Here is a 53370-nt window from a genome sequence, read left to right as displayed (position 1 = left end):
GTTTCTACAACAGTGTGCGGCGGCACTCCGCTATCGGGATGCTCAGCCCCGACAACTTCGAGCAGGCACTCCGAACGGCTGCCTGAACCCCTCGTAAGCCCCTGTCCACCATTCGGGGTGAACCTCACTCGTCCGCGGCGTTCTTCGACTGATAAGCCAGCTCTCCACGCACTGAAGCCTCGGGATCCTTCCCGTTGTCCACCAACGTCGGCGTGAAGACCAGCCGCGTCCGCGGACCTTCCCGCAAGACCACCTGAGTGACCTGAGCAGTGCTACCACTCGTGCTGGTGATCCGCACCAGCCCTGGCTTGACCACACCCACCTCCACCGACTCGTGACGGTAAGTCGTCAAAACGACGTCAGTCGTTTCAGAAGGCAACCAGCCCCAGGCCCTCGCCATAGCCGAACGCCGATGGACTGAGGGCCACCGGGGTGTCCCTCAGCAAGCCGCGCCACCACTCCAGCCCTCTCCGCGACACCAGCTAACACAGACAAACAACTGGGCTGCCGGGGCAGAATGAACGAGAACGCACCCGACGCCCGACCGCAGCAGTCGCGTCCGGTTGACCTTGATGCTCCGCTCCCCGGCAAGCAACGCGACGGCTCGCCCGACGAGGCCCAGACCCACCTGCGCCATGCGGCCATCAACGGGGCCGACGGGTGGCGATGATGCCAGGATGGGCCCTCGGCCTGATCGATAGGCGTTGCAGGCGCGCAGGCAGGGTTGCAGCGGCCGAGACCTGCTCGTGGTCGACACGATCGTGACGGCCGTCCACCGATCGGCTCGTTGGACTCGCGGCGCTGTTAGCAGCTGCGCTCACGCTTCGACAACGAGTGCAGCCGACGTGAGAGGCCCATGACAAGGGGCTCTCGTAGCCTTTTGCACATGCGGTTGAGTGCGCGTCGGCAAGCGGCGCAAGACGATGAAGATGGTTGGGCTCGCGAAATGGCGAGGTCGTCACTGCCAGAGTGGCTACACCGTCGCGTAGGTCGTGTGCTGCAGGTTCTCAACAGGCTCATCTTCCGCAAACCGGTGATCTATCCGGAGCTGAATGTGCTCCGGCACTATCGCGTAAGTGCCGAGCAACTCGATGCTATGCACGATCTGACAGCTAGGCGAGTTGCAGCACCGTTGGCACTCGCGGTTGCAACGCCAGTCCTCACAATTCTGCTTGCTGGGCTGGTCAGCGTTTCACCGGACTGGTTGGCAGTGCATCTGGTCAGAGCGACGTCGCTCGTCGGGTTCGCGTTCGAACTATCAGCATTGTTCTGGCTCAGGTTCTCCAGCACTCTCGTCATCCTCGATGTGAAGACCGCGTTGGGGTTGCTGGCCGAAGTCCGCCGTCACCATGGCTTAGAAGCCAGGGTATCCGACGCTGGCGCACAGTCGATTCGATCGGAGAGGGCGAGAGTCAAGAGCGTATTGCGGGCGCGAGCACGCAGCTTACGGAAAAACGTCGCCCGGGTTGCCGGACGCAAGGCAGGGGAACCGGGCTTTGCCGAGTGCGAGCACTTGGCCGTCTGGTTGTACTGGGCATCCGATGACTTGGACGACGAGACGCGCGTACACCGAGCTATCCGCGCCTGCGGGCAAACTCTGGCGCACTTCACCGGCCCACGCCCCTGGTCGATACCAGATATCGCGCGACCGCCCGCAGCTGCCACCGTCGTACCACCCACCCGGTCGCAACGGCTGCGCGCAGCAGTCGCGCGGATCATTCAGGCAAGCTCCATCGCCGCCGCATTAGGGGTAACCGGTGCCATCATCCAACTGCTGGCGAAGATGCTGTAGCCGCGACCGCTCCTGGGCCAGGTTTGTCAACCAGCACGGAATAACTCACGAGAAGAAGGAATCCATCACTCTCTTCATCTCGACGTCGCCACACTGTTCTCTTGCACTGCAGGGCCTTCGCCGAGCACATCGCCCGCGCCAACGGCGCGAGCGATGTTGGCTCTCCAAACAGCCAATGAACCCGAGCAAGGCCGAACCCGCTCGCGATCAGCGCCTGGACGTGGGAGGGTCATCGCTGCCAAACACGACGCTTCCGCTCACATAGCGTCCGCGGCTGGCTTGTTCCGCCGCGATGAGTCAGCCGCTCAAAATGAGCACGACGATGGCCAGTGATCTTTGCAAGGCTTCAAGACTGGGCATAATTGCCCAGGCACGTCGGCAACTGAAACCGTGCCCGGTCGTGAGGGCTTCGACCAGAATTGCGTAGCCGGCACACTCCGGCCACGCTCCTTTATGGACGACCTCACCTTTTTGAGCAGGAGCAAGATACTCAAATCCGCAGAAATTTTCGAACACACGGTTGCGAACTGAGTAAATTTGTTATGCGGGTCGGTTCGATCGACCTCGCCAGAGACATCGCAATACAGGGACCGATTCCCCGTATTGCCCCGAGCTTGCCAGATCAGTCCGACCCAGCCTCCACGGCTGTAGGTTCAAATTTCATCGTGCGGGCAGTCAGGTCTGCTCGGACGATGCCGTTTCCACCGTGGTCGTCGAGATGCTTCCACATCCGGAACCCCTCAAGAACGGCATGCTCCCAGTCGGCTGCCGTGCGAGCACCGACCTCGAGCTGAGCTGTGGATGTCGCGATCGAGGCGAGGACGTCGCCGTCGACGCGTGCTGCGTCGCTGAGGTAGTCACGCGTGGCCGCGTAGGCGAAGATCGATGCCGCGAGCCCTTCTTCGATGGCGATCGCACGGCCACCATCTTCGTTTTCGTCGATCGCCGGATCGCTTCGGCGCTTGCGCCCGAGCAGCGCACGGGTGACCGGAGACCAGCCGAGCAGGCTCGCGTAGCTCAGGTGGAACACGTCGTGCAAGCGATAGCTGTCGGTGTTGCGCGAAGCGTCGGTGAGGGTCGCGCCGACTTGCAGGCTTCCGCAGGAGACCTCTGTCGCGAGGACGCCGTCCGGCTTGCGGTAGGTCCGGAACTCATATGCGATCGACGACGGCAGCCGTTCCCCTGCGGGAAAGCCTGCGTCGAAGACGTGCCATTCGGCCGATGGAATCCACCGGTCGGCGGTCTTGGTCAGATTCGCTACAGCGACGTCCTCCAGGTCCAAGCCGAGTCCGTCGGCGAACGCGGTCAGATGCCACAGGACATCGCCGAGTTCTTCGCGGACTCGGAGTTTGCCCCACCTCTGATGGTCGCCATCACGCTGGGTTCGCTGGTACTGCCTGGACAGGTCGCCGATCTGAGCGACCATGCTCAACAGGTGGCCAGCTGCAGCGTCCGCCCCTTCCGGTGAGTCCTGGCGGGTAGTCATCGCTTTTCGTTGGTAGTCGCGAAGGTGCACAGAGTCTCCTGCAAGCGCCGACAACGGGGAAGGTTGCCTGGAATCACGACAGCGCTGTCCTTGATTCCGACGACCCTTCTGTCGTACCATAGGACACGTTGGTCGGCAAACAGGACAGAGGTGGCCGTGGACGACCGAGTGGTGACCCGCGAAGAGGTCGAGGAGTACATCGTCGGCCTGCTCGCGGAGGAATTCGAACGAGACGCCGAGGAGCTGATGAGCGAGCTCGCTGCGCTGTCACCGGAGATGCCCTGCGACTCCGTGCTCCTTGTCGAGCTGATGACCCGGGTGTCCGCACGCTTCGGAGTGCGGTTCGAAGCGACCTTCGAGACAGCGCGCGACATGCGTTCGGTGCGAGGTTTCGCGGATCGCGTCTGCGAAGAGTTGGCCGCCACGGCCCTCACCACCCAATCGGAAGGAGTCCCCGCCGATGAATGAGTCCAACACGTCAGCTCCGCAGGACGAGGGGGCCGTGCTCGACCCGGAGCAGGTCCGCCTCGGTGCACGCCTGAAGCAGAGCCGAGAGTACCTGGGGCTGAGCCAGAAGTTTGTCGCCGACCGCACCGGGATACCGCGTTCGGCCATTTCCGATGTCGAACGCGGCGTACGCAAGGTCGACAGCCTGGAGCTGAAGAAGTTCGCTCTCGTCTACACCCGGCCGGTGGGCTACTTCCTCGATGAGGACGACGACGCAGACCCAGGCAACCACACGGTGCAAGTAGTCGCCCGCAGGCTTGGCGGCATGAGCAACGACGACCTGGCGAAGGTTGCCGACTATGTCGAGATGGTGGAGGTCCGGGCCCGGCTGCAGAACCAGACCAAGCCATGAGCAAGTGGTCGGCGGCGCACCGGATCGCCCAGATCGCCGCGCAGAACGCGCGCGGCGAGGCGGACCTTCGGCATGACCAACGCGTCGATGTCATCGCCATGATCGATGCGGCCGGGATCGAGGTGTTCGGACAACACAGCTCGAAACTTTTCGGTGCCACGATCCCTGCTTCGGGCGACCGGCCGCTGACCATCTGGCTCAACGCCAACTCCACCGTGAACGGGCAACGCCACACCGCCGCGCACGAGTGGGGCCACCGGATGCTTGATCACCCGGCGACCTGCGAACTCGAAATCGCCTCAGTCCCCGACGACGACACTGCGGCCGACCGAGGCACCACCGCGGATCCGCAGTGGCACGCCGCCCGAACCTTGCCCGAGGTGACCGCGGAAGCCTTCGCGGCCTGGCTCCTCATGCCGCGCAGCGCACTCAGATCGGCCCTGCGAGCCGTCGGCCGGAGCAACGGCGTCACACCCACCGCGTGTTACCTGGCATCACTGCTGCTGGGCACCTCGTACGCCGGAACGGCGCGCCATCTCGCGACCGCACACCTCATCGAGCGACCAGCTTCGAATCTGCTGACTCGGGTTCCGCCAGGGCGCGTGAAGAAGAGCCTCGACGTAGCCGGCGCTCCCCCGCGCGACCCGCGGGCCGATGTCTGGCCGCTCGCCGCGGTCGCTCCGTTCGGCGAGCTCGTGTTCGCCGAGGGAGACAGGATCGTCGTAGACACAGGAAGCTCTGCGGACCTGCTCGGCGATCGTCTGCTCGAACACGGGCTCGCGGAGACAGTCTGGGACTCTCCAGAACACAAGGTTCTCGTCGCGACCTCGACGGGAGGCGACGAACGCAGCGCCGTGGTGCTCGAACACGACGGCGGAGCGGTGCGAGTACGCGTGGACAGCGTTCTTCAAGGCCTCGCGGACCTGTCGAGCATTCCGGACCTGTCCGCTCTGTCCGACGACGAGATCAACGCCCAGTACCAGCTCCAGGAGCAGATTTTCCGAGACGTCCGGGGAGGAACCTGATGAGCGAAGCTGCCTTACACGCGATGAACCAGGTCATTCGCGAATCCACGACCGGTGCGGCGTGGCTCAAGATGGTCGACCTCGCGGAGACGAACTACCCTGATCGACTTCTGCATGCGCGGGTGACCATCACAGACCCCGGAGCGGAAGATCCCGAGGTCCGGGCGCTGGTGGACCGCATGCTCAAGGTGCTGAAGAAGGCTCCGGTGCAGACGGTTGTCAACACCCTGTTCCCCGCCGCGCTCGCGCGTGTCAGCAAGACCCCTCATGAGCTTTCGTCCCGCTATACCGCCATGTACAAGCGGATCCGCCGCGAAGCCGGGGCCAACGGCCGCGGCACCTACTTCGGCAGAATCGTCCATTACCCGGCGCGAGACGAGCCGGTCAACCAACTGACTCGGCTCATCGAACAGCTGCGCCGGGACCAGAACGCGAAGAAAACTCGTCCGGCCGCTATCTACGAAATTGCCACTGCGGGGTCGGGCTCTGTGCCTGGTCAGGACAGGCGGCCGCTGGATGAGGCCAGCGACGCGACCTGCACTGAAGAAACGCAGGTGTACGCCCCCACTCCGGACACGATCCCAATGGGATTCCCATGCCTGTCCCATCTCTCCTGGCAGCGCGTGGGCGGGCGGCTGCACATGCTCGCGCAATACCGGCACCAGTACCTCATCGAGCGAGCCTACGGAAACTACCTAGCGCTCGGGCTGCTCCAGCACTACGTGGCGACCGCTGCCGAACTGGATGTCGGGGAACTGTCCGTCGATACCGGACTGTGCACGCTCGAAATCAGTCCGGCTGCTCTTCGCAAACATCTGGCACAACTCAACCAGACATCCCTGTGGTGACCTTGGTGAACTGTCGCAACTGTCGACCGACCGCGTCAGTGATCCCCCACTTCGGCGGAAACCACGGAGGGGGAAGGGGTTCCGCTGATGGCCGGTACACCTGCTTGATGCGCGTACGACCTGAAATCCCCGCGACCTCCGGGTGCGCAACGCGCGAGTACTTGTCGACTTCGCAGAACAGGTTCTGACAGTCGATGAGGTGGAGTGGCCGCCCGCCCAAGGAGGCAAACTGGAGGCCTAGACGATCGAAATGTTCTTCCTGGGTGTCGACCATGTACGCGATGATCTCAGCCTCAATACCAGCCGCCGCGCGCCCGAAGCACTTGCGTATCCCATCTCGTGCTCCCGGTCCGGCGACGACGAACTGGTTTTCATCGAAGTCGATGACGCTCGCGTAGTTCAGGTCGATCGCGAACTGGAAACCGAGAAAATCGCCGATGCCCGGGTACTCGCCGAGCAGCCGGAACACCTGCGACAGGCTGTCGGCTTCCTGCATTCTCCTCGGCAGCCGGTCACGCATCATGGTTTCAAGCAGCAACAGGTGGTCATGATGCTTGCGCGGACCGCCGAGACGCGGCGGCGGTATCACGTAAGCCGGCGAATACAGCCGCCTGCCTGAAGCCCATGCTGCGTCCAGCACCGCACGAGCCATGCGAGGCTTCCAGCTGCGCCAGGTAATCGGCCCCAGCTCCGCGTTCAAGAGCTGCCACGTACCGATCTTGTTGAACAGCTTGAAAAGCAGCACCCGAAACACAACGTCCGTCGCGTCCTGGCTGCCTTCATACGCGACGTCGTGAATCGCGAACTGGCTAACCCGATCGGCCGCGCGGTAACAGTTCGTGAATCGATGCGTCCGAAGGATTTCGTCGTCGGGCACGAGATCGGCACGATTGGTCAACCGCGCGAAGTACAGCTCCTGCCGATCTGCGGCGAACCGCCAGTAGGTATCGAAGACCGTGCTCGGCGCGAGCCGACGACCTGCGACGTCCACTCGTAGCGGAGCGCAGTCCATCGGCGGCACTGAAGCTGACCGACGCAGCGTTTGCATGAGGTCAACTTACCCGTTCCGACGCAAGATCCGTCTCAACGGCACGTCGATCCGTACTGACCACTTCGGACGGATTCTGTCACGCTCAACAAACCTGGTGCCGGGAGGCGGTCGAGCGAGTCACGACCATGCAGTTCGACCGGCACGGCAACCGAGTCTGGCATGAGGCCAAGGCCTTGTGAACTCCGAGCACACCCGCCCACCAACGTCGCCGCGGACGGCCACGACTGGCCGGTCCGGTTCCACTGCGTCGGTTGCGGCCATTTCGGCACCGACGTGTCCCATCTTCCTGGCCGGGAGGCATAGCTGGCCGACCTACTGCGCAACCGGGAGCGGCTGCTGGTCTCGACCAGACCGTCGCTATCGGCTCCCGGATCTGCTGACGCTGATCCACGTCGCATAGGCGGACCCGCCGGCCGCGAGTTGAGGCGGCCCGATGGTCAGCCGCGCCTCGTTACAGGCTGATCTGGCCAATGCCCAGGCTCGGCTGCCCCAGCAAGCCGCGTACATCAAACAGTTGGAGCGCAAGCTGTCTGAGGTTTTCGGGGAAAAGGCATGGGGAGTCGGAGCTCGGCGCGCCGACCGACATTGGCGCACTCCAGTGCCGGATCACCGGCCTGGAGCAGCAGCTCATGGATCTGCAAGGTCAACCTGAGGAACGTGACCAGGAACTAGCCGCTGCGCGGGCGGCGAACCGCCGGGGACCTATTTCCGCAGCGAGGCACCGGTCCTGATTCGGATGGTCGCCCGGGGCACGGCACGGCGAAGTCACGATCCGGGTCGACTTCCTGCGGTTTGTAACAGTCAGTCCAGGCGGCGGCGATTTAGCGACCGTCACTGATTTGGAGGGCATCAGCATGAGCGATCGTGCTGCCGACGAGGCAGGCCAGCCGGTTTCCGGTGTAATCGTCCGAGCAAACCCGCGCGTTGCTGTCGAAGCCGCGCGCCAGGACCTCGAGGCGTTTGAGGTCCTCATGCTGGCCTCCATCGACAGGTTGGGGCTGCCCACCGAGGGCGTCATCGTCGATGTCAGGGAACGGGAGAAGCTGCTCCGCAACGCGGAGGACGCCCTCGACCGACTCGACGATGAGCAGCGCGCCCGAGCCTCCTACATCTCCAAAATGATGATGGCCGCCTCGGTCGGGCTGTTCGACGCCGCGCTGACCTACCTCTGGGACGAGACCATCAGCGAGCTGCGCAAGCGGGTGGCCGCCTTCGACGTCGAGTACTTCTTCGACCTCGCCGAGCCCGACCCCGCCAAGCGCAAGGGCCTGCGCACTCCAGAGGACCTGCCCAAGGTCGACGACTCCAAGCTGATGGAGGCCGCGAGCAAAATCCAGCTGATCAGCGATGTCGGCTACAAGCAGCTCGACCACATCCGCTACATGCGCAACCACGCCAGCTCAGCGCACCCGACCGAGGTCTCGCTGACCGGACTGACTCTGGTGGCCTGGTTGGAGGCCTGCATCCGCGAGGTCATCACCTTGCCGCACGCGAACGTCGTCGCCAAGATCGGTCGGCTGCTGGACAACATCAAAACGAAGCGCATGTCCCAGACCGAGGTCGACATCGCCGCGGCGTCCTTCGACAACCTCCCTCCAGATCAGGCCGACAACCTCGCCGCCGGCCTCTTCGGGATCTACAACCCACCGGACGCGACGCCGGACGCGCAGGACAATATTCGCAAGCTCTGGCTTGAGCTCTGGCCCTACGTCGGCGAGGACAAGCGAATCGACTTCGGCGTCAAGCTCGCGCGGTTCCGGGCCAACGGCGACACCGACCGGGCCACGCGCGCCCGAGAACTACTAGATCTCGTCGACGGCACTGCCTACCTTGCCGATTCCGAGCGCTTGGCGGAACTCTCCCAGGCACTCGACGACCTCATCACGGCCCACGAAGGCTGGAACAATTTCGCCAACGAGCCCGCGGTCGCCAGCAGACTGCAAGCTTTGGTAGGCAAGCACGGCCAGGTCCCGGACGGGTTCAACACCCCCTACGTCCGCCATCTCGTCTATGTGTTCCTCACCAACGGACACGGCACGTCCTGGGCTGCTGATCCCATCTACAAAGACCTGATCAGCAAGTTCGACACCGTCCAGGCTGGCATCGCGCTGCGCACCTTCGCCGCGAGCGCGATCTCCAGCCGCCTACAGCACCCTCTCGCGAGGGAGAAGTGGGCCGAGCTTCTCGACCTCATCGAGCCGAAACTCACGGGTCAGCTCGACCGCACGCTGCTGGACGCTGTCCGTGAGTTCAGTGGCACTCCGGATCAACTCGTCCTCGACAGCGAGATCAAGCGACAGTTGGGACTGCGGAAGCCACGCAGCAGGCCATCACGCAGGCCGGGCACCAAGCACTGAAATCCGGCGGATGTCGTTAGAGCTATTGTGAAGTCCTTGCGCCGTATCGCCGACCCCGACGCCTTCCCCGACCTCATAGAAGACGCCATCGAGTGGAACGAGCAGCGCCGCCCCTTCGAACACGACACCCTCGCCGCCAGCCGACTCCGCATCACCCTCCACGAGCCGCACAAGGCCTGCTCGAAGACCTCCTCCACGGGCGACTCCGCGGCTGCGAACTGCTGTTCGAAGACGAACCCGGGGATCTAGACGAAGCCGAGATCGAGAGCCGTGATACACGTATCCACGCAGAGTTCTGCGCAGACGTCAGAGCAAAAACTGCGGCCAACCAGGCGCGACTGTTTGCAACTTTGGCCAGCGGGAGGAAACCGGACAGGTCAGGCGATCGCGTCCTGTGTCAGGTTCATCTTTTCGCGCCAATCTGCGCGGACCACTCGCGTCAACACGCGGGACCGTTCTGCCCCGACCCCCAACGACTTGCGCAATATCTCGGCCGAGACAGGGCGCTGATGCCGCTCACGATGCTGCGCGTCGATCAGTTTCGCCCGCTCCACCAAACCGGGATCAAGCCCGACTACGTTTTTACTATCGAGCCGTGGCGGCCGCTCAGACATGTCAGCCGGCGGGACCTCCGGCCTGTGGCCGACCGTTCCTTGAACATCGGCGAGAGCTTGCACCAACCCCGGCCCCACGTCAGACCAGCCAATCAGCAACAGCGGTCCCACCGCATCGAACAACGCCCTGCCGACCTCACCAGCAGCCAGCGGCTCGGCCACATTCAAACGCCAACGTCACCACACTCGCACCCACCAAAAGCCGCCGCGCCGACCGCAGACCCGCCGAACGAACACCTGACGCCGACAGCCGACGCACCGCGACCAGCAACGCCACCACCGTCACATCCACCGCAGGCGCAACCAGCGGCGCCACCCACACCGGCACACCCAGCCGAAGAGCAAGCGCCAGCACGTTCCCGAACCCGAACGTGAACGTCAGCCCGACGACGATCCCCACCATGACGCTGACCGCAGACACGACCGGGTCACGCCGAGCACCCGGCCCTGTCACACCGACCACCTCACGACGCTGTGCCAGACCGGGAGCGGACCAGACGACACGACCCGGCATTTGCGAGCCCGAGGCGAGCCCGAGACCTCCACCACACGACAACAGCAGCCGACACACCACGACATCACCGAAGCCCCGCGACCACACGAGAAGGTCTGGTCCGACATCACTCGACACCACCCGACACGTCAGGCAGCGAACTCTTAACCAGCGGGTTCGGGGTTCGAGTCCCTGATGGCGCACCCTCACACCCCAGGTGGTCGGAAACGATGACCTGGGGTTTTGCGTTATGCGGACGTTGTTCTTCCGGTTCTCGACTGTCCATTGTGGTCTCCTGCGAGCCCGAGGGGAGCCCGAGAACGCTAGCCGGGCGCAACGCGGCCTGCCGGGGGATGGCCCCGGCCAGTCGGCGGGCGGCGTCGGCGGCGAGTTCCTGGGCGACGTTGGTGTAGAGGTCCATGGTGACCTTGATCGACGAGTGCCGGAGGATGTGCTGGATCACCTTCATCTCCACCCCCGCCGCGAGCATCAACGTCGCCGCGCCGTGGCGGAGTCCGTGGAGAGTGATCGGGGGCAGGCCGGCCAGTGCGATCAGGCGGGCGAACTCGTCCGCGACGTCCGCCGGATGCAACGGGCTCCCGTCGGGGCAGGTGAAGAGCAAGTCGTGCTCCCGCCAATCGCTGCCGAGTCGGGTCTTCGCCTCGTCCTGACGGGCCAGGTGCGCGGCAAGGACGAGCACGGTGTCCGGGTCGAGCGGCACGATCCCCTCCGACGACGGGGTCTTGGGCTTGGACTGGCCGGTCTCCCACCCGTACTGCACGATCTGGTTCGCCACCTCCAGACAGCCCGCGTCCAGGAACGTGTCCGAGCGGCGCTGCCCGCACGCCTCGCCCCGCCGCAACGCCGCATACGCGATCAGATGGAACAACGGGTAAAGTGGGTGGTCGACCGCGAAGTCGAGGAACCGCCCGGTCTGCTCCCCCGTCCACACCATCACCGGGAACGGCACCTCCCCGGTGCGCCGCCACTTCGCCACCCGCTCCGGCGTCCACAACCGCGGCTTCGGCCGCTCCGCCCGCGGCAACTCCACCAGCACCGCCACATTCACCAGCAACAACCCTTCCCGCACCCGCCGGTTGAGCAAGGCTCGCAGGGTTTCCCGGATCCGGTGCAACGACAACGGCCCCACCGGACGCTGCCACTTCACCGCCGCGACCTTCCGCGGATCACCACTGGCGCGGTACTGCTCGATCACATCGTTGTTCTCCGCGATCGCCTCGAACATCGCGTCCAAGTGCGCGACGCGGAGCCTGTCGCGCCGGACCTTCCCCAAGTGCGGGCGCAGATACAGCCGCACATGGGATTCGTAGGAACGGTAGGTGTTGCGGCTCACCGACCGCTTCTTCACCGCCAGAAACTCGTCGAACTCCTCATCCATCAAGGGATGCTCCAGGACCGTCGCGGCCGCGCGCACGAGGCGCCGCACGGCTTCGACGTCGGGCAGCGGGTCCTTCTTCGCGATCACCGACGCGACCAGGTCGCCGATCTTGCGCAACGTCTCCTCGTCCCCTTCCTGCGCGATCCCGAGCAAGTCTCGGACCCGACCGAGACCCGTCTCGGCCTCCGTCGCGCTCGCATACCCGCCGCGCCGCCGCGGGCGGCGGTTGCCCGCGGCGTCCGGCGGCAGCTCGATCCGGAAGAACCACTGCCCGTGCCGCTTGTTCCGCAGCTTCGGGCACTCCTCCCCCAGCGACCTCTTGTTGCCGTCCCGGCACGAACACCGCCGGAACACCGAACCCTTCGGCACCGTCACCCTTTGCTCCTTCGTCACGTCATCACCCACCAGGGCAGTTCTCGGGCGTAGATACTCGCGCTGCGACCACGACTCGGGGAAGCCCGAGCGGGGCCGAGATCACCGGATCAGGTGGTCGATTCCCAGCAGTCGCAGCAGGCCGACCGTCGGGATCCGGTACGCCGCGCCGACGCGCACGACAGGGCAAGGGAACGAGCCAGCCCGCGCCAGCGCATACGCGGTCGTCCGGCCGATCCCCAACGCCCGCCGCGCCGTCTCCAGATCCACGATCGCGGGCAATGCTTCGACCTCGCTCAGCGTCAACACCTCGGCGTCGACCGTCACGACCGCTCCCCCGCCAATCCCAGCCGCTGCCGCGCGATCTCGTGACACCGCGGATCGAGGTCGATCCCGATGAACCGGCACCGCTGCTCCCGCGCCGCGAGACCGGTGGTCCCGGTCCCCGAGAACGGGTCCAGCACCGTCCCGCCCGGACGACACCCAAGCCGCACACAGCGGCGCGCGATCTCCCGGGTCCCGACCGCCGGATGGTTCAGGCCCGTGCGGTCCGCCGAGACCGTCCACACCTCAGGCCCGGCCGCGGTCTCGGTGTCGTCTCGCTGGCCTCGGCCGAGCTCGAAAATAGTCTCGTAGCGACGGGCGAAGCGGTCCCGCACGCTCTCCGGTCGCGCGTTCGGCTTGTGCCACACCACCTCCCGGCGGATCACCCAGCCGCGGTCCCTCAGCGCGAACGCCACCCGCCACGGCACACCCACCAGATCCTTGGCCCGATGCTTCTGCTGCGGCGGCCGATGCGACCCGTACCGCGACCGCACTGCTGTCGAGCCGTCCGCGACGTAGTTGCCCCACGAACCGCCGTAGCTGTCGCCCAGGTTCAACCACACGGAACCACCCGGAACAAGCACCGGAGCGACCTCGTCGAACACCGCCGCCAGCACCGCGACGTACTCCGCAACGGTCGGCTCGCCGCCCAGCTGGCCGGCGACCCGGTAGTCCCGGAGACCCCAGTACGGCGGAGACGTCACCACGCAATCGACCGAACCGGCAGGAACACGCGACAGCTCGTCGACCGCATCGCCGCAGTACAAGACGACCTGACCGTTGTCGTATGCCAACACCGGATTCTCGAATTCGTCAATCATCGCTTCCTCCACAGCCGCTGGACGTCCAGAGACACGGAGAAATCGGCACAATACGATACCGCGCGGACATTCGGCAGCCAAACTCAGGCAGCAGGAATTGCCTGCGATCCCGGAACAACTGAGCGGCCCCAGCGACGTGCCGCCGCCTCAGCATCGACCGTCAGATCCAGCACAGTCCCTCCCGGACGGCAAGCTGCCAACACGATCCTGTCGGTCAGGTGAGGCTCGCCAGCCAGTACGACGTCGCCTCGATTCGACCCCAACGCCGACCGCACGGCTGCCAAATCGAAGAAGTACCGAGTCTGTTTCACGCAGAAAAGCACTGTCTCATTCGGTCCGGAATCCGACTCGGCGACGACCGCATTGCGCAGCAGCCATCCACTGCGTTGAAGTTCGAGCGCCGCCTGCCACGGCCGCCCGGCAAGTCCCGCCGCAGTACGGACCTCCTCCACCAGAAACCATGCCGATCCGTCGGCACGCAGGACTCGCCGGAGCTCCGCCGCAAGGGCGCGCACTTCAGAGACGACCGCTGCAGGCCCCGCCCGGCTGAGCCTGACCATGCAGCAGTCCACAGAAGCGTCGGGAATTACCGCGATCACTGCGCTGACGAATCCCGGCCGAAGCGTTCGGACAGACATGCGCTCCTCCACGACCTGACGCTTTCAAAGGCCCGATATCGGCTGAATACTGCAACCGTTGGAGCAACGCGCGAGTCGATTCCTCCAGCGGCACACCCAGACTGGAACTCGACGCCCGCAACCGACTCGCGATGGTGGCCGCCGCGCGGTCACCAGCGAGCCCGGCCGCGGCTTGGCCAGGCCGGTGGCGAACCGCCGGTCGAACAGCCTGCGGACCACAGGCACGTCCGCTCCCACCTGGCGGCCGAGGAACCGCACGCCGCGCATCCGCCAGTAGTTCTCGCCCCGATACACGTCGAAGGCGCCGATCACGCTCCGCAGGCATGCCTCCGCCCGGCCTGGGATCTCCGACACGGTCGCGAACACCGGCTCGTCGGTGAGGAACTTGTTCTGCTGCAACGGTGCCCGCGCCGGGCCAGAGGAGAAAAGTCCTTGTCCGCGAGCAGCCAGAAGGAACTCGCCGGCCACCTCCGCAAGCCCCTCGCCCACCGCGCGCAACAATCCACCTGCGGACCCGGACGACGGCTGGTACTTCCGCGAGACGTGCCGCATTCGGGCCGGCGTCAGCGGGACCAGATCGATGCATACGTCGACCGTCTCGCCGAGATCCGGGCGAACATCGCCCAGCGCGTTCGCCAATGGCTGCAGGGGATCGTCCGGCCGGATCGGCAATGCCTTCGGCGAAAACTGCGGCGACCGCGCCAAAACCAGTTCGGCGCGTGCCACGCGGACTCGGTCAGCCTGCCTCATGCCAAACCCACCAGGACGGAGGCATCTCCTCCCAGCCTTCCCACGGCGCTGCCCATTGTCGGTCACCTCCGCACGTCGCGTTTCGCGGAGAAGACAAGGCATCGAGCGGCCACGATAATTCTTCCCGCCCGAGAGACCCGCATGACCGGTTGCTATCGTCAGGGCTTCGCTTTCCCGCTTCCGAGGAGAAATCACCCGCCATGGCGCAAAAAGTTCTCGTCGAGATGATCGACGACCTCGACGGATCCGAAGCCGGCCAGACCGTCCCCTTCGGACTCGACGGAGCCCACTACGAAATCGACCTGTCCGACGACAACGCCGCCGCCCTGCGCGACGAACTCGCCCGGTTCATCTCCGCCGGCCGCCGGACCGGCGGCCGCAAAACCACCGCGCACACCGCTGCCGCCCCGACCGCAGAGGACCGCGAACGCTCCCGCGCCATCCGCGCATGGGCCGTCGAAAACGGCTGGGCCGTCGCCGACCGCGGCCGCATCCCAGCCGAAGTCATCACCGCATACAACGAACGCGACCAGAACGCTCCGAAGCCGCGCCGCAAGCGCACCACGAAGAAATCCTCCTGAATTCCCCGAGGCAATCGTCCCGGTTAGGGTTCTTTCTTTGCCATGATTGCCGAGGCGGCGTCTCCTCCCTCACCGGGGAGGTTTCACCGTCGCTCGCCGCCGAGGCTCGGCGGATTTCCACCTGCGGATAGCTCAGCTTGTTCAGGACGCCGTTGATCGACTCCCGCTCCTCGATGCTCATGGTCATTTTCCCGAACTCCGGGTCCGTGCTGAACCACACCCGGACACCGACGACCGACCGCGGCACCCAGCCGTGCACCGGCCGCGCCCGGCCCAGCTGGTGCGCGAACGCCACCACCGCCGGCAGCGACGGATCGAACGCCGTCGTCGGCAACAGCTCGTAGCGGACACGAGAGCGGAGGTGGCGGGAACGGAAGTGTCGGCGGAGGACAAAGACCGCGATCACGCTCGCCACCACCGCCGAGGTCACCCACCACAGCGCGGCACTCGTCAGCAGGTGGTCCGCATGGAGCGCCTGCGGCGCGCCGTTCCCCAGCACGGCCTGACGGCCATGCGTGCGGGAGAACATGTCGGCTTTATGAGCAAGTGGGTAGAGCACCGCTGAACAGCGGTTTCTCCAGTCAGCGGCCAAAGCCGCAGCGACTGGCCAAGGACGGGGTCGAGGTAGCCCCCAACGGCAAGAATCACGGCACACCTCCGGAAGATCGACCGGCGAAGACACGCCGTGTTCGACGGCGCGTGATTCGGCAGCGTGACCCCGCTGACTCGCCAATGCTGGCCGCGAGAGGCCCTCTGCCGTCGAGTACCAGGAGAGGCAGTTTGACTGACGGGTCCAGATCGGGCGCCTCGCTGGCACGGAGCACACAGACGAGGTGATTGTCGCTCACCTGATCCAGCGAGGGAGCGCGGTGCGGCGGGACAGAAGCAGCCACTGAAGTTGCGGCGGATCCCCTGGTGCAAAACGAGAACCGACGACCACCGCGGTGATGCTTCCGGCTGCGCCCAGCCAGCCGAAGGCAATAAATGCCGCGCAATTGCCGCGCATGGCGCTACGGAAGAAGCCGGACACCGCCGGGGTACTCGTGGAGGTCGACAGGGTCGGTCCGAATGAAGGTGCCGGACGCAAAGGCGTTGATCATCTGGCCGTCGCCGAGGTAGATACCGACGTTGTGGATGACGCCGGGTCTGCAGAAGACGAGGTAGCCCGGATGCAGCGCCTCGATGCCCGCGGCCCGGGGCAGGCGATCGCCCAGGGCGAACTGGGCTCCGCGCTGGTGCGGCAGCGTGATGCCGACGCGGGCGCGGGTGTAGCGGGCGAGTCCGCCGCAGTCGAAGCCGATCTTGTTGTAGTCGCCGTGCCGGTCGGCTACTCTTCCGTCGCGGATTCCCTGGCTCGGACCGGCGGCGGTGCCGCCTCCCCAGGCGTAGGACACCGATCTGGGACATGGCCGCGTCGATGACCTGCCTGGCTCGTCCGCTCGCCGGTCCATGGGCGGCGGGGCGGAGTTGCAGCGCGTCGTAGCCGCGGGTGTCGGCGAGGACGTGATCGACGTAGACCCGGCTGGCGTTGTACGAGTAGATCGCGTCGCGCACGTCGGCGTCCTTGCCGAGGTCTCGGGGGCCGCGGCCGCACAGGTGGACGACGGCGAGGGCAGCGTCGAAGGCGTTCTGCGGGTTGCGGATTCCGTCATCGTTGCCGTCCTGCGCCACGGTCTGCCAACTGGTGGAGAGGAACTGGAACAGTCCTTCGGCGCAGGCGAAGGTGCCGTCGGGGTTGCGGATCGGGGTGTGGTTGCTGCCGGTGCCGGCGCCGTCCAGTTGGGGCCGAGGATCGGCGGGTTGATGTCGCCGTTCGGTGCGATGGCGTAGCCGGCGGCGTGGCGGGATTCTTCCCCGGCGATGCCGGCGAGAATGCTCCAGCGCATGCCTCGGCAGCCGGGGCGAACCCGGGCGACCCGGTGTGCGGCGCGCGTGTGGGCGGTGAGCATGACGGACGGGGTTCCGGGGCTTCTCCGGGTGCGTCGGTGGTTCGGTCGGAGGCGTCGTCGGCGATTGCGATCAGGACGCCGGCGGCCAGGACAACAGCGAGAAGCGGTCCGGCCAGATGGGAACAGCGGGGTCCAGAGCATGTCGACCCCGCATAGTCAGACCAGAAATAGCCGAGTGCTCAACTGTCCCTTGGGACTGCTGAGACAGGAGCCCTGGCCGGATTAGTTCTTATCGACTCTGCGCCAGCGATGCTCAACGCGTAACGGCTGTATTGTTCCGCGACATCGTCGGCGGACAGGTTTCCGTCGTCCCGGAACCACCGGGCGATGCTCACGCACATCTCCCGGATCGCGAATGAGGCAAGTGCCGGCGAATCGACATGGAAAGCTCCGGCAGCAGCTCCACCTGCGATGATCGCGCGGAAGGCGTGCTCGTGCTGCCGGCGCCTGCTCTGCAGGCGGCTGCGATGCGGCTCGTCGAGAGAATCTGTGTCGCGGTTGACCACCAGGGCTTGGCGGCGGTGTGTCGCGTGGCGGTAGGCGTAGACCCGGGTGGCCCCGCGCAGCCGAGTTTCCCAGTCTCCGTTCGCGGTCGCACGGTGGAACTCCTCGAGCACGGTCGCCGTGGTCTCGTCCACGATTGCGCGCAGCAGGTCCTGTTTGGACCGCATGTGGTTGTAAAGGCTGGGTGTGCGGATGCCCAGAGTGTCGGCGATCTGGCTCAGAGCGGTGCCGTGGAAGCCGCGCTCCGCGAAAAGGGTCAGGGCGACGTCGAGGACGATTCGCTCGCTCACGCCAGCTCGGAGTTCGCTCACCGCGTCACTCCGGCGAGCCAGGCGGACGCATCGCCCACGGATTGGAGGCATCTCGTCAAGGGAGTCATGGCTTCGTCGCGTTCCGGATGATTCCGGGAAGCGAACTCGGCGGCCAGCCGGGCGGGTCCTCGGCCGCTGCCCGCCACGAGCACAGGGAGCTTCGGCACGCGTGCGAGAACCTCTTCGAGCATCCTTTCTGCTGCCGCTGCTCCGCTGTAGGGGCCGTCGTCGGCAAGCAGCGGGCCAACGCCGAGGATGAAGCGGCCATCGCTGAGGTAGTCAAGGGTTTCGGCTGCCTCCGCCACGGCCGGCGCGTCCTTGGAAGTGGTCAAGCAGCAGATGCGGACCCGCCGGGTCACCACGGCCGCCGCCGCGCACGAGACGAAGTCCTCTTCGAAGTACAGCGTGTCGCAGCCGGCTTCATCGAGAACTTGGCAGGTGCGCCCAAGCCCGGCTGCCGGCGCGCCGCGGAGCCGCAGGACGACCCCGCGGCGCGTCACGACGGCTCCGGTTCGGCGGCCAGTTCGCTCGCCGCCGCCTCGACAGCGTCGATGATGCCGACGTAGCCGGTGCACCGGCAGATGTTGCCCGACAGCTCTTCTCGGATGCGGGCCCGGCACGGCCGTTCTTCGCGGTTGAGCAAGTCGAGCGCGGACATCAGCATGCCCGGAGTACAGAAGCCGCACTGCAACCCATGGTGCGTCGAAAACGCCTCCTGAAGAGGGTGTAGGCAGCCGTCTTGCCCGGCCATCCCCTCGACCGTCGTCACCGAGGTGCCTTCCGCTTGGACCGCGAACATGAGGCACGCGCGGACCGGGTCGCCGTCGACCAGAACGGTGCACGCGCCGCAGACCCCGTGCTCACAACCGACGTGCGTGCCGGTCAGTCCGAGGTCTTCGCGCAGCGCGTCAGCGAGCGTTCGCCTCGGCTCGACGTCGATCTGCTGACGATCCCCGTTGACAGCGAGTTCGATCTTCATGCTGCGACACGCTCCTTTTCCTGCCCGAGGGCACGGAGGACGAATTCCTCAGTCATCGCACGCCGGTACTCGGCCGAGGCGTGGATGTCGGAGCTCGGCGAGGCGGCTGCGGCGGCTGCGGCAGCCACCTCGTGCGGTGGAGCGCCGGCGTCGAGCAACTGCTCAGCCTCCTCGGCGCGCAGCGGGACGCCGCCGACGCCGCCGATCGCGATCCGCCAGTGTCCGCCGACCTCGGCGGCGGCGACGGTGACCAGACCGAAGTCGCCGTGCCGGCGGGAGAACTCCGCGAATCCCCAGCGCTGCGGCAACGGCATGTCGACCGCAGTGACCACCTCGTCGTCGGCGAGCGTGGTTTCCAACGGACCGGTGCAGAAGTCTGCCGCGGAGCTTGTGCGAGTACCGTGCAGGCTAGCGATGTGAACGGTCGCGCCGAGCGCAGCGGCGACCACTGGCAGTTCCGCGGCCGGGTCGGCGTGGGAGATGCTGCCGCCGCAGGTGCCCCGGGAACGGATCGCCGTGTGCCCGATCCACCGCGCGGCCTCGGCAAGCATCGGGTGTGCCGTTTGCTCCACGAGGCGGGCGTGGCGGACGAGCGCCCCGATCCGGAGGGCGCCGTCAACCGGCACGATCGTGGACAGCCCGGGGATCCGGTTGATGTCGACCAGGACCTTGGGCCGCGCCATGCGCAGCGCGAGTACCGGCACCAGGCTCTGTCCGCCGGCGATGATCTTCCCGTCGCCGGCTGCGTCGGCCAGGGCCTGCACGGCTTCCCGGACGCTCGTGGCGCGGAGGTAGTCGAACGGAGCTGGTTTCATGGCGGACCTTTCAGCGCCCGCGGAACCGCGGGGCGCGTTTCTCGTCGCGGGCACGCTGGCTCTCGGCGAAATCTTCACTGCTCCAACAGGAATCGAAAAGCTGGTCGAGGCGGGGATCCCACCGCCGAGGCTCGAACAGCGACTCCAGCGCGGTCTTGGCGTACCGCAACGACAACGGCGCGAACTCCGCGATCTCCCGGGCCCACGCGGTCGCCTCGGCGTCCGTCCCTAGCCGGTCCGCCAGACCGCAGCCGAGTGCGCGTGCCGCGTCCAGCCGCTCGCAGCCGAGCAGCACTGCGCGCGCTGCTCCGCCGCCCGCCAGCAACGCCAGCCGCCGGACGGTCCACGGGTCCACCGCGAGCCCATTGCGGGCTGTCGGCACCGCGAAGACCGCGGTGTCGGCCGCCACGCGCAGGTCGCAGGCGATCGCGAGCTGTGTCCCGGCCCCGATCGCGGGACCGTTGACCGCCGCGATCACTGGTACCGGCGCGGCGGTGATGGCGTGCAGAGTCGCGTAGAGCGCGGTGCGGAACCCTTCGCCGTAGACACCGCCGAAGTCGGCACCGGCACAGAAGCTCGTGCCGGCACCGGTCACGACGATCGCGCGGGAGGTGTCCGCGAACTTCTCCACCGCCGCTCGCAGCGACTGCAGATGTTCGATGTCGAGAGCGTTGCGCTTCTCGTGGCGGTCGAGCACGATCCGCCCTACGCCGCCCTGTTCCTCGGTGGTGATCATCGCAGTGCCTCCCACACGGCAGCCGGGGACAGCGGCAGGTGGGTGACCCGGACGCCGAGAGCATCGGCAACGGCCCCGGCCAGCACCGCGTTCGGGCCGAGGGTGCCGCCCTCGCCGACTCCGCGTACCCCCAACGGGTTGTCCGCCGGATTCGACAGGTGGTCGATGACAAGGTCCGGGACCTCGGCGCTCGTGGGCATGAGGTAGTCCATCAGCGTTCCGGTGGACAGGTTCCCTGACTCGTCGTAGATCAGGTGCTCGTACAGCGCGCCGCCGATGCCCTGGGCGATCGACCCGGCGATCTGCCCCTCGACGATCTGCGGGTTGATCACCGTGCCCGCGTCCTCGACGCACACCCACTTGAGGATCCGGATTTCCCCGGTCGCCCGGTCGACTTCGACGACCGCGGCCTGCGCGCCCGCCGCGAACGCGCCCCGGATCGGGTCGTAGAACTCCGTCGCCTCCAGGCCTGGCTCGATGCCCTCGGGCAGTCGATTCGACTCGAGGTAGGCGACCCGGGCGACTTCGGCCAGCGTCCCGAGCGGCTTCGGCTCGCCCACGACCCTGACCTCGCCCGCCTTGATCTCGACATCGGCCGGGCCTACCTCGAACAACTCGCTCGCCAGCCGGATGATCTTCTCCCGCACCGACGTTCCGGCACGGTGGGCGGCCCCGCCCCCGATGACGGCCTGCCGCGAGGAAAACGCGCCGAACCCCCACAAGGATTCGTTCGTGTCGCCGATGCGCACCTCGACGTCCTCAAAGCGGACACCGACCGCATCTGCGACGATCTGCGCGACTGTCGTCTCCAAGCCCTGCCCCTGCGACGTGACTCCGGAAAGGACAGTCACGCGGCCATCGGGATCGACCCGGACCGTGCAGGCGTCGTGTCCGGTGCGGAACGGCATCCGCGGCCCCGCGGCAGCAGCCCGACCGAGGCCGGTCAGCTCGTTGTAGCAGGCCATGCCGAGCCCGATCGGGTTCTTCCCTTCCTCTCGCCGCCGACCTTGCTCCACGAGGAAGTCGTCGTAGCCGATGGTGGCGATCGCCTTCTCGAGGCACTCGCCGTACCACCCGGAGTCGTCGACGAGCCGGGACGGCATCCGGTACGGGATCTCCGCCGGGGTGATCAGATTTCTTGTGCGGATGTCCAAAGAGGACATCCGCAGGGCGGCTGCGGCTTCGTCGAGCAGGGTTTCCATCGCGAAGACGCTCGCGGGGCGGGCGACGCCGCGATATGGCCCGGATGGCGACGTGTTGGTCGCGACGCCGCGGACGGTGCACCGGTAATTCCGCAGCCGGTACGGCCCAGACAGGAGCCCGCCGGCCATCAGCGGCTCGATGCCGGCTGTCCACGGGTAGACCGAATAGGCGCCCACGTTGCACGTGACGTCGGCGTCCAGCGCCACCAGCTCGCCGTCGGCGGTGAACCCCGCTCGCACCCGATACCGGTGGTCTCGGGCGTGCGTCGCGGCCAGGAGGTGCTCGGCACGGTCTTCGACCCACTTCACCGGGATGCCGGGCATCTGCTGTGCGACCAGGCAGACAGCGACGTCTTCGGGATAGAGCACCGCCTTGACGCCGAAACCGCCGCCGACATCGGGAGCGATGACCCGGATGGTGCCCTCGGGCAGGCCCAGCAGCTCGGCGAGCATGTTCCGCGCGATGTGCGGCACCTGGGTGCCGGACCAGAACGTCAGGCGCTCGCCGTCCCAGACCGCCGCCCCGGCTCGGCACTCCATCGGGTTTCCCGCGTGCCGGTTGGTCACCAACTCGCGCTCGATGACCAGATGGGCCTGCGCCAAGGCATCCGGCACCTCGCCGGTGTCGAAAGTGCGCTCCAGCAGGACGTTGTCCGGCGCGTCTGCGTGCACCGGCTCCTTCGGCGCCACCCATGCGGTGACCGTGGCGGGCAACGGCTCGTAGTCCACGTCGATCAGCTCGAGCGCGTCCTCGGCCTGATACCGGTCGTCTGCTACCACTACGGCCACCGGCTCACCGGCGAACCGCACCTTGTCCCGGGCCAGGATCGGCTGCTCGGTCTCCACATAGGACGGCAACGCGGACCTCGCACGGAGCCCGATCGCCGCGAACGCCGGGTGGTCGCCGCTGAACACCGCGCGCGCGGCGACGCCTAGTGCGGAGGTGTCGACGGACTTGATCCGGGCGTGGCCGTAGGGGCTGCGCAGGAACGCGAGGTGTCGCATCCTCGGCAGCTGCAGGTCGGAGACGTACCGGCCGCGGCCGGTCAGCAGCCGCGTGTCCTCTTTGCGGCGGAAGGCTCGTCCGACCGCGCGCCCGTCGTCGGGCTCGTCGTCGTGCGCGGTCATGGCATCGTGTACCCGCCGTTGACCGACACGATCTGCCCGGTGGTCCAGGACGACAGCGGCGAGGCCAACAGCAGGATGGTCGGGGTGATGTCGGCGGGCGTGCCCAGGCGGCGCAGCGGGTACGCGGAGAGGATCTTCTTCATCTTGGCCTCGTCCGCGTTGCCGGTGTGGGCGTCGAGGCTCTGGGTCTGCACGAGCGCGATCGAGACGGCGTTCGCACGGATCTTGTGCCGCGCCAGTTCTTTGGCCAGCGATTTGGTCAACCCGACGGTTGTCGAGCGGGTGGTCGCCGTGACGAGCAGCCGCGATTCGCCCACGCGGCCGGAGTCGCCCATCAGGCTGACGATCGACCCGCCGCCGTTCTCCGCCATCTGCCGAGCCACCGCCTGGGTGACGCGCAGCGTGCCCGCCACCGTCACCCCGATCTGCGGTGCCCAGTCCTCTTCGGTCGTCTCGAGGAACGGCTTGCTCTGGGTCGCGGCCGCGTTGTTGACCAGCACGTCGATCGACCCCATCTGGTCGGCGACCTCGGCCACCGCGCGCGTCACGGATTCGCCGTCCTGCAGGTTCGCGCCCACGGCGATCGACTTGACGCCCAGAGCAGCCGCCTCCTTCGCGCCTTGTTCCGCGCCGTCGGAGGAGGAGTTGTAGTGGAAGGCGACATTGGCGCCTTCCGCTGCGAACGCGAGCCCGATCGCACGGCCCAGGCCCTGCCCGGCACCGGTTACGAGGACGTTCTTGCCGCGGAGCTGAAGATCCATGGTCATTCCTTCTCGAGTGGGGTGAACCGGCGCTCGCCGTCCACGGTGATCAGGCGGCCGGGCGGGAAGTGCGCGGCGGCGACGAAATCGGGCTGGTCCGTGACGACCGCGACGAGGTCCGCGCGCACCTTCCGCGCGGCCACCGGGTCAAGGTCGAAGACGGCTTCCCATGCGGGATCCGTGAGTTCGACCGGGGAGTGCGCGACATCGCCGAGCAGCATCGCCCGTTCCCCTTCGCTCGACACCACGTAGACCGCAGTCCCCGGGGTGTGGCCGGGCAGGTGGCGGACGTCGAACCCCGGAGCGAGGGTGGTGTCGTGCTCGAACGTCTCCAGCCGCTCGGTGAGCGGGGAAAGCTTGCGCACCGCGCCTGGATCGGCGTCGGGACTCTCGACGAAGTGCGCCCAGTCGGCGCGGTGGACGCGGTAGGTCGCGTCCGGGAACACGACCTCGCCCTTCTTCGTGGCCCACCCCACGTGGTCGAAGTGCAGGTGGGTGAAGACGACGTCGGTGACGTCCCAGGGATCCACCCCAAGCGCACGCAGGCTCTCCAGAAACCGCCCGCCGTGGTACTTGTCGTTGTCGATCGTCCCGACACCCGCATCCACCAGGATGACCCGTTCCCCGGTCCGCACCAGGAAGCCGCCGAGCTCGAGCCGCAGGCGGCCGGACTCGTCGAGGAGATGCTCGTGACAGGACCACGCGTCCGACCGCCCCGGGTAGGTCAGCACCTCGCGGGCAGGCTCCTGGCCGTAGCCGTCGTAGACGGGTTCGACGCTCAGCGCCCCGACCTTCATCGGGCACCGTCCGGCACGACCAACGTGCGGATGCCGCGTCCGGCGGCCATTTCCGCCAGCGCAGCCTCCACATCGGACAGTTTGCCGTGCCCGGTCACCATCGCCGCCAAGTCGAGCCGGCCGTCCCGGATGTGGTCGAAGTAGCGCGGCAGGTCTCGGTTCGCGTCCAGCGAGCCGGCGACACAGCCCACCAGGGTTCGGGCGAAGTGGAACAGCTCCAAGGCACTGAAGCTGACCTGGTCGTCCTTTCCGCCGATGCCGACCACGCACGCGGTCCCGCCGCGCCGGGTCATTGCCCACGCGTCGCGGATCGTCCGCGAGGAACCCACGCAGTCGAAAGCGAAGTCGACGCCTTGCTTGTCGGTGAGCCCCCGGACGGTCTTCTTGGTGTCGTCGTCGGCTGGCACGAAGTGGTGCGCGCCGAGCGCGATCGCCAGACTCGCCTTGTCCTGATTGCGATCCACCGCGATGACATTCGCAGCGCCGGCGAGTCGGGCGCCCTGCACCGCGGCCAGTCCGACGCCGCCGAGGCCGACGACGAGCACCGACGAGCCGGTAGTGACGGCGGCGGTCTTCGTGACCGCGCCCACGCCAGTCGTGATGGCGCAGCCCAGCAAAGCGGCGTCTTCAGTGCTGATGTCGTCGGGCACCTTGACCGCGGCCGCGGACGGGACGACGGTCTGGTCGGCGAACGAGCCGACCGTCAGTCCGGGGTAGACCGGCTCACCCGACGAGTCCAGCGCGTAGGGCTCGGCACCCCGCGCGGACCCGTTGACGCACAAGTGCGGTTCGTTGCGCGCGCAGCTGACGCAGTGCCCGCACGGCGTGATCCACAGCAGGATGACGCGGTCGCCTTCCCGCAGGTCTGTGACGGCGGAACCGGTCTCCACGACGGTGCCGCAGGCTTCGTGCCCGAGCACCGCGGGCAACTGCTGGGCGAGCACGCCGCGGGCCAGCGACAGGTCGGAGTGGCAAACGCCAGTGGCGTCGATACGTACCCGGATGTCACCCGCCCCAACGTCCTTCAGCCGGATGCGTTCGACCTCCATCGGCTTGTCCGGCGACCGCAGCACGAGCGCGTTCACTTCGACCTGGTATCCGTCCGTCACAGCTGCACCGCCTTGATCTCGAGGACGTCTTCGATGCCGAAGTCGCCGATCTCCCGGCCGATGCCGGACTGCTTGTAGCCGCCGAAGGGGGCGCGCGGGTTGAACGGCGCCGCGTTGACGTCGATCTGGCCGGTGCGGATCCGGGCCGCCCAGTCCAGCGCCTGGTCGACGTCGCCGATCCACAGCGCGCCGCCGAGGCCGTAGATCGAGTCGTTGGCCAGCTCGATCGCGTGGTCGTCGGAGTCGGCCGGCAGGATCGACAGGACCGGGCCGAAGATCTCTTCCCTGGCGAGCCGTGAGGCGGGGTCGACCTCGCTGAAGACGGCTGGGGCGACGAAGTGTCCCTTGTCCGGAACCGGAAGGCTCCCCGTGACGAGCTTGCCGCCCTGCGGGTCGAGGAAGCTCTCGACCTCCTTGCGCTGCCCCGCCGAGATCAGCGGGCCGAGCCGGTCGCCGGGCATGTACTTGGCCGCCGCCGCGGCGGCGAGCTGCTCCACCTGCGCCAAGCGGGACGCCGGGACGATGAGTCGGGACAACGCCGTGCAGGTCTGGCCGCCGTTGAGGAAGCAGTTGGCCACGGTCACCTTGACCGCCTTCGCCAGCAGCTCGTCGGACACGTCCGAGAGCACTACGCTCGCGGACTTGCCGCCGAGTTCCAGGGTTACGCCCTTGACGGTCTCGGCCGCGGCCGCGGCGACCTGCCGCCCCACCGGCGTGGAGCCGGTGAAGGAGACGTGGTCGACGCCCGGGTGGCGAGACAGCAGGTCACCCACCACCCGACCGCCTCCGGTGACCAGGTTCAGCACCCCGGGCGGGAACTTGGCGGCCTCGAAAGCGCGTGCCAGCTCGAAAGCGGTCAACGGGGTGAGGGCGGCGGGCTTGAGCACTACTGTGCAGCCGGCCGCGATCGCCGGGACGACCTTCACGATCACCTGGTGCAGCGGGAGATTCCACGGCGTCACCGCCGCGACGACGCCGACCGGCTCGCGCAGGATCACCGAGTTGTCGCGCTGGGCGCGGAAGGGGAATTCCGCGAGGGCGTCCGCCGTGCGGGCGATGACGGCGAGCGGCACGTCCACGTGCAGCTTCCGTGCCAGCGGCAGCGGCGAGCCTTGTTCGCGGTTGACGAGGCCGGCGAAGGCGTCGGCCCGGTCCGCTAGGACGTCCTTCAGACGGCGCAGCGCCGCCACCCGGTCTTCGACCGGCGTGGCCGCCCACTTCGGGAAGGCCGCGCGTGCGGCGCTCACCGCCTGGTCGACGTCGAACTCGGTCCCCTGGGTCACCACACCAGTGATTTCCTCGGTGGCCGGGTTCTCGACTTCGCTGTCGTCGCCGTGGCCGGCGACCCAGTCGCCGCCGATGTAGAGCGCGGGTTCGCGGATCAGCTCGTCCGTCACAGGACCGCCTCCTCGGGGTAGGTCCGGCCGATTGCGACCGGAAACGACAGGTTGATCACAACGGGCGGGGCCACCGACGGGGCACCGGAACGGCCGCGGTTGCGCAACAGCAGGATCCCGGCCAGGAGCGCGATCAGTCCGCCGACGACGGGCAGCGCGCGCTTGGCGATCAGGCCGCCCATGCTCGAGAAGACGTCGAGCGCTTCGACCTCGTCGGCGGGAGCGGCGGCGCGGGCCGTGCCAGGTGCCTCGGTCGACGCGGAGCCCGGGGCGAACTCGGCTTCCAGCCGTTGTACGAACTGGCCGATCAGCTTGTTCGTGACGTCCGAGATGACTCCCCGGCCGAACTGGGCGACCCGCCCGGACAAGTCGAGCTCGGTGCGGACGTCGACCTTGGTTCCCGACCCCTGTTCGGCCAGGCTCATGGTCACCGTCGCCGCGGCGTTGCCTTGCCCGCCCGCGTCCTTGCCTTCGGCACGGACCACCGCTCGGTGCGTTTTGTCGTCCTTCTCGGCGAAACGGGCGGTCCCCCGGTACTGCGCCGAGACGGGACCGACCTTGATCTTGACCCCGCCGCGGTACACGCCGTCCTCCACGCCCTGCAGCGAGGCGCCCGGCAGGCACGGTGCGACGCGTTCCAGATCGGTCAGCACCCGCCAGGCTTCATCGACCGGCAGATTGACCGTGAAGGTGTTGGAGAGCTCCACCTGAACCACCTTACTAATTAACGTTAGTTTGTATGCTACGGGCAGTCGGATGCCAGGTCAATGACGCGAGGCCCCTCAGCCGGCCGGCGTCGGCAACTGCTTCCGCAGAAGGAACCGCATGATCTTGCCCGAGCCCGTGCGCGGGATCGACTCGATCTCGAAGACGTCCGCCGGGACCTTGAACTTCGACAGCTCGCGGGCGCATCGGCCCAAGAGCGCGTCGACGTCCAGCTTTCCCGGTTCTTCCGGGACGACGAACGCCACCGGCACCTCGCCGAGATCGGGGTGTTCACGCGCCACCACGGCGGCATCGCGGACTTCGTCCGCTTTGAGCAGCACGGCTTCGACCTCGGCCGGGTAGATATTCTCCCCGCCCCGGATGATGAGCTCCTTGGTCCGGCCGCTGATGGTCAGGAAGCCGTTGGCATCACGCCTGCCCAAGTCTCCGGTCCGGTACCAGCCGTCCTGGAGCACTTCAGCGGTGGCCTCGTCGAGGTTGTGATAGCCGCGCATCACATTCGGTCCGCTGACCCACAGCTCGCCTTCTTCGCCCACGCCGACATCGCGACCGCTCACCGGGTCCACCAGGCGCACCCCGATCCCCGGCATCGGCAGCCCGCACGAGCCGAGCACGCGCCCGCCGTCGGGGGTGTTCATGGTGACCATCGTCGAGGTCTCGGTGATGCCGTAGCCCTCCAGCAGCTTGACTCCGAACACCTGCTCGAATTCGGCGTTCAGGGCAGCGGGCAGGATCGCCCCGGCGGACAGGCACAGCCGCAGTCCTTCGGCATCGACCGTGCGTTCCCGGGCGGAGTGCACGAGGTACTGGAACATGGTCGGCACCCCGGGCAGGATGGTGAAGTCCTCCGTGGCCAGCAAATCGAGCACCCGGCCGGGCGAGAACTTGGGCAGGATGCGTTCGGTCGCGCCCGTCGCGAACACTCCCAGCACGCACAGGACCAGCGCGTAGGAATGGAACAACGGCAAGGGACACAGCACCCGGTCCTGTTCGGACATTCCGGCGATCGGGGCCCAGCACGCGGCCACCACCCACAGGCAGCCGCGCTGCGTGAGCACAACCCCCTTGGGCCGGCCGGTGGTCCCGGAGGTGTAGAGCATCCACGCGGCGTCGTCCAGTCCGAGGTCGTCGCGCGGCGGGCCGGCAGGCTCGGTGGTGGCCAGTTCCTCGTACGACCGCACGTCCTCGACCAGGCCCGGCCGGACCACGAGGACCATCGCGCCTCGGAGGCGGCCGAGCTCGCGGGCGTGCGCGAGGTGGGCCCGGTCGGTGATGATGACCGAGGCGCCGGAGTCGACGAACATGTGCTCGATCTCCGCGGGAGCGGCATCGGCGTTCACACAGACGCCGACCAGCGAAGCCCGGGTCGTCATGAGGTATGCCTCGGCGATGTCCGCACTGTTGTCCAGGTAGATCAGCACGCGATCACCCCGGGCAATGCCCGCGCTGACCAAGTGACCGGCCACCCGGCGGGTGCGGTCGGCGAGGTCCTGGTAGCTGACCGAACGACGGTCGTCACTGAAAACGATCTTGTCACCCCACCGCGCAGCCTGCTCGACGAGCAGCTGCGGCACGGGACGGATCAGCTCGACTCTGAGCATGAGCACTCCTGACGGGACAAGTTACTAACTAATGCTAGTTAGTTTTGACAGGGTAGCGCTGCCCTTCTCACTGCACAAGGGATCGGCCGGGAGAGTCGGACCGAGGGCCGGTCAGCTCAGGCCGGCGACGCGGAGCGCATAGCGGCTGTAGGTTTCGGCGACGGCTTCGGCCGACTGCGGGCCGTCCTCCCGGAACCACCGGGCGATGCTCACGCACATTTCGAGGATGCCGAATGCGGCCAAGGTGGGCTCCGGTTCTGTGAACCGGCCTTCGCGGACGCCCTCCTCGATGAGGTCGCGGATGGCACAGGCATGGCGGCGGCGCAGCTCGAGCACCTCCGAGCGCACTGGTTCTTCCAAGCTGTCGACGTCGCGGTTGACGATGATCGCCTCACGACGGTGGGTGGCGTGCCGCAACGCATAGACACGCGCGGCCCGACGCAGCCGTTCCACCACGTCACCGACGCCGTGCACCGCCTGCCCGTAGTCCGCCCACACCTGCTCGGTGGTGTCGGCGATGATGTCCCGCAGCAGGTCCTGCTTCGACTTCATGTGGTTGTAGAGGCTCGGCGTGCGGATGCCCAACGCATCGGCGATCTGGCTCAGTGCGGTGCCGTGGTACCCCCGCTCGGCGAACAACGTCAGCGCGGCCTCCCGAACCGCACCCGGGCTCACGGTCGCCTTGGTCTCGCTTCGCCCCGCCGACGTCTTGGAACTCACCATCTCATGATGACAGGGCCGCTGCCTGCACCCGTCCTCCGGGCACCCCCACCAGGCACCCCGGTGTCATCGGCATGCCCGGATCCGCCTGCGAGCGAGGTGCAGCCACAGGTCTAGGTCAGCGATCGCGTCGATCGGGTCGACCGCGCTGGTGGCCCCGGTGCCGCACGTCGCTACCACTCACCAGGCGACGGGAACCGGTGCGGACCGCCGGGTGGTGGCGCCGATCTACCGGGCCGAGATGGTGTACCGGATCCTGCAACTGAGCAGTACCCGCGGCTGCTGGAAATCGCGGTGGTGGCGCGCAACCCGGTTAGAGAGGTCGTCTCCTACGTGCAGGACAACACGTCCGAGCCGCTGACGGTGACCGATATGGCGGAACGGGTTTCGCTCAGCCCGTCGGCGTTTTCGCACCTCTTCTGTGAGGTGACGGGAAATCGCCGTACCAGTTCGCGAAGGAGATGCGGCTCAACCGCGCCCGTGACCTGTTGATCGGAGGAACGCTGAGTGTCACGCAGGCTCACGATTCGGGGGCGACCCCGCGCGTATTCCGATCTTCGCCCCGCCGGGATTGGACGCATCGCCCAAGCCGGGCTGCTCGAGCAGTGCGCAGAGCACATCGTCGGCTGAATGACCGGGTGCCTACAGTTCGCACACTTCTCAAGCCGTCCGCTCGGAGGTCGTCCGATGAGCAGCGAAGAAGCGGGCCGAACCCGCGCCCCGTCGACAGAGGCGTTGGGCAGATCAGCCGCGACCGTCTCAGTCGGGTCCATGTTCCACCGGATGCCGCTGTCACGGGTCCACATCAAGATCGGAATCGCACTCTACGCCGCTCTCGCCATCGAGTCGTGGGAAATGCTGAGCCTGACCTACATCGCCCCCGCGGTGGAGGCCGGACTGCGCGTCACCGCAGCGCAGTTGGGACTCGTCATCTCCGCGCTCTTCTTCGGCATGATCCCCGGAGCCCTCGCCTGGGGGCCGATTTCCGACCGGATCGGCAGGCGCGCGACCTGCACGTGGAGTCTCGCCGGGTACGGCGTTGTCACCCTGGTCGGCAGCTTCTCCCCCAATTACGAAATGCTTCTCGTGACGCGGGCGGTGGCGGGTTTTCTTTTCGCCGGCATCCTGACCATCACCTTCCCCTACTTTGAAGAGCTGCTGCCGGTACGGCATCGCGGCCGACTCGCCGTATACCTGGCAGCGGGCTGGCCGCTCGGCATGCTCCTCGCCGTCGGCATCACCGCGCTGCTCGGCGCGCACGAATGGCGCGGCGTCATCATCGCGAGCGCGGTCGCCAGCCTGTGGGTGCTCGTCATCCGCCGTTGGGTGCCGGAGTCCCCGTATTGGCTCGTCCAGCGCGGCCGCCGGGACGAGGCGCTGACGACCCTGCGGCGCCTCGGCGCCGCAGACGCGGAGAACCTCAGCGCGCAGTCCTTGTCCGTCCCCGAGGTGCGGGCGGGTTCGTTCGCGGCGCTGTTCCGGGGACGGCTCGGCCGGATCACTGTTTTGCAGCTGGTCGTGAATTTCCTGTTCTCCTGGGGATACTGGGGCCTGCAGACGTGGCTGCCGACCCTGCTCGAACAGCGCGGTCTGTCCGCATCCTCGAGCCTGGGGTTCGCCGCGATCAGCGCGGTGTTCATGATTCCCGGGTACGTCAGCGCTTCCTGGCTCACCGGCAGGTACGGCCGCAAAAAGATCTTCGTCGGCTACGTCCTCGCTGCCGCGGCCGGCGGATTCTACTTCGCGAACGCCAGTACGCTTGCCGAGTTGTACATCGGCAGCTTCGTGTTGTCGTTCTTCAGCCTTGGCGCATGGGGGGTTTGGGACACCTGGGTCGGCGAGATCTATCCGTCGCCGGTACGGGGCTTGGGCTACAGCGTCGGCTTCTGCGGCCAGCGCGTCGCGAACACGATCGCGCCCAGCGTGGTCGGGATTCTCCTGGCACACGCGAGCGGATTCTCCTCGACTGTTCTTTTCATCGACCTTTTCCTCGTCGCGACAGCAGTTTTCGCCGTGGTGATACCCGAAACGGAAGGGCGGGAGCTCGCGTAGCGGCCGCACGCGATACAGCACTGTGAGCCTGTCACCGCACTGCCTACCGGCGAGTGCGGTGACAGGCTCGTTCTCAGCCGCGCAGCTTCGCCAATCGACACGCGAGCTGGACCGCGAGCCGCTCGTCCGGGTCGTCGAGATCCGCGGACAGCACGCTCTTCGCCCGGGAGATCCGGTTCACGACGGTGTTGCGATGGACTCCGAGGATTTCGGCCGTCACGGTCGGAGAGGACTCGTTGTCCAGGAACACTTCGAGGGTGCTGAGCAGCTCCTCTTGCCGGTCGATCTCGAGCACCGGGCGCAGCAGGCTGCGCGCGAGGTCGCGGGACTCCTCGGAGCTGTACCAGCCGACCAAGATCCGTTGCAGGCCGACCTCGTCGATGTGCTGCACGCCGCTCCGGGATCCGGCCCCCTGTGCGATAGTCATCGCCTCGTGGGCTTCGGCCAGGCTGCGTTTCAGTCCCTGCAGTCCGAGATACGGCCGGCCGATCCCGGCATAAACCCTGAGGTGGTCCCGTTCTTCCAGAAAACGTCGTACTGCCTGGCGGACCGCCGCGGTGTCGTGCGCGAAACTCGCGGCCGGTGGCTCCACGAGCCGTACGGTCCAGGTCGTCCATCCGTCGGAGCGTTCGACGAGGGGACCGTCAAAGCCGGCCTCCGCCAAGAGCGCCCGCACCGGATCGGTGAGCGCGAGGATCTGCATCGAGTCGACGGGCCCGGCGATCCGCAGATGCACGGCGGTGGCCCAGCCGTCGGTGATCCACCCTAGCGTGGCGACCTGCTGTACCAGCGCTGCGGACGGGCGGCCGGCGGTGGCGATGATGGCGTTGAGCACGCCGAGACGAGCGCGGGCGTCGCGTTCCTGTTCGAGCCGGTCAGAAATCAGCCGATTGGCGACGTAACTGCTGCCGATCTTCAGCAACGACCGAGCCGCGCCGGTGCGCACCTCGCCCGGCGCCTCCAGCTCGGCGACGATCCAGAAGCTCGGCCGTTCGCCGCTGGCCAGCGTCACCGGCTGGGTGACGCGGTGGGTTGTGCCGACCACAGTGGACAGTTGGACGTTGACCTGGTCTTTGCGGAGCAAGGGCGGCGTCAGCGGATCCCCGGCGAGCAGCTCGCCCTCCGCGGCGACGAGCGACACCTGCGCGCCGAGAGCCTGCCGCACGACGTCCAGGACGCCCGCGACCCCGCTGCTGGGGGACAGATGGGCCAGCTTGTCCACCGCGTCCACGATCACCCGGGCCAGCACGCGTTGCGGTGCTTCGACCAGCTCCCTCAGCGCGTCGGCCAGCTCGAGGACAGTGTCGTCGGCCTCGACCAGCGCGACACCGCTGCGGTCGGCCAGACGGCAGCTGGCGATGCCCGGCGGCTGTTCTGGAGAAACGACAACGAGCATGACCGCGCCTGCCTCGCCCATCCAGCGCAGGGTGACGTCCACCAAGTACGTGTCGAGAGCGAGTTCACGACCGTCCAGCAGGACGATGGCGCCGGCAAAGCCGCCTTCGCGCGAACGTCCGGCAGGAGCGATCAGCACGCGGGTCGCACGCCGGTCGAGGGCGGACTCGCCACCGAGGAGAGTGGCCGCGGCCAGCCGGCCCCACCTGAGCACCTCGCCGAGACAGACGCCCGGTCCGTCCGGATCGCGCTGCGATGCGACGGTGCCGCTTCCGGCATCCCCATTCATCGAATCGTCCCGTTCAGCGGAGCGAAATCGACGTAGTAACCGAAGGCGGCAGGCCCGACCACGTCGAGGAACCCTTCACGGTTCCACTGTTCGGCACAAGGCAAGCCCAGCACCGTGACCCGCTCGCCGTAGCTCAGCGACTCCGTGGTGACCGGTTCCGCCGTGTCGTGGTCGAGCATGCAGATGAGATCGGGCGGCGTCACGACGGGGAGCCCGTCCTCGATCGCGAGCAGAAGCTCGTTCTGCATTTCGATCCGCATCGTGCAGGTCGGATCGACGAACCCCTCGATCGTCACCGTGCCGCGGGCGAAGCCGGTCGTCGTCCGCCGGTCCAGGTCGATGATCTTCCCCTCGAAGACCTTCCGGCCTCCGGTGAACTCGAGGAACCCCTGCCACGCGCCGTTCTCCCGGCGCTGGATCGCGCGCAGCAACCGGCCGATCGTGCTGCAGTACTCCAGCGAGTCGGGGATCGCGGTCGCCTTCGCCTGGGCGACGGTCATCGGGTACGAGGCCAAGGCGTTCGCCAGCCCGAGCATCATCGCCGAGCCGCGGACCAGTCGTTCGCCCACCTGGTTCGTGATCGCCTCGAAGGTGATCTTGTTGCCCTTCTCGTCCGCGAGGCTCATCGGGGACGCGCTGATGCCGCCGAGGGTGAACGTGGTCATCTCGATCTGCGGGAAAGTGCGTCGCATCCCGTCCGCGTCCACGCAAGGAACGCCCAGTTCGACGGCCACCGCCAGCGGGATCAGCGTGTTCATCCCGCCTGCCTCGACCGGCATGATGCCGTCGACCTTGCGGCCGAGGTACGACGAGAGAGCGCGCACCGCGGCGATGAACTCCCGGCCGGCGGGGATTTTCTCGACGATGGCCGTGGACGCGCCCACTACCCCGACCGTGACCAGCTGCGCGTCGTCCGGGAACTCGTCGAGTTTGGCGACGGTGACCGGCCCGTAGTCGTCGATGGCCTGCTCCGCGATGAGCCTCGCGAGGGCCGGGTCTCCCCCGCCGCCGTTGCCCAGCAACGTGGCGCCGAGCGTCAACTCGTCCAACTCCGGTTTGCCGAGCTGCCTCATGGCACGTCCTTCCCCGGGCGACGATCCGAAGATTACGAGGACACCGTAAGCCCGGCGACCAGCAATCTGCTCAACCGGAATCCGGATTATTGTGCGTTCCGCACAATGGCTGCGCGTACCCACAAGCGTCCTCTCTCGGCGGCTCACCTGCCCGGCCAGTCACTCCGCGACGAGGGAGCGCCCAGGCATCCCGGCACTTCAGCCGGGTGGCCGCTGCCGGCGAGGTGCGTGGGATCAGCCTCTCTTGGACCGCGCCAGCCGGTGCCGGTCCGGGGCGAACGGGGCGAGCAGCGGATCGGATTCGCCGGTCACGATCTGCCTGCTCAGCAGCTGCCCGGTAATCGGTCCGAGGGTGATCCCGAGCATCGCGTGGCCAGCCGCGACGTAGATCGGCGCCCGCGTCGGCAGGCGTCCGACGACCGGCAGTCCGTCCGGGGTGAGGGGTCGCAACCCGCTCCAGGCCCGGGGAGCGCGGACCGGCCAGCGGGGGAAGTACGCGCGCATCGCGTTGGCGACACCGGCCGCGCGACGGTGATCGATCTCGCTGTTCTCCGCCCCGAACTCCATCGTTCCGGCAAGACGGATCCCCTGGTCCAACGGCGTCACGGCGACCTTGTGGTCGCTCAGGTACACGGCATGGCCGAGGGTGAACGGCGCTGGACGGTAGTCGAATCCGTAGCCCTTCCCGCCGCGGATGCGGACCGGCTTCGTCACCATCGCGGTGAGTGCGCGAGTGCCGACACCGGCAGCCAGCACCAAAGCACCGGTGGACAAGGAGACGCCGCCCGCGGTCAGGCGCACGCACCCGACGCCTTCGGCGATCTGCGTCACGGGGGCATGAAGACGCAGCCGCACACCGGCTTGCGCGCACGCGGCCGCCAATCCGTCGACCAGGGAAGAAGGGGCGACGTGTTGGTCGCCGCGGCACAGAATGCCACCGACGACGCCCTGGCCCGCCTCCGGCTCCAGCTCCCGGACTTCCCTGCCGGCAAGCAACTCCGCGCCCGGCAGGCCGAGCTTCTCCATGACTGTGAGGTCGTCGAGATGAGACTGAATGCCGTGCTCCTCGACGAAGAGCAGCAGGACGCCGCGGGCGTGCCGCTCGAAGTCCACGCCGAGCCGGACGAGTTCGTCGAATGCCGCGACCGCGCCGACCGCGAGCGACGCGGTCGCCGCCAGCCCCCGCCGGTAGGCCGCGGGACGGGCAGCGAAGAGCATGCGGGCAAGGAAAGAGACGTACCCGGCGGACGGTTCCAGTCCGATCTTGAGGGCGCCTTCTCTGCGGCCGAACCACTTCGCTGCGGCACGAAGCGCTGCCGGAGAAGGCACTGGCTCGCTCATCGAAGGCACAACCCAGCCCGCGTTGTTGCGCGAGGCGCCCGCACCGATGCCGCCGCTGTCGATGACTTCCACGCTCGCGCCGGCCTGAGCCAGGAACAGAGCCGTGGAGAGGCCGACCGCGCCGGCGCCGACAACCGTGACGTCCGGCCGGTTCACCACGGGATCCGCCGTCCCACCCCGGCACCGCTCGCGCGGTCGAGAATCGCCGCGGTGACCGCGGCGTCCTGAATTCCGACGCCGACGGTGTTGTAGTAGGTCCACTCCGCGTCGGGCGGGCGCGTGAAACCCTGGGTGAGCGCTTCCCCCAGAGTCGTGATCCGGTCGAGTCCGAGCACGCCCGCGGCGATTGCGTGCTTGACCGGGCCTGCGTGCTCGAGGGCAGTCGGGGCATCGTCGACGACCACGGCGGACCGGGCAACGATGTCGTCGCCGACCTCGCGCCGGTTCGGCCCGAAGGAGCCGACGCTGATCACCGTCGCACCGGCCGCGAGCCAGTCCGCTTCCAGCACCGGCGTGAGGCTGGTGGTACAAGTGATCACGAGGCCCGCACCGGCGACAGCCTCGCGACCTGACCGGCACGCCGTGATCCGGTCCGAAATGGTGCCGGGTTCCAGATGCGGTGCCCACACGCGAACCTCGGCGCCGGGGTAACGGCGCCTGATCGCGTCCGCGTGCGCGCGACCTTGGGTTCCGTAGCCGATGACCGCCACCGCCTCGGGCGGCGGGGCAAGGGTCTGGGCTGCCAGCAGCGACGCAGCGACCGTGCGCAGTTTCGTGACTGCCTCGCCGTTCACCAGCGCGGCGGGACGCCCGGTCACTGCGTCGAGGGCGACTACCATCGCGTGAATGGTCGGCAATCCGCGGGCGACGTTGGCGGGCACGACGCAACCAATCTTCGCGACCACCCCCGCGTCGAGAGATTGCCTTGCCACGTAAGCGAACGCGGTGTCGCCATGGGTCCCTTCGGAAAGGATCCGGGGCGCGAGGAACGCTTGCCCCGCGGCCAATGCGGTGAACGCCGCACGCTGCGTATCGACGGCCTCCTCCACCGAGAGAAGGCCGTCGACTTCGCTGGCCGTCAGCAGCAGCAGGTCGGATACGTCGGGTAGTTGAGTCACCTCCCCAGCCTGACCGAGCCGCCGATACGCCCCAATGGGCGTTCGGTCCAACGACCTCCGGCGAAGCAGTGCGAAGTGCCCATCGTCGGCGAGCGCGGCCGGGTTCTACCGTCCCTGCCAACGATTCTTCGCAGGACAGCTCGGGAAGGAACACTCGCGACATGCGAAAACTCGCACTGGACGCGCTCGATCAGCTGACGCTGGGCGCGACCCTCCTCGGCACCGGCGGCGGAGGTGATCCGTTCATCGCCAAGCTCATGGTCGAGCAGGCGATCAACGACCACGGTCCCATCGACATCGTGGGCCTCGACGAACTTCCCGCCGCGGCGCAGCTGGCGACCGTGGCGGTCGTCGGCGCGCCGACGGTCATCATCGAAAAGATCCCGTCCGGCAGCGAATTCGCCGATGCGGTGCGCGCGCTCGTCTCCTATCTGGGGCGCGACATCGACGCGATCATGCCGGTCGAGGTCGGCGGCATGAACACCTTGATTCCGCTGGCCGTCGCCGCCGAACTCGGCGTTCCCTGCGTGGACGCCGACGGCATGCGCCGCGCTTTCCCGCAGATCGAGATGACCACGTTCACCCTGGCCGGCCTGTCCGCTTCTCCGATGAGCCTCGCGGACGAGAAGGGCAACCGGATCGCGTTCGAGACTGTCTCGAACCAAGTCGGCGAGAAACTGGTCCGCGGCTCCGCCATGATGCTCGGCCTCGCGAACGCGCTGGCCGCCTATCCGATGACAGTCGCCGAAGCGCGCGACGCGGCCGTGTGGGGTTCGATGCAGTTCTGCAGCGAGATCGGCGGTCTCCTGCGCGCGGTGCAGCGCCAGGAAGACGGAAGCTGGGACCGGTTCCTGGACTTCGCCGACGGCCGGGTCGTGTTCGACGGCAAGATCATCGACCTCGACCGGCGGACCACGACCGGCTTCGCGCGCGGCACGGTCACCGTCGAGGACTTCGCCGACCCGAGCCGGACGCTCCGGATCGAAATCCAGAACGAACTGCTGCTCGCGATCGAGAACGGCCGTCCGGTCGTCACGCCGCCGGACCTGATCTGCATGCTCGATTTCGAGACGGCCGAGCCGATCACCACCGAGAGCCTCGCCTACGGCCAGCGAGTGCGTGTCCTCGGCTTGCCCTGTGCCGACGGCTGGAAGCGCGACGGGATGCTCGACATCGTCGGTCCAGCTGCCTTCGGCTACGACGTCGACTACGTCCCCCTGAAAGGTTGAGCCGCCCCATGAGCCTGAAAATCGGTATCGATGTCGGCGGAACCAACACCGACGCGGTCGTCGTGGACAGCGCCGGCAAGGTCGTCGCCGCCACCAAGTCGGCCACCACCCCCGATCCCTTCGACGGGATCCGCGCGTCGCTGTCCAAGGTTGTCGCCGAGGTCGACCAGGAGCGGATCACCCAGGCGATGCTCGGCACCACCCACCCCGCCAACGCGATCATCCAGCGTCGCGGTCTTCAACGGGTCGGGGTGATCCGGCTAGCGGCACCCGCCTCGCGCGGCGTCCGCCCTGGGGTCTCGTGGCCCGCGGACCTGCTTGAAACGATCATGGGCCCGGCCGAGATCGTCGGCGGCGGCAACGAGTTCGACGGCTCCGAGATCGCCCCGCTCGACGAGGACGCGGTCCGCCGGTTCGCGGCGCGCTGCGCCGGCACGGTCGCCGCGGTCGCGGTGTCCGCGCCCTTCTCCCCCGCGAACCACGTCCACGAACTGCGGGCCGCGGAGATCATCGCCGAGGAACTGGGACCGGACTTCCCCGTGTCGCTGAGCCATCAGGTCGGCGCGCTCGGCCTGCTCGAACGGGAAAATGCCACCGTCCTGAACTCCGCCCTCCTCGGCGTGGCACGGGACGTCGTCAACGGTTTCCAGACCGCGCTGGCGGAGAACGGGCTGAGCATCGACTCCTTCCTGACGCAGAACGACGGCACCCTCATGACCGCCGAGGAGACGGCCCGTTTCCCCGTCCTGACGCTGGGGTCCGGACCGACCAACTCCATGCGGGGCGCCTGCTCGCTCGCCGGCCTCTCCGACGCGCTCGTCGTCGACGTCGGCGGCACCTCGGCCGACATCGGCATCCTCGTCGACGGCTTCCCCCGCGAGTCCACCGCGGCGATCGAGGTCGGCGGCGTGCGCACCAACTTCCGCATGCCGGACTTGATCTCGATCGGCCTCGGCGGCGGCACCGTGGTGCGCGGCACGGGGCGCGGGGTGACCGTCGGGCCCGATTCCGTCGGCTACCGCGTCGTGTCCGAGGCGCTGGTGTGCGGAGGGTCCACCCTCACCCTCTCCGACATCTCCACCCGGGCGGGCCGGCTGACCGGATTCGGCGACCCGGCGTCCGTCGCGTCCCTCTCGCCCAGCACCGTCGATGCTGCCCTGGCGTGGGTGGACGAGCAGATCCGGATCATCGCCGACCGCATGAAAGCCAGCCGGCACGAACTGCCGCTCATCGCCGTCGGCGGCGGCTCCCACCTCGTGCCGGACAAGGTTCCGGGAGTCACCGAAGTGGTTCGGCCCGACCACCACGCCGTGGCCAACGCCTACGGCGCCGCCATCGCGGATGCCTCGGGCACCGTCGATCGAGTATTCCGCTACGAGGACAAAGGCCGCGAGGCGTGCTTGGCCGAGGCCCGGGAACTCGCCGTCAACGCGGCCATCCGCTCGGGCGCGGACCCGGGCGCCGTCCGCATCACGTCCGTCCACGAGGTGCCGCTGTCCTACGTCCCCGGCCAAGCGTGCCGGGTGCAGGTCAAGGCAGCCGGGCCGCTCAAGTCATGAAGGAGCAGACGATGGACGCCGACGCGATCTGGCTCGCCTACAACAGCGCCGAGAACGTCGGCGACTTCGAGACCATGGGATCGCTGGTCGCCGCCGACCTCGACGTCGCCGTCAACGGCCAGCCCGCTGTCGGCTCCGCACAAGACGATTCCGACGCGATGCGCGAACTCCGCGCGGTGTATCCGGACTACCGCCGGCAGGTCGACGAAACCCTCGCCGTCGGCGACCGTGCCGTCGTCCGCTGGCGGATGTCCGGCACCTCGAGCCGGCCGGGCGTGCCGGACCTCGATGTCGCAGGCTGCTCGATCGTGACCGTGACGAACGGGGTGATGAGCTCCGCGTACCTCTACTACGACGGAGCCGCGCTCGACGCCGTGCTCGAAGCCGCCGCAAAGGAGCGCCCATGAGCTACCGGGTGGCGGACTGCCACAACGACCTGCTGATGGCCGTGCGCCATCTGCGCGAACGGGGACGCGAAGACCCCTTCGGCGACTTCTGGCTGCCCCAGCTTCGCCAGGGCGGCGTGAGCCTCCAAGTGCTCCCGGTGGCGACTGAGGAACAGTTCGTGGGCGAGGGCGCGCTGCGCCGGTGTTTGCTGATGATCGAGGAAGCGCGCCACATCGCCGACGTGCACCGCGACGCCGTCGCGCTCGTCTCGACCCGCGCCGAAATCGCCGAGACGATCGCGTCCGGAAAGATCGCGCTCCTGCTGGCGATCGAGGGAGCCGAGCCGCTTGGTCATTCGCTCGAGCTGGTGAACGTGATGCGGCGCGAGGGCGTGCGGATGTGTTCGCTGGCATGGAACCGGCGCACGATGATGGCAGACGGCATCGCCGAGCGCGACACCGGCGGCCGCCTCACCCAACTGGGGATCGACGCCGTGCGGCGCATGGAAGACCTCGGCATCATCGTCGACGTTTCCCACCTTTCCGAGGCCGGCTTCTTCCACCTCGCCGAGGTCGCTCGCAAGCCGTTCATCGCGTCGCACTCCTCTTGCCGTGCGCTGGCCGATCACCCGCGCAACCTCACCGACGAGCAGATCGCGGTGCTCGGCGCGGCCGGCGGATTCCTGGCCGTCAACGCGTTCGGTCCCTTCCTGACCGACGAAGTCCCTACGCTGGACCGGTTCCTGGACCACATGGAGCACGCCATGGGCCTGCTCGGGCCGGACCGGGTGGGACTCGGCACCGACTTCATCGACGACGTCGCCGACGTCGTCGACCCTGTCTTCACCGGCCTCCTCGTCGACTGGACCCAGATCCCCAAAACCGCGGGACTGCAACGCCCAGCCGATTTCGCCGCGCTCGCCGAAGCAGCCGAGAAACGCTTCGGCAGGAACCTGGCGCGGCAAATCCTCGGCGACAACCTCACGGAGTTCATCTGTTCGATGCTCGATGGCCAAACCGCCGAAGAGGCGACATCGCACCGTCAAGGAGCAAGCACGTGACACGGAGAATCCTCTGGCTCAACCCCGTCATGAACAGTGCCTACGACGTCCCGATCGGCGACAGCCTGCGTGCTGAGGCGCGGGAGGACACCCGCTTGGACGTGGCGTCGCTCGACGGAACCGGGCCCGTCCACCTCGAATACAACGCGTACGAACTGATGGTGGCCGAGCCCTCGCTGCGGACCGTGCTCTGGGCCGAGCAGCAGTGCTACGACGCCATGGTGATCGGATGCTTCTACGACCCGTTTGTACGCGCCGCGAAAGAGGTGACCAGGCGGATGCCAGTCACCGCCCCGGCCGAGGCCTGCATCCGGGTCGCCCAGTCGGTCGGCGAACGGTTTTCCGTGCTCGTGGGGCGCGCGAAGTGGATTCCCGAGATGGAGGAGAACATCCACCGTTACGGGGCGGAGCGTTCGCTCGCCTCCTTCCGAGAACTCGGCATGGGCGTCAACGACTTCCAGACCGACCCGGCGTTCACCGAGCGACGCATCCTCGAAGAGGCGCGCGCCGCCGTCGAGCAGGACCGGGCCGACGCCGTGATCCTCGGCTGCACCATCGAGTTCGGGTTCTACCGCACCCTGCAGGCGGAACTGGGCGTGCCCGTCATCGACGCCACCGTCGCCCCGCTCCGCTATGCCGAGTTCCTCGCCGACGTCGCGACGCTGCAGGGCTGGACAGTGTCCGGACGCTTGGGCTATCAGAGCCCGGCAGCGGCCGAATACTCCGGCTTCCTGGCCCCGTTGGAGCCGAACCTGACCAAGGATCCGCGATGAGCGAGGCCGTCTACTTCACCGAGTTCGGGGGCCCCGAGGTCCTGCGTGTCGGACCGTGGCCGGAACAACCGCTCGGCGAGCGCGACGTGCGCATCAGGGTCTCGGCGTTCGCGCTCAACCGCGCGGACCTCATGTACCTGGCCGGCGAGCACTACACAATCCCCGCTTTCCCGTCCCGAATAGGCTCTGAAGCCTGCGGAGTGGTCACCGAGACCGGCTCCGAGGTCACCGCGTTCGTTCCCGGAGACAGGGTCACCACCATCCCGTTTTTCACGCAGAACGGCGTCCAGGGCATTAGTGCGGTCGTGCCGGACGATTACGTCACCACCGCGCCCGACGGGCTCGACGACCATGAGGCAACCGCGGTTTGGATGCAGTACCTGACACCGTATTTCGCGTTCAAGGAAGTCTGCGATCTCGGCGAGGGAGACGCAGTCCTGATCACAGCCGCGTCCAGCTCCGCCGGACTGGGCGCGCTACAGCTGTGCCGGGAGCTCGGCGTGGCCGCGATCGCGACCACCCGGTCGCCAGCGAAGGCGGAGATCCTGCGGCAATCGGGCGCGAGCGAGGTGGTCGTAGGCGACGAGAACCTGCCGAAGGCGATCTCCCGCGCCAGCAACGGAAAAGGACTGCAGGCGGCATTCGACCCCCTCGGCGGCGATTCGCTGCAGCGCTACGCCGACCACCTGGCTCCGGGCGCGACCGTCTTCGGGTACGGCACGCTGACCGAACGCCAGCCAGTGGTCCCAGCTGCCGCCATGTGCCGGGCGCGAGCGGTGTTCCACCCGTACTCGATGTTCAACCACGTGGACGACCCTGGCCAGCGTGCCCGCGGAATAGCCCTGGTCAGCGAAGCCATCCGGTCCGGGCGCCTCCGGCCCCGCGTCGACCGGGTCTTCGGCTTCGAACACGTGGTGGACGCGTACCGGTACATGCAATCCGGCAACCAGGCGGGGAAGATCGTCGTGACGGTTCCCTGACCTCTTCTCGGGGAAGTGAACGTCCTCCGGGTTCTCGGTGGAAGTACACCACGTGCGCGGGAGCTCTGCACCTAGCGTCTCGTGAAGCCGGTGTCTTTGCTTTGCAGGGTTGTCGACGAGTTTCTTGATGTTGGTCTGGTCGAGGCGGACCTTGACACCGGTGAAGGCGCGGCGAGCCAGGCCCCGGAAGGGCCCCTTGCGGGAATCTGAGTCCGGCGAGGGCCCCTTCACGGCAGTTCCGCAGTAAAGCGAACAGAGTCGCGCGGCACTTGTGGGCTAGCGCCGAGACGCTGGCCCGGGTCACGCGGCGGAGCGCACGCAGGCTCGTGAGAGTCCCCCGCCTTCGACGAATTTCTGAGGAGAGACAGTGAGCGATACCGGTGACCTGCCCGCGCGAATCGGCTCCGGCAGCGTCGCACGCGACGACTACGCCTTGGGCAAGGTGCCGCCCACCTGGCGCTATCGCACGTCCGAGATCGTGCTTTCGCTGACGGGCGGTGCCACGGCGGCCATCTTCCTTTCGCTGCCCGCCGGACTGGCGGCATCTTTCGGCATCGCGAACGTGCTCGTCGCGATCGTTTACGCGGTCCTGGTGCAGACCCTGCTCAACGTGCTGTATGTCAAGACCGCCTCGCGCACTGGACTGGGCTCCGCACTCATGTCGCGCGGCCTCGCCCTCGGCTTCGACGGCGCTGCCTGGACCACGCTGCTCTACTGGGTGAGCTGGCTGACCTACTTCGCGACCGAAGGCCAGATCCTCTCCAGCGCCTTGTCCGCGCAGACGGGCATCCCGGTGAAGGTCTCGTACCTGCTGGTGGGTTTGGTGTTCCTGCCGCTGGTGCTGTATGGGTTGCAGTTCGTCGCCAAGTTCCAGAAATGGACGCTCTACGCCTACGTCGTCGGACTCGCGGCACTGCTGGTCATCGTGCTGTCCCGAGCGGATCTGTCGGTGACGCGCGAGTTCATCGCCGCGCACGTGGGCAGTGTGGGCGGAATCGGGCTGCTCGGCGCGGTCGCGTCGTACAACGGACTGGTCGGCAACGTGGCGTTCGGGCACGCCGACATGGGACGGCTGCTCGCGAACGACCACAGCCTCGTCCGCAGCGGCCGCCGCGGCGCACTGTGTGTCGCGCTGCTGCCGTACGCCTTCGGCGCCTACGTCATCGCCGGCGCGATCGGCCTGCTCCTGTGGGCGGCCTCGGGCGGCGATGCCAACCCGGGCCAGTACATGGTGGCCATCATGGGCGTCGGCGGCTTCCTGCTCATCGTGATCACTCAACTGCGGATCAACCTGATCAACGCCTACAGTGGCTCGTTGTCGCTGGCGAACTTCTTCTCCCGTCTGCGTTTCACGCCGGGACGATCGGTCTGGGCGGTCGTCATGGTCGTGCTCGGCACTCTGGCGATGTACCTCAACGTCCTCGACCACCTGGGCACCGTCCTCGCCGTCGAGGGAGTGCTGCTGGCCGCCTGGATCGGCGTCAGCATCGCCGACCTGCTGCTGGTCCGGGGGCGGGGCGGACACGGGCCGGACAACGGCCGGTTCATCGAGTACCGCCGCGCCATGCTGCGCCACTGGAACTGGTCCGGGGTAGTCCCCCTGTTCGCCGCGACCGTCGTCGGCTCCTTTCTGGCCGTGGGCGGCCTTCTTGGACATCTGGGCGGCCAGGTCACGCTCTACCTGTCCAACTGGGTCAGCTTCCTGATCGCCGGCGGCCTGACCTGGTGGCTGGGCACGCGCGCTCGTGGCCGCGGCTACGCGATCCGCCCTCGGATCGCCTGGCCGCGAGAAGATCTCGTCGTCGAGTGCCCCCTCGACGGCGAGGTGGTCAGCACCGACGACCTGTTCCCGTGCCCGTACCACAAGCAGTGGATCTGTTCTCAGGACTGCATGCACACCAAGGAGTGCGGCGACGCCTGCCGCTCCATGCCGGAGCCGGTCCTGGTGCAGATCGCGCAACTGCCGCCGCGCACGCCCGGCCTCGAGGCGGCCAACGCGCGTCTGCGCGGCAAAACCCGGCCGCCGCAGACGGCAGCCCGCAATGCTGATTCCGCATCGGAGTAGTCATGTGTTTCCTGGCAGGAATGAACGGCCCGCGGCACTGGCTGCTGGCCAGCAACAGCGACAACCCGTACGCCACAAAGAATCATCTGCTGGCCGCGAGCGGCGAACGCCACTCGTACTTGGCAGTCCGGGTCGTCGTGCCGCCGGCCGACGTGCTCGTGCCGTGGGCGGGAATGCTCACTCGCGGAGTCAACAGTGCCGGGCTCGGCTTCACCTACGCGTTCGTGCCGGAGCGGAACATGGCGGACTACCCCACGCAGGAGTGGTCCGCCGGGATGCTCGCGAATGCGTCCACTGTGGACGAGGCGGTGGCCTACCTGCGCGAGGACAGCACGCTGCCGGGCAACTACCTGCTCGCCGACCGCGCAGGCGCCATGGCAGCGGTAGAGGTGGGAGGCGGACGGGTGGCGGTGTGCGGTCCCGCGACCGGCACCGAAGCGCGAGCCAATGTGTGGCAGCGCCTCGCCGAAAACCCGGCTCCTGCCTGGGACGAGGCCACCGCGTCGACACACCGGCACGGCCGGGGCAGCGAGCTGCTCGGCGCGCTGGACAGCGCTACACCGGAAGCGTTGCGGCAGGTTCTGCGGGATCACCAGGAAGACGGCGAGCCGGCCGGAAAGCACGGCCGGTCGTTGTGCAACCACGGCACGAGCGACGGTACAATCTCCAGCGAAATCATCGACCCGGCCGGGCACCTGTGGTTTGGTTTCGGATTCCCGTGCGGGCGGTCCCGAGGGTACGAGCAGGACAGCCGCAGGCCGTGGGGACGGGTGGTCCGCTTCTCGCTGCCGGAGGATTCCGAAAGCGGGGACCTCACCACCGCTGACGGCGCTATCACGCCCCTTGGCGTGCGGCTCATGTCCTGACCGCGCCCCCCTCCAGCGCGCTGGTGCGATCATGCGGGTCGGTGACGAACGGACGGCGCGGGGCATCGGACGGGCCGGAAGGTCGTCGCGGGTCTGAAGTGACGACGGCCGGCTTTCGTTCACCGCGCTCGCGCGCGGTCCGGCGGCCCCGGATCCCGCGCCCGCCAGCGGATCGCACCCCTGGTCGCCGAGACCGGAACGCCCGCCTCCGGCGGGTCGCCGCCGCGGCCCGCCGGAGGCGGGCTGTCTCAAGCGACCGCCTCGGCCAGCTGCGGGTGCCCGGCCGGGCTGCCGAGGTCAAGCCAGCGGGCCAGCCGGTCGGGCGCGAACAGCTCGTCGAGGACCCATGAAGGCCGCGCCCACGACACCGGCGCGGGCCCAGCGAGGAGCTGGCGATCCGCGGGTCGCGGGTGGCCAGCGGCAGCGACCGGCGGTAGATCGCCTCCCGGATGGCCGCCAACGGATCAGCCTGCTGTCTGGCCGCGCTCACCAGAACGGTCCCTTGAGCATGCCTGAGCTTCCGCCTAGGCTTTTGCCGCCTGCCGCCCCAGACCCCCGGCGAATCGGACGGAGACAGAATAGATCGCCGGGGAAGCCGATCCTCTCTGGCCACTCCGGCGAATCGTGATGCGGTCCCGGGCGCTCGCCTGCGCCGGGACGCAACAGCGCGGACCGGCCGGACGAGGGGGCCGGCCGGTCTGCCTGGCTGAGTCGGCGCCGAGAGTATTGCCGGCCGGGGCCGATCGGGTTGAGGGGAGCCATCGACGGGAACCCGGATTCGTAATGCCTCGGCCAGGCGGCCGGAACGTCCGGCGAGCGCGGAGACAGCGCACGAGCCGCGCATCGGATCGGTCTCGAATTGCACCAGCCGCACAGGGCGGCGTCCGCATCGGCCGGCCCAGCATACCGACCGGGAGCCACTCGACGACGCAGCAGAATATGCGAGGGCCAGCAGGGCTGACTGCCGTGCGGGCTCCCAGGTTCCCGGCAGCCACGCTCCCAGGCGGAGTGAGGTCGCGAGCCTGTCCCGCAGCAAGGCAGAGGACACCGGGTCCTGCCGCAGCGGCGCGGCCGATCGAGCTACCCCCGGGAAACGACGAGGCGCGCCGGATGACCTTGCCACGAGCGTCAAAGGCCGACGAGGCCCTCGTCATCGGCTGCCTTTCGAAATTCAGCGAGAGCATCGTCACCGTTGCCCGGAATCCGATTCGCCGCCGCTGTGAATCGGCAATCCCCACCCCTCGGTGCCACCAGCGGTCTCCCCGCAGGCAACTCCCGACGAGACACGGTCACCGGCAGCGGCTCGAGGCACCGCAAGCTCCCGGCCAAGCATTGCTATTTCGCAGCATGGGCACCGGGGAGGCGCGCGGCCAGGTCAGCCCCGACCTCGGCCAGCCCCGCCCACTTGCTGCCTCCGCGAGGAAGTCGCGTTACCCCGATGCGCACCGAAGCTGCCCGAAGCCGACTGGATCAACCAGCCCTCACCGGAGGCCCTCATACAGACCGGCTGGCAAGACGAGCATCAAACTGCTCGACATGTTCCGCGAAGGCACTCGTCGAGAATCCGGTGAAATCGAGCCGAATCCGCGTGCTTCGCGAAACGGGCATTCGCCGGCTCGCCTCGGTACCCGTGGAAGTCGACGGTTGTGCGCCCGTAGTTGTGCGGGCTCACCGTGTCGACCTCCACGTACGCCTCCGTGATGTCAAGGACTTTCGGGTCGATCGCATACGCAACGCACAACGCGTCATGCGGCGGCGCAGACGAGCCGACTCCGACAGGGCTGACAGACGCCTGGTAACCATCGATGTAGTATTCGGTCACAGCGGCCGCGACGTCTCCGGCGCGCGTTCCCAGCGCTCGATAGCGGTGCAAGTCGTCCCGGCTGACGAGCACTTCGTGCGTCGCGTCGAGCGCGGCCATCGTAAGGCGCGTGATGCCAGCTCTGAGCACTACGTTCGCTGCGACGGCGTCGGTGAACATGTTGAACTCAGCGGCCAGGGTTCTATTCCCGAAGGTCGATGCTCCGCCCATGAGGACGACCTCGTCGATCGCATCGAGGATGTCGGGCGCGACGGTGATCGCGGCGGCGATGTTGGTGAGCGGAGCGACCGAGATCAGCGTGACCTGCCTTGTTGTCTGGCGCAGAGTCTCGATGAGCCATTCGACGCCGTGCCGACTGAGTGGTTGAAGCCCTGACGTGCCAACAGGCAATGTGCTCTCATGGAATACGTCCTCCACCTCGTTCGCCCCCGACGTGTAAGGCCTCGGAGCAAAGGGACGCGAGAGCCCGGCGTGGACCTCGATGTCGCTCCTGTCGATCGCGTTCAGCACCCGGAGAGTGTTGTCGGTGGTCTCTTCGAGCGAGAGGTTGCCGGCAACAGTCGTGCAACCGAGAAGCTCGATGGCGGGATGAGTCGCGGCCATGATGATTGCGACAGCGTCGTCGTTGCCGGTGTCGACATCGAGGATCACGGGACGGCGTGACATACGGGCCTCTCAAGATCGGGTTGATGGGGATTCGGGGACACGCTGGGCGATGGCTGCGGACAAGTCCCGCCGTACTCGGATCGACAACCGCGAGTCGGGCGCGCGCCGGCGGTCACGAGGAACGATGCTGGGCTCCGGAGTCCGACCAGACGGACACCTTGCGCAATCGCTCGAAGGTGCGCCAGGTGTTCCGTTGGCCGGCATTGAGGCGGACGACGTCGCCTGGGCCGATCTGGAGCCGCTCCTTCGTGTCCTCGAATGTCACTTCGGCGCGGCCCTCGAGAACGACGAAGATCTCGTCGGCAGTCAGCCCGCCGATGAGACCCGGCTCCGCCTCCCACACCCCGACGTTGACGCCATCGACCATTCCGATGTGACAGGCCCCCGTATGGATGGTTGTGCACCTGTCTTCCAGGGACTCGTAGCCCTCTGCAACGAGGTCGTAGTTGAATGCATTCCCGAGGTATTGCGTCACCTTCTTGGTCCTTTCGATGCGTGAATCCTGTTGTCGCAGCTGTCGCGCGAGCTCTTCGTCGCTACACTGCCTGCGACGCTTCCAGCCGTGCCGTCAAGGACGACCCCTCTGGGCAGGCCCCGCGGCCGCGCGTCCCTCCGACAGGTACCGGCAATTGCGGAGTGCTCAGGCGAGCGCAAGGCAAGTCGCTTCTGCTGTGCGTGGTCTCCCCTGCGTTCACCTCCGCGCTCCCGAGCCGCTGTCGCCAGCGGCCGAGGCAAGCGCGGAACCGACGAACAGGCGCCGGGGGTTGGCCGTCAGCAGATCGGCGGTCACCCCGCCCGGCACGCCGTGGCGCTGGAGCCGAGGGAGGAACAGCCGAGGCACGTAGCCGAGGCCGTTTCCCCCGTTCCGCGTCCACATGTTCTTGAGCGACAGGTCATGGCTGAGGAGGAGGCGGGAGGCGTGCCCAGCCGCGACGAGGCGCGCGATCGCCGCGGCCGTCTGTTCCGGCGCAGGCGACTGTCCCTCGCCCGGAAAGTAGTTGGACATGCCGATCATGTCGAACTCGAGCCAGACACCCCGATCAGCTACTTCGCGTTGGTAGACAACGTCCTCGCCGGATGGATCCATGTGACAGAGGACCACTGCCTCCGGCGCAACGCCCTCCTCGGTCAGGACAATGTCCAGCACCTCGAAGGCACGGCGTTGCCATCCCGGCAGGTGGATGAGAAGCGGTACGCCCAGTGCCAACTGAGCCCGAGCCGCCGCGCGGAGGCGGACCTCTTCTGCTTCGGTGAACTCGGGCGAGACGCCGATCTCTCCGATGACACCCGGCTTCGCCCCCGTGTCGCCGACGCCGTGCGCGAACTCGGCGAGGATCTGCGCGCAGAGCTCCGCTGCAGTGGCCAGGGCGGTCCCCCTGTCGTGATACCGGTGCACGTACCAACCAGAACCCATGACGATATTGAGACCGGTTCGCACCGAGATCTCGCGCAGCGCACGAGGGTTTCGACCGATGTCTCCGTTGGTGCAGTCAACGACCGTCCGTCCTCCTGCGTCGATGAAACACTGGAGTTCATCGACCGCGGCCGCGGTGTCTTCTAAGCGTGCGTTGTCGTAGCAGCAGGACGGATCCTCTGTGAGCAGCCAACGGATCGAGGGATCCACACGGCGAGCGAAGACACCGCGGTCAACGGCGCACTGCGGTTTGCGCAGGGCCTTCGTCCAGTCACAGATGAGGTGCTCGTGCGTCAGCGTCGTTCCGAGCTTGTCGGCCGGCACGGGACCCAGGACGGCGTTGACCTGGACCTGGCTGGCAGAGGCTTCGTCCATAGGTGCGATTCCCTCATTGAATTCACGGTGCCGCGCCGCCGCGGCGCCCACAGACACTCGAATCGTTTCTAGTCGGAGCATAGCTCAGCGAGAACCACCCGCGCGGCAGCCGCATGGCATCCCCGACTTGAGCGCGCGTCGTTTCCGGATGCACAGATCGGCACCAGCACCTCGTCGGGCGCGCGATCGAGACCTGCGAGAGGATCAGCGCTAGGCTGCTCACGGCGCCTGCAGCATGGGCTTACACCCGCCGCTTGCTGGACGAATCCCTTCGCAGAGGCACCTTGGCCGACGTCGAGCGCACCGTCGGCCAGCGGTCAACCGGCATGCCGGTTGACCGGCAGCGAGCGCGCTGTTTTCCGCGCAACGCTGGCTCCAAAACCGCGAGGCCAAGGGCTTGGAGCAGTTGGCAACGCGCCGCAACAGGCAACGGGGCACAGACCCGCCGGGTTCCCTTCACGCGCGACCGCGCCGGTTCGGGAGCCCGCACGCTAAAGCAACGCCCCCGCCCCACGTCGGCGGACAGCCGGCGCGCTGCGATCGTGGGGGCGGCAGAAGGATGCGGGCCCTGCCACGACTGCTCGCGGTCAAGAGCAGCCGGAGCTGTATCGAATCGCTTCCACAGGTGCCCTGAAGCGCTGTATCGCACTTCTATCGCCAGAAATGACAAGAGCGGAGAGGTCGTTGACACCGAAAGTAGAATCGATAATACTTTTGCCCCAGAGCGTACCTGCAGTCCATGCGCCCAGCGAGGCCCGCGGCCGAGTTCGCACACCCCGGGGGGGGGACTCGGCAAAGTCGACCAGACCGAGCCGCAACCGTGGAGTCGTGTGCCTCTCGGTGCCAGAAGTGAGGATGAGAAGAGATGTCGGACTTCAAAGACCTGGTGCGTTCGGCCTGGGATGCAGCCTGGAACCGAGGCGACTCCGATGCCTTGGACGAGATCGTCCACGCCGACTACGAGTTGGAGAACGCCGGGCTGGGGAGCACCTCAGGGCTGGCCGAGCTCAAGCGCCAGGTTCACGACATGCGGATGTCCATCCCGGACCTGCAGACGACGGTGGACAGCATCGTCGTGGACGGCGACGACTTCGCGCTTTTCTGGTCGGCAACCGGTACGTTCATGAACGCGTTCGGCGACGTCCCCCCGACAAGGTCTGCGCTGCACGCCCGAGGCGCAGTACAGGGAACGCTCCGCGACGGCCGGATCATTCGCGAGCGCGTGACCTGGGATCCGTCGGTCGACATGCTGTCCGACCTCGGAGCACCTGGCCTGGGATCGGCGCTCGAAGCGTCCGCCGCGTTCACCGGCACGGGCGACGCGGACGAGATGCCCAGCATCGAGGATCTCAAGGAGTTCAACCGGAAGTTCGTCACCGGTGTGACCGTGGTGACGACCATGGACTCCGCAGATCGGCCCCGCGGACTGGCTGTCAGCGCTTACATGCCCATCTCGCTGGACCCGCCGCTGGTGGCCTTGTGCGTGCAGAAGACATCCTCGACCTACCCGTCGCTCTTCGAATCCAAGCACCTTGGCATCAACATCATCGCTAACACACAGCGTGCGGTCATCGACAGATTCGCGTCCAAATCGGACGACAAGTTCGCCGGGCTCGATTGGCACTCCGGGCCGGACAATTCCCCTCTGATCCGCGGGTCTGCCGCATCGATCGAGGCAGAGATCAAAGAACGCTTCCGCGCAAAAACGCATGTTCTGATCGTTGCGCAAGTCACCTACCTGGAAGTTTCCAGCTCGGATCCGATGGTCTACAAGGCTGCGAAGTTTTACGACGGGGCCACGCTGGAAGAGATGTAGCCGCACGAGGCCACGGCGTTGGTGACGCCTGCGCGAAGCTGGGTGGCTGGTTTCCCGCCGCGGTGCGCGCTCGAAGCCAGCTCCTCTCTGTCAAGTCCCGGCGTGTGTTGAAGGGGTAGGCAGGTTGTCGGGCGGCGGCAGATGACAGTGGCAAGCCGTCGTTTGAGGCAGCACATGGCTTCGCGGCGACCGTTGCCGTCTGCGCGCTTGCACTGGCAGTAAGTTCACGCCGGGGCGTGGCTGAGTGCGATGAGATGCGGTGCGTGGTTGAGCTCCGGCCCCCGGTGCGGGATAGCCAGCGGCGTGTCACGTCGCCAGAGGAGAACTCAATGGGCGCGATGCCGCAGCAGGACGCAAAAGGGATCGGCGTGGGAACCGGTCGAGTGACCCGAAACGACTGACCATGCGGGCAGCCAGGACGGGACCGCCCTCCGGGCAGGTGCAGCAATCTCGGTTCGAGGTGCCCACGGCCATCCGGTCGGCGAGCTGCCCAAGACATCCACCGGGAAGATCCAGAAGTACCTGTTGCGACGCGTGATCGCCGCCGGCTCGCTCCAGAGAATGCGGTGAGTGTGTCTGCGGCCCTGAGATATTCCTTTTCACTACAGGCATTTCACGGAGTGCTTCCAGCAGGCCAAGAACGCGGCCGGGCTGGATCGCCGCCAGGTCCGGTCCGGGCGGGCGTGGTCCGCGCACACCACCCTGTCCATGCTCGCGCCCGCCTGGCTGCCCACGACCAGAACCATCGCCGTAAAAGGGGAATCGGTGTCCGCGATGCGGTGATCGGCTATCCAGCACGCGATCCGCCGGCTCTTGATCTGAGGTTCACCCCGGGTAGTGGACACCGAGTTAGCAGGATCAGTCGTCCTGCTGAAAGGATGTCCTCATGCCTCCTCGCAAGCGCCGGTCGTACACGGCTGAGTACAAGGTCGAGGCTGCTCATCG

The 53370-nt window shown here is 67.4% G+C and carries 51 protein-coding genes and 2 pseudogenes; 20 read left to right on the top strand and 33 right to left on the bottom strand.

The genetic code is table 11. The features are described from left to right. Positions 1-124: 124 nt before the first annotated feature. Positions 125-316 carry a hypothetical protein gene (locus PUT80_RS38885; RefSeq protein ID WP_275295113.1) on the bottom strand — a complete coding sequence of 64 codons (192 nt, stop codon included), beginning with the start codon at positions 314-316 and terminating at the stop codon, positions 125-127. A 678-nt stretch (positions 317-994) separates the two neighbouring features. Here PUT80_RS38885 and PUT80_RS38880 point away from each other — a divergent pair. Then, positions 995-1792: a hypothetical protein gene (locus tag PUT80_RS38880; protein WP_275295112.1), complete on the top strand. Its 798-nt coding sequence runs from the start codon at positions 995-997 to the stop codon at positions 1790-1792. Between the two features lie 622 nt (positions 1793-2414). Here PUT80_RS38880 and PUT80_RS38875 read toward each other — a convergent pair. After that, entirely contained in the window at positions 2415-3308 is an 894-nt protein-coding gene (locus PUT80_RS38875; RefSeq protein ID WP_275295111.1) for a MazG nucleotide pyrophosphohydrolase domain-containing protein, read from the bottom strand. Between the two features lie 126 nt (positions 3309-3434). Here PUT80_RS38875 and PUT80_RS38870 point away from each other — a divergent pair, with 126 nt between their 5' ends. From PUT80_RS38870 to PUT80_RS38855, 4 genes are read left to right on the top strand one after another with little or no spacing between them, the layout of a single operon-like run. After that, a complete protein-coding gene (locus PUT80_RS38870) occupies positions 3435-3746 on the top strand; it encodes a phosphopantetheine-binding protein (RefSeq protein ID WP_275295110.1) in 312 nt (103 codons plus the stop codon). Next, positions 3739-4137: a helix-turn-helix transcriptional regulator gene (locus PUT80_RS38865; RefSeq protein ID WP_275295109.1), complete on the top strand. Its 399-nt coding sequence runs from the start codon at positions 3739-3741 to the stop codon at positions 4135-4137. Before PUT80_RS38870 ends, PUT80_RS38865 begins: the two co-directional genes overlap by 8 nt. Further along, complete coding sequence (locus PUT80_RS38860; protein WP_275295108.1) at positions 4134-5162, top strand: ImmA/IrrE family metallo-endopeptidase; 1029 nt, start codon at positions 4134-4136, stop codon at positions 5160-5162. Before PUT80_RS38865 ends, PUT80_RS38860 begins: the two co-directional genes overlap by 4 nt. Beyond that, on the top strand, positions 5162-6010 hold the full coding sequence (locus PUT80_RS38855) for a hypothetical protein (protein ID WP_275295107.1): 849 nt from the start codon (positions 5162-5164) through the stop codon (positions 6008-6010). The genes PUT80_RS38860 and PUT80_RS38855 overlap by 1 nt, the downstream gene beginning before the upstream one ends. On the opposite strand, the gene PUT80_RS38850 is transcribed toward PUT80_RS38855, so the two are convergent. Further along, positions 5988-7058 (bottom strand): nucleotide kinase domain-containing protein, encoded by a 1071-nt coding sequence (locus tag PUT80_RS38850; protein ID WP_275295106.1) that lies wholly within the window; start codon positions 7056-7058, stop codon positions 5988-5990. The genes PUT80_RS38855 and PUT80_RS38850 overlap by 23 nt on opposite strands. 857 nt (positions 7059-7915) lie before the next feature. Here PUT80_RS38850 and PUT80_RS38845 point away from each other — a divergent pair. After that, a complete protein-coding gene (locus tag PUT80_RS38845; RefSeq protein WP_275295105.1) occupies positions 7916-9418 on the top strand; it encodes a hypothetical protein in 1503 nt (500 codons plus the stop codon). 36 nt (positions 9419-9454) lie between these two features. Then, positions 9455-9667: a hypothetical protein gene (locus PUT80_RS38840; protein WP_275295104.1), complete on the top strand. Its 213-nt coding sequence runs from the start codon at positions 9455-9457 to the stop codon at positions 9665-9667. 128 nt (positions 9668-9795) lie between these two features. On the opposite strand, the gene PUT80_RS38835 is transcribed toward PUT80_RS38840, so the two are convergent. The 7 genes from PUT80_RS38835 to PUT80_RS38805 all read right to left on the bottom strand — a co-directional run bounded on the left by PUT80_RS38835 (position 9796) and on the right by PUT80_RS38805 (position 14805). Beyond that, positions 9796-10194, bottom strand: a complete 399-nt coding sequence (locus tag PUT80_RS38835) for a hypothetical protein (RefSeq protein WP_275295103.1) — start codon at positions 10192-10194, stop codon at positions 9796-9798. Then, positions 10169-10435, bottom strand: coding sequence for a hypothetical protein (locus PUT80_RS38830; RefSeq protein WP_275295102.1), 267 nt, complete (start codon positions 10433-10435; stop codon positions 10169-10171). Before PUT80_RS38830 ends, PUT80_RS38835 begins: the two co-directional genes overlap by 26 nt. A gap of 217 nt (positions 10436-10652) precedes the next feature. Continuing rightward, positions 10653-12299 carry a tyrosine-type recombinase/integrase gene (locus PUT80_RS38825; RefSeq protein WP_275295101.1) on the bottom strand — a complete coding sequence of 549 codons (1647 nt, stop codon included), beginning with the start codon at positions 12297-12299 and terminating at the stop codon, positions 10653-10655. A 99-nt stretch (positions 12300-12398) separates the two neighbouring features. Further along, positions 12399-12623: a DNA-binding protein gene (locus tag PUT80_RS38820; protein ID WP_275295100.1), complete on the bottom strand. Its 225-nt coding sequence runs from the start codon at positions 12621-12623 to the stop codon at positions 12399-12401. Beyond that, complete coding sequence (locus PUT80_RS38815; RefSeq protein WP_037817643.1) at positions 12620-13441, bottom strand: site-specific DNA-methyltransferase; 822 nt, start codon at positions 13439-13441, stop codon at positions 12620-12622. Before PUT80_RS38815 ends, PUT80_RS38820 begins: the two co-directional genes overlap by 4 nt. A gap of 83 nt (positions 13442-13524) precedes the next feature. Then, a complete protein-coding gene (locus tag PUT80_RS38810; protein WP_275295099.1) occupies positions 13525-14079 on the bottom strand; it encodes a hypothetical protein in 555 nt (184 codons plus the stop codon). Between the two features lie 24 nt (positions 14080-14103). Then, on the bottom strand, positions 14104-14805 hold the full coding sequence (locus tag PUT80_RS38805; protein WP_020661352.1) for a hypothetical protein: 702 nt from the start codon (positions 14803-14805) through the stop codon (positions 14104-14106). A gap of 224 nt (positions 14806-15029) precedes the next feature. On the opposite strand from PUT80_RS38805, the gene PUT80_RS38800 reads away from it, so the two are divergent. Next, positions 15030-15410, top strand: a complete 381-nt coding sequence (locus tag PUT80_RS38800) for an Lsr2 family protein (RefSeq protein WP_037817645.1) — start codon at positions 15030-15032, stop codon at positions 15408-15410. Here the strand turns inward: PUT80_RS38800 and PUT80_RS38795 are convergent. Both PUT80_RS38795 and PUT80_RS38790 read right to left on the bottom strand, forming a co-directional pair. Further along, positions 15337-15939: a hypothetical protein gene (locus PUT80_RS38795; protein ID WP_275295098.1), complete on the bottom strand. Its 603-nt coding sequence runs from the start codon at positions 15937-15939 to the stop codon at positions 15337-15339. The two genes, PUT80_RS38800 and PUT80_RS38795, sit on opposite strands and share 74 nt — an antisense overlap. 481 nt (positions 15940-16420) lie before the next feature. Continuing rightward, positions 16421-16804, bottom strand: coding sequence for an NlpC/P60 family protein (locus tag PUT80_RS38790; protein WP_037817648.1), 384 nt, complete (start codon positions 16802-16804; stop codon positions 16421-16423). Positions 16805-16913: 109 nt separating this feature from the next. Here PUT80_RS38790 and PUT80_RS38785 point away from each other — a divergent pair, with 109 nt between their 5' ends. After that, positions 16914-17240 (top strand): hypothetical protein, encoded by a 327-nt coding sequence (locus PUT80_RS38785; protein ID WP_158714542.1) that lies wholly within the window; start codon positions 16914-16916, stop codon positions 17238-17240. A 298-nt stretch (positions 17241-17538) separates the two neighbouring features. On the opposite strand, the gene PUT80_RS38780 is transcribed toward PUT80_RS38785, so the two are convergent. From PUT80_RS38780 to PUT80_RS38720, 13 genes are all read right to left on the bottom strand, one after another. After that, positions 17539-18153: a TetR/AcrR family transcriptional regulator gene (locus PUT80_RS38780; RefSeq protein ID WP_240690815.1), complete on the bottom strand. Its 615-nt coding sequence runs from the start codon at positions 18151-18153 to the stop codon at positions 17539-17541. A 17-nt stretch (positions 18154-18170) separates the two neighbouring features. Next, a complete protein-coding gene (locus PUT80_RS38775) occupies positions 18171-18674 on the bottom strand; it encodes an LLM class flavin-dependent oxidoreductase (protein WP_037817652.1) in 504 nt (167 codons plus the stop codon). Next, on the bottom strand, positions 18671-19153 hold the full coding sequence (locus PUT80_RS38770; RefSeq protein ID WP_020661359.1) for a (2Fe-2S)-binding protein: 483 nt from the start codon (positions 19151-19153) through the stop codon (positions 18671-18673). Before PUT80_RS38770 ends, PUT80_RS38775 begins: the two co-directional genes overlap by 4 nt. Further along, the gene (locus PUT80_RS38765; RefSeq protein ID WP_020661360.1) at positions 19150-19968 is read right to left on the bottom strand and encodes a xanthine dehydrogenase family protein subunit M; all 819 of its coding nucleotides are present in this window, start codon (positions 19966-19968) and stop codon (positions 19150-19152) included. The genes PUT80_RS38770 and PUT80_RS38765 overlap by 4 nt, the downstream gene beginning before the upstream one ends. Before the next feature lie 10 nt (positions 19969-19978). After that, positions 19979-20704 (bottom strand): enoyl-CoA hydratase, encoded by a 726-nt coding sequence (locus PUT80_RS38760; protein ID WP_020661361.1) that lies wholly within the window; start codon positions 20702-20704, stop codon positions 19979-19981. Beyond that, positions 20701-23034 carry a xanthine dehydrogenase family protein molybdopterin-binding subunit gene (locus tag PUT80_RS38755; protein WP_101438521.1) on the bottom strand — a complete coding sequence of 778 codons (2334 nt, stop codon included), beginning with the start codon at positions 23032-23034 and terminating at the stop codon, positions 20701-20703. The genes PUT80_RS38760 and PUT80_RS38755 overlap by 4 nt, the downstream gene beginning before the upstream one ends. Further along, on the bottom strand, positions 23031-23795 hold the full coding sequence (locus PUT80_RS38750; RefSeq protein ID WP_037817657.1) for an SDR family oxidoreductase: 765 nt from the start codon (positions 23793-23795) through the stop codon (positions 23031-23033). Before PUT80_RS38750 ends, PUT80_RS38755 begins: the two co-directional genes overlap by 4 nt. Positions 23796-23797: 2 nt before the next feature. After that, a complete protein-coding gene (locus PUT80_RS38745) occupies positions 23798-24592 on the bottom strand; it encodes an MBL fold metallo-hydrolase (RefSeq protein ID WP_020661364.1) in 795 nt (264 codons plus the stop codon). After that, positions 24589-25701 carry a zinc-binding dehydrogenase gene (locus PUT80_RS38740; protein ID WP_275295097.1) on the bottom strand — a complete coding sequence of 371 codons (1113 nt, stop codon included), beginning with the start codon at positions 25699-25701 and terminating at the stop codon, positions 24589-24591. Before PUT80_RS38740 ends, PUT80_RS38745 begins: the two co-directional genes overlap by 4 nt. Beyond that, the gene (locus tag PUT80_RS38735) at positions 25698-27098 is read right to left on the bottom strand and encodes an aldehyde dehydrogenase family protein (protein WP_037817661.1); all 1401 of its coding nucleotides are present in this window, start codon (positions 27096-27098) and stop codon (positions 25698-25700) included. The genes PUT80_RS38740 and PUT80_RS38735 overlap by 4 nt, the downstream gene beginning before the upstream one ends. Next, entirely contained in the window at positions 27095-27805 is a 711-nt protein-coding gene (locus PUT80_RS38730) for an SRPBCC family protein (protein WP_275295096.1), read from the bottom strand. The genes PUT80_RS38735 and PUT80_RS38730 overlap by 4 nt, the downstream gene beginning before the upstream one ends. 75 nt (positions 27806-27880) lie before the next feature. Beyond that, the gene (locus PUT80_RS38725) at positions 27881-29425 is read right to left on the bottom strand and encodes an AMP-binding protein (protein ID WP_275295095.1); all 1545 of its coding nucleotides are present in this window, start codon (positions 29423-29425) and stop codon (positions 27881-27883) included. A gap of 111 nt (positions 29426-29536) precedes the next feature. Further along, on the bottom strand, positions 29537-30148 hold the full coding sequence (locus tag PUT80_RS38720) for a TetR/AcrR family transcriptional regulator (RefSeq protein ID WP_275295094.1): 612 nt from the start codon (positions 30146-30148) through the stop codon (positions 29537-29539). Between the two features lie 780 nt (positions 30149-30928). Here PUT80_RS38720 and PUT80_RS38715 point away from each other — a divergent pair. Next, on the top strand, positions 30929-32197 hold the full coding sequence (locus tag PUT80_RS38715) for an MFS transporter (protein WP_154676585.1): 1269 nt from the start codon (positions 30929-30931) through the stop codon (positions 32195-32197). 73 nt (positions 32198-32270) lie between these two features. Here the strand turns inward: PUT80_RS38715 and PUT80_RS38710 are convergent, their stop codons facing one another. The 4 genes from PUT80_RS38710 to PUT80_RS38695 all read right to left on the bottom strand — a co-directional run bounded on the left by PUT80_RS38710 (position 32271) and on the right by PUT80_RS38695 (position 37413). Further along, complete coding sequence (locus PUT80_RS38710) at positions 32271-33881, bottom strand: helix-turn-helix domain-containing protein (RefSeq protein WP_275295093.1); 1611 nt, start codon at positions 33879-33881, stop codon at positions 32271-32273. Beyond that, entirely contained in the window at positions 33878-34954 is a 1077-nt protein-coding gene (locus PUT80_RS38705) for a DUF917 domain-containing protein (RefSeq protein WP_275295092.1), read from the bottom strand. The genes PUT80_RS38710 and PUT80_RS38705 overlap by 4 nt, the downstream gene beginning before the upstream one ends. A gap of 234 nt (positions 34955-35188) precedes the next feature. Continuing rightward, positions 35189-36451 carry an FAD-dependent oxidoreductase gene (locus PUT80_RS38700; protein WP_275295091.1) on the bottom strand — a complete coding sequence of 421 codons (1263 nt, stop codon included), beginning with the start codon at positions 36449-36451 and terminating at the stop codon, positions 35189-35191. Further along, positions 36448-37413: an ornithine cyclodeaminase family protein gene (locus PUT80_RS38695; RefSeq protein WP_037817670.1), complete on the bottom strand. Its 966-nt coding sequence runs from the start codon at positions 37411-37413 to the stop codon at positions 36448-36450. The genes PUT80_RS38700 and PUT80_RS38695 overlap by 4 nt, the downstream gene beginning before the upstream one ends. A 161-nt stretch (positions 37414-37574) precedes the next feature. Between PUT80_RS38695 and PUT80_RS38690 the strand changes: the two genes are divergently transcribed. The 8 genes from PUT80_RS38690 (at position 37575) to PUT80_RS38655 (ending at position 46332) form a co-directional block, all read left to right on the top strand. Further along, positions 37575-38642: a DUF917 domain-containing protein gene (locus PUT80_RS38690; protein WP_020661376.1), complete on the top strand. Its 1068-nt coding sequence runs from the start codon at positions 37575-37577 to the stop codon at positions 38640-38642. Positions 38643-38650: 8 nt separating this feature from the next. After that, positions 38651-40201 carry a hydantoinase/oxoprolinase family protein gene (locus PUT80_RS38685; protein ID WP_037817672.1) on the top strand — a complete coding sequence of 517 codons (1551 nt, stop codon included), beginning with the start codon at positions 38651-38653 and terminating at the stop codon, positions 40199-40201. Between the two features lie 11 nt (positions 40202-40212). Next, a complete protein-coding gene (locus tag PUT80_RS38680) occupies positions 40213-40608 on the top strand; it encodes a nuclear transport factor 2 family protein (RefSeq protein ID WP_020661378.1) in 396 nt (131 codons plus the stop codon). Beyond that, positions 40605-41648, top strand: a complete 1044-nt coding sequence (locus PUT80_RS38675; RefSeq protein ID WP_020661379.1) for a membrane dipeptidase — start codon at positions 40605-40607, stop codon at positions 41646-41648. Before PUT80_RS38680 ends, PUT80_RS38675 begins: the two co-directional genes overlap by 4 nt. Further along, positions 41645-42421, top strand: coding sequence for an aspartate/glutamate racemase family protein (locus PUT80_RS38670; protein ID WP_051729383.1), 777 nt, complete (start codon positions 41645-41647; stop codon positions 42419-42421). The genes PUT80_RS38675 and PUT80_RS38670 overlap by 4 nt, the downstream gene beginning before the upstream one ends. Continuing rightward, positions 42418-43401 (top strand): zinc-dependent alcohol dehydrogenase family protein, encoded by a 984-nt coding sequence (locus PUT80_RS38665; protein ID WP_275295090.1) that lies wholly within the window; start codon positions 42418-42420, stop codon positions 43399-43401. Before PUT80_RS38670 ends, PUT80_RS38665 begins: the two co-directional genes overlap by 4 nt. A gap of 367 nt (positions 43402-43768) precedes the next feature. Continuing rightward, complete coding sequence (locus PUT80_RS38660; protein WP_275295089.1) at positions 43769-45466, top strand: hypothetical protein; 1698 nt, start codon at positions 43769-43771, stop codon at positions 45464-45466. Between the two features lie 20 nt (positions 45467-45486). Beyond that, positions 45487-46332, top strand: a complete 846-nt coding sequence (locus PUT80_RS38655; RefSeq protein ID WP_275295088.1) for a carcinine hydrolase/isopenicillin-N N-acyltransferase family protein — start codon at positions 45487-45489, stop codon at positions 46330-46332. Positions 46333-46580: 248 nt separating this feature from the next. On the opposite strand, the pseudogene PUT80_RS38650 reads toward PUT80_RS38655, so the two are convergent. From PUT80_RS38650 to PUT80_RS38635, 4 genes and pseudogenes are all read right to left on the bottom strand, one after another. Then, positions 46581-46792, bottom strand: a pseudogene (locus PUT80_RS38650) (sugar kinase); the annotation flags it as partial. Between the two features lie 1062 nt (positions 46793-47854). Then, positions 47855-48805 carry a nucleoside hydrolase gene (locus PUT80_RS38645; RefSeq protein WP_275295087.1) on the bottom strand — a complete coding sequence of 317 codons (951 nt, stop codon included), beginning with the start codon at positions 48803-48805 and terminating at the stop codon, positions 47855-47857. A gap of 127 nt (positions 48806-48932) precedes the next feature. Then, a complete protein-coding gene (locus PUT80_RS38640) occupies positions 48933-49295 on the bottom strand; it encodes a cupin domain-containing protein (protein ID WP_027927857.1) in 363 nt (120 codons plus the stop codon). Between the two features lie 216 nt (positions 49296-49511). After that, a complete protein-coding gene (locus PUT80_RS38635; RefSeq protein WP_037817681.1) occupies positions 49512-50609 on the bottom strand; it encodes an aryldialkylphosphatase in 1098 nt (365 codons plus the stop codon). Positions 50610-51474: 865 nt separating this feature from the next. Between PUT80_RS38635 and PUT80_RS38630 the strand changes: the two genes are divergently transcribed. Both PUT80_RS38630 and PUT80_RS38625 read left to right on the top strand, forming a co-directional pair. Continuing rightward, a complete protein-coding gene (locus PUT80_RS38630; RefSeq protein WP_037817683.1) occupies positions 51475-52425 on the top strand; it encodes a flavin reductase in 951 nt (316 codons plus the stop codon). 618 nt (positions 52426-53043) lie between these two features. After that, a pseudogene (locus PUT80_RS38625) lies at positions 53044-53208 on the top strand (IS701 family transposase); the annotation flags it as partial. Positions 53209-53370 lie beyond the last annotated feature (162 nt).

It is taken from the genome of Amycolatopsis sp. La24, assembly GCF_029087445.1.
GTDB classification, from domain to species: Bacteria; Actinomycetota; Actinomycetes; order Mycobacteriales; family Pseudonocardiaceae; genus Amycolatopsis; species Amycolatopsis nivea.
The sequence above is the reverse complement of the archived record's forward strand: the minus strand, read 5'-3'. Positions and strand labels throughout refer to the sequence as shown.

What these genes read in the sequence shown, in the direction of transcription:
- PUT80_RS38720 (WP_275295094.1), bottom strand. Translation starts at nt 30,148, where the DNA reads ATGGTGAGTTCCAAGACGTCGGCGGGGCGAAGCGAGACCAAGGCGACC.
- PUT80_RS38860 (WP_275295108.1), top strand. Translation starts at nt 4,134, where the DNA reads ATGAGCAAGTGGTCGGCGGCGCACCGGATCGCCCAGATCGCCGCGCAG.
- PUT80_RS38745 (WP_020661364.1), bottom strand. Translation starts at nt 24,592, where the DNA reads ATGAAGGTCGGGGCGCTGAGCGTCGAACCCGTCTACGACGGCTACGGC.
- PUT80_RS38630 (WP_037817683.1), top strand. Translation starts at nt 51,475, where the DNA reads ATGTCGGACTTCAAAGACCTGGTGCGTTCGGCCTGGGATGCAGCCTGG.
- PUT80_RS38655 (WP_275295088.1), top strand. Translation starts at nt 45,487, where the DNA reads ATGAACGGCCCGCGGCACTGGCTGCTGGCCAGCAACAGCGACAACCCG.
- PUT80_RS38865 (WP_275295109.1), top strand. Translation starts at nt 3,739, where the DNA reads ATGAATGAGTCCAACACGTCAGCTCCGCAGGACGAGGGGGCCGTGCTC.
- PUT80_RS38675 (WP_020661379.1), top strand. Translation starts at nt 40,605, where the DNA reads ATGAGCTACCGGGTGGCGGACTGCCACAACGACCTGCTGATGGCCGTG.
- PUT80_RS38710 (WP_275295093.1), bottom strand. Translation starts at nt 33,881, where the DNA reads ATGAATGGGGATGCCGGAAGCGGCACCGTCGCATCGCAGCGCGATCCG.
- PUT80_RS38715 (WP_154676585.1), top strand. Translation starts at nt 30,929, where the DNA reads ATGCCGCTGTCACGGGTCCACATCAAGATCGGAATCGCACTCTACGCC.
- PUT80_RS38755 (WP_101438521.1), bottom strand. Translation starts at nt 23,034, where the DNA reads ATGACCGCGCACGACGACGAGCCCGACGACGGGCGCGCGGTCGGACGA.
- PUT80_RS38705 (WP_275295092.1), bottom strand. Translation starts at nt 34,954, where the DNA reads ATGAGGCAGCTCGGCAAACCGGAGTTGGACGAGTTGACGCTCGGCGCC.
- PUT80_RS38760 (WP_020661361.1), bottom strand. Translation starts at nt 20,704, where the DNA reads ATGATCACCACCGAGGAACAGGGCGGCGTAGGGCGGATCGTGCTCGAC.
- PUT80_RS38725 (WP_275295095.1), bottom strand. Translation starts at nt 29,425, where the DNA reads ATGCTCAGAGTCGAGCTGATCCGTCCCGTGCCGCAGCTGCTCGTCGAG.
- PUT80_RS38810 (WP_275295099.1), bottom strand. Translation starts at nt 14,079, where the DNA reads ATGTCTGTCCGAACGCTTCGGCCGGGATTCGTCAGCGCAGTGATCGCG.
- PUT80_RS38750 (WP_037817657.1), bottom strand. Translation starts at nt 23,795, where the DNA reads ATGGATCTTCAGCTCCGCGGCAAGAACGTCCTCGTAACCGGTGCCGGG.
- PUT80_RS38685 (WP_037817672.1), top strand. Translation starts at nt 38,651, where the DNA reads ATGAGCCTGAAAATCGGTATCGATGTCGGCGGAACCAACACCGACGCG.
- PUT80_RS38635 (WP_037817681.1), bottom strand. Translation starts at nt 50,609, where the DNA reads ATGGACGAAGCCTCTGCCAGCCAGGTCCAGGTCAACGCCGTCCTGGGT.
- PUT80_RS38850 (WP_275295106.1), bottom strand. Translation starts at nt 7,058, where the DNA reads ATGCAAACGCTGCGTCGGTCAGCTTCAGTGCCGCCGATGGACTGCGCT.
- PUT80_RS38800 (WP_037817645.1), top strand. Translation starts at nt 15,030, where the DNA reads ATGGCGCAAAAAGTTCTCGTCGAGATGATCGACGACCTCGACGGATCC.
- PUT80_RS38765 (WP_020661360.1), bottom strand. Translation starts at nt 19,968, where the DNA reads ATGAAACCAGCTCCGTTCGACTACCTCCGCGCCACGAGCGTCCGGGAA.
- PUT80_RS38690 (WP_020661376.1), top strand. Translation starts at nt 37,575, where the DNA reads ATGCGAAAACTCGCACTGGACGCGCTCGATCAGCTGACGCTGGGCGCG.
- PUT80_RS38795 (WP_275295098.1), bottom strand. Translation starts at nt 15,939, where the DNA reads ATGTTCTCCCGCACGCATGGCCGTCAGGCCGTGCTGGGGAACGGCGCG.
- PUT80_RS38770 (WP_020661359.1), bottom strand. Translation starts at nt 19,153, where the DNA reads ATGAAGATCGAACTCGCTGTCAACGGGGATCGTCAGCAGATCGACGTC.
- PUT80_RS38855 (WP_275295107.1), top strand. Translation starts at nt 5,162, where the DNA reads ATGAGCGAAGCTGCCTTACACGCGATGAACCAGGTCATTCGCGAATCC.
- PUT80_RS38830 (WP_275295102.1), bottom strand. Translation starts at nt 10,435, where the DNA reads ATGGTGGGGATCGTCGTCGGGCTGACGTTCACGTTCGGGTTCGGGAAC.
- PUT80_RS38665 (WP_275295090.1), top strand. Translation starts at nt 42,418, where the DNA reads ATGAGCGAGGCCGTCTACTTCACCGAGTTCGGGGGCCCCGAGGTCCTG.
- PUT80_RS38815 (WP_037817643.1), bottom strand. Translation starts at nt 13,441, where the DNA reads ATGATTGACGAATTCGAGAATCCGGTGTTGGCATACGACAACGGTCAG.
- PUT80_RS38845 (WP_275295105.1), top strand. Translation starts at nt 7,916, where the DNA reads ATGAGCGATCGTGCTGCCGACGAGGCAGGCCAGCCGGTTTCCGGTGTA.
- PUT80_RS38680 (WP_020661378.1), top strand. Translation starts at nt 40,213, where the DNA reads ATGGACGCCGACGCGATCTGGCTCGCCTACAACAGCGCCGAGAACGTC.